Here is a 55,909-nt window from a genome sequence, read left to right on the forward strand (position 1 = left end):
TGTTTTATTTTTGGTGGGGCGGGGGGTTTGGGGGTTTTTTGTGGGGGGGGGGGGCGGGGTCTTAAGCCGGCCGGGCCCCCCCGACGCCGCGCGACACGCCGTCCGGGGCCGGCGGAGCACCCCCGGACGGCCCCCCGCGCAGCACCCCCGCGCGGACCGCCCGACGGACCACCGGGTCCACGAGCACCCCACCACGGATGCCGTCCGCGCGCAGCGCGGGACGGCCACGACCCCGCACGGAGCCCGATGCCCCACCACGCCCCCGCCGCGACCGGCGCCGCCCCCGGCGCGCGCCGCGGCGACCTGCTGCCCGTCCTGGGCGAGGAGGTCGCCCGCAGCGTGCGGACCCTGCACGCGCTGAAGTCGCAGGACGCCCGCGGCAGCACCGAGGCCGACCGGGCCATGCACACCGTCCTGCTGGTCGTCGCCCACACCGGCGACCAGCGCGTGGGCGAGCTGGCCGAGCGCCTCGGCACCGACCCCTCCACGATCAGCCGGCAGACCGCCGAGCTGGTGCGGCAGGGGCTGCTGGAGCGCCGGCGCGACCCCGACGACGGCCGCGCCTCCCGGCTGGCGGTCACCGCCGCCGGCCGCGCCGTGGTCGCCACCACCCTCGAGCGGCGCCACGAGCGCCTGGCGCGCGCCGTCGAGAGCTGGGACGACGACGAGCTGGGCACCTTCGTGCGGCTGCTGACCCGCTTCACCGACGGCCTGGAGCAGGTCCGCACCGAGGCCGGCCCCGCGGCCGCCGCCCAGCCCTGCCCCGCGCTGCCCCGCACCGCGCAGCCCCGCACCGCGCAGCCCGGCGCCGCGCAGCCGCGCATCGCGCAGCCCCGTGCCGCCCACCCCCACCCCACCGCCAGCACCGAGCAGGAGAACGCATGAGCAGCACCACGGCCGGCACCCGGCCGGCCGGCCCGTCGGGGCCCGACGGCACCGGCGGACCCGCCACCCTCACCCACCGGCAGATCATGGCGATCCTGTCCGGCCTGCTGCTGGGGATGTTCCTCGCCGCGCTGGACCAGACGATCGTGTCCACCGCCATCCGCACCATCGCCGACGACCTGCAGGGCTTCTCGCTGCAGGCGTGGGCCACGACGGCGTTCCTGATCACCTCGACGATCTCCACGCCGCTGTACGGAAAGCTCTCCGACACCTACGGGCGCCGTCCGTTCTTCATCGCCGCCATCGGCATCTTCGTCGTCGGCTCGGCGCTGTGCGGGATCTCCACCTCGATGTACGAGCTGGCGGCCTGGCGCGCGCTGCAGGGCCTGGGCGCCGGCGGCCTGATGTCGCTGGCCCTGACGATCATCGCCGACGTGGTCCCGGCGCGCGAGCGCGCCAAGTACCAGGCGTGGTTCATGGCCGTCTTCGGCGTCTCCAGCGTGCTCGGCCCGGTGGCCGGCGGCTTCTTCTCCGGCCAGGACTCCCTCCTCGGCGTGGCCGGCTGGCGCTGGATCTTCTGGATCAACGTGCCGCTGGGCGCCCTGGCCATGGCCGTGGTCGTGCGCAACCTGCGCCTGCCGCGGCGCACCGCGCGCCACCGCGTCGACTGGCCCGGGGCGCTGGCCCTGGTGCTGTGCCTGGTGCCGCTGCTCGTGGTCGCCGAGCAGGGCCGCAGCTGGGGCTGGGGCTCCGGGCGGGCGCTGGCCTGCTACGGCCTGGGCGTGGTGGGCCTGCTGGCCTTCGTGCTGGCCGAGCGCGCCCTCGGCGACGACGCCCTGCTGCCGCTGCGCGTCTTCCGCGGGCGCACCTTCGTCGTCGGCAGCCTGACCAGCGCGGTGCTGGGCATGGGCATGTTCGGCGCGATGGCCGTGCTGCCGCAGTACCTGCAGGTGGTCAAGGGCTCCTCGCCCACCGTCGGCGGCCTGCAGATGCTGCCCCTGGTGGTCGGGATCATGTCCGCCAGCGCCTTCTCCGGGCAGTTCATCGCCCGCACCGGCCGCTACAAGCCGCTGCCGGTGGCCGGCACCGCCCTCATGGTCGTCGCCCTGCTGCTCTTCAGCCGCGTGGGCGCCGACACCCCGGTGTGGCAGACGATGCTCGTCATGGTCGTCATGGGCTGGGGCCTGGGCGGCAACATGCAGCCGATCATCCTGGCCGTGCAGAACGCCGCCGACCCGCGCGAGATCGGGGTGGCCACCTCCTCGGTGACCTTCTTCCGCCAGATGGGCGGCACCCTGGGCACCGCGGTGTTCCTCTCGATCCTCTTCTCCACCCTGGGCGAGAACGTCTCCCGCGAGTACCGCGCGGCCGCCGGCGACCCGGCCTTCGCCGCCGGGCTGCGCGAGGCGCAGCTGGACCCGCAGGGCCTGCAGCAGGTCGTGGCGCGCGCCGGCGACGACACCTCGGTGCTCTCCTCGCTGCCCGCCGTGCTCAGCCACCCCTTCCGGGTGGGCTTCACCGACTCGGCCAACCTCATCTACCTGGTCGCCGCCCTGGTGATGGTGGCCGGCCTGGTGACGGTGCTGTTCCTGCCCTCGCTGCCCCTGCGCTCCGGCACCCCGGCCGCGGCCGCCGCCGCCGACTCCCCCGCCGCCCCGGTGCAGGCCGCCGGCGGCGCGGTGGAGCCGGCGCAGGAGCGCGACCGCCCCGCCCAGCTGACGGGGGTGCCGGCCGACGCGCCGGCCGCCGGCGAGCTGGCCGAGCGCGTGCGCAGCGGCGTGCAGGCGGCCAAGGCCGCCCAGCGCGCCGTGGCGGACCTGGCCGACGAGACCGCCCGCCGGGAGGCGGCGCTGGACGCGGCGGTGGAGGAGCTGCGCGACCTCGGCCTGGACGAGGCCTCCATCGAGGCCGCCCTCGGCGAGGAGGCCACCGCCCCGCGCGGCCGGCACGCCGGGCACGCCGGGCACGCCGGGCACGCCGGGCACGCCGGGCACGCCGGGCACGCCGGGCACGCCGGGCACGCCGGGCACGCCGGGCACGCCGGGCACGCGACCGGCGCGGTGGAGGACGCCGGGCAGCGCACGGACCGGCTGGGCGCGCGCGGCTGAGACCGCCCCGCCGACGGCCCCGGAGCACCGCGCTCCGGGGCCGTCGGCGTCCCCGGCGCGTGCGCCACCTCACGCGGTGCGCCCCCCGCCGCGGGTGGCCGGGCCGCTACGGTCGGCACGGTGCGGGCCGGCAGCCGGCCGGCGCGCGGGTCCGGCCGCGGCCGGGTGAGGAGAGCGACATGAGCGCGAACCGGGCTGTCCACGTCGTCGAGGCGCGCTACTCACGCACGTGGCTGCTGGTCAACGCCGCCCGGCCCGAGCTGTTCGACGCGGCCGCGGCCTCGCGCGCCGACCAGGTCGTCCTGGACCTCGAGGACGCCGTCGACCCGCGCCGCAAGGACGCCGCGCGCGGCGACGTCGTGGCGTGGCTGCGCGCCGGCGGGCGCGCCTTCGTGCGCGTCAACGACGTCACTACCCCCCACTGGCGCGACGACGTCGAGCAGCTGCGCGGCACCCCGAACCTGCTGGGCGTGGTGCTGGCCAAGACCGAGGCCGGCGAGCAGGTCACCGACACCTTCGAGGCGCTCGGCGCCACCACGCCGGTGGTGGCGCTGGTGGAGTCCGCCCTGGGCATCGAGGAGGCGCGCTCCATCGCGTGCGCGCGCGGCGCGTTCCGCCTGGCGTTCGGCTCGGGCGACTACCGCCGCGACACCGGCGCCAGCGCCGACGACCTGGCGATGGCCTACCCGCGCAGCCGCCTCGTCGTGGCCAGCCGCATCGGCGGGCTGCCCGGCCCGGTCGACGGGCCCACGGTGGGCGGCGGGCTGCCCGAGCTGCGCGAGGGCTCCTCGGTGGCGGTGTCGCTGGGGATGATGGGCAAGCTGTGCCTGGACGCCGACCAGGCGCCGGTGATCAACGAGGTGATGAGCCCCACCGCCACCGACGCCACCTGGGCGCGCGACGTGCTGGAGCGCTTCGAGAGGTCCGGCGGCGTGGTGCACGACGGCTCGGACCTGCCGCGCGTGGGCCGCGCCCGGCGCATCCGGGAGCTGGCCGAGGCGTTCGGCATCCAGCCGCTGTGAGGCGCCCCGCCGCGTGAGGCGCACTACCGCGTGGGCGGCCCCGAGGGCCAGGGCCGCGGCGCAGGTCGTCGTGAACCTGCACGATGCCGCTGTCCGCACCCCGGGCGGTGCCGGGGCGCTGCCACGATCCTCGCGGCGACGCGGGGGTCGGCCCCGCGGCGCGACGTGACGCGGGAGGACCGGCATGCGCACAGCACGGAGGACGGGGCGGACGTCGCACGGCGGGGCGGTGCGGCGACTGGTGGCCGCGGGGGTGGCCGGCGGCCTGATCGCCGTGAGCCTGCCCGCGGGGGTCGCCGCCGCGGACGGCTGGAGGCACCACGGCCGCGGCACGACGTGGACCGTGCAGCCGGGGCAGTCGATCCAGGCGGCCGTGGACCGGGCGCGCTCGGGCGACACGATCAGGATCGCCGCGGGCACCTACGAGGAGGCCGTCTGCGTGCGCGGCAAGGGCCTGACGATCAAGGGGGCCGGCCGGGACCGCACCGTCATCACCTGGCCCGAGTGGAGCAGCGTCGCGGACCTGCCGGCCGTGCCGTCGTCAGGCCCGGCGGCGGAGGGCTGCTGGGCCGAGCAGGAGCGCGTCGACAACGAGGACGACCCGACCACCCTGGCCGACAACGTCTCCGCGCTGCACTTCGTGGACCCCGACGCGCCGGTGGTCGTCAAGGACCTCGGCACCCGCAACCACCCCGCCAACGGCGTCGTCGCCTGGGGCGCGAGGGGTTTCGAGGTCAAGGACACCCGGGGCGTCGGCCACGAGCGCTACGGGATCCTCGCCGCGTACTCCGAGCGCGTCAGCGTCAAGGGCAACGTCGAGGAGGGCGTGGTCCGCAGCGCCCCCGTGTCCGGCGGCACCGCCGGGATCTCGGTGGGCGACTCCGAGCGCGCCGGCGCCACCGTCTCCGGCAACACCGTGAGGGGCTACAACATCGGCGTCTTCGCCCGCGAGTCGCGCGGCGGCACGATCCGCGACAACCGCATCAGCGGCAACTGCGTCGGGGTGCTGGTGTTCGACGACTCCGCCACCGAGATCCCCGACACCACCGGGCACGTGGTCGGCGGCGACTGGTCGGTGAGGTCCAACCGGGTCGCCGACAACACCCGCTACTGCCTCGTGGGCCGCGACGGCAGCCAGCGCGTCTCCGGCACCGGCATCGCCGTCACCAACGCCGACCACGTCACCGTCACCGGCAACACGCTCACCGGCAACCGCCCGGTCGTGCCCGCCGGGCAGGCGCCGACGAACTTCCCCTCCGGCGGCGTGGCGCTCATCAGCTTCGCGCCCCCGCCCGGCACGAACCCGCCCGGCGCGGAGCTGCCCGGCCTCGTGGAGTTCGTCACCGTCAAGGGCAACGTGTTCCGCGACAACGCCCCCACCGACATCTCGGTGAGCGAGCCGACCCCGTACGCGCCGCTCGTGCTGGGCCCCGGTGAGGGCATCGTCGTCGAGGGCAACCGCTGCACCACCAGCTCCCCGGCGGGCCTCTGCTCCTGACCCGCCCGCGGGGGGGGGGGGGGGGGGGGGGGGGGGGGGGGGGGGGGGGGGGGGGGGGGGGGGGGGGGGGGGGGCGCGCGCCGGGCGCCGCCCGCCCCCCCCCCCCCCCCCCGCCCCCCCCCCCCCCGCCCCCCCCCCCCCCCCCCCCCCCCCCCCCCCCCCCCCCCCCCCCCCCCCGCCCGCCCCCCCCCCCCCCCGGGGGACGGCTCACTGCAGGCCGGCCAGGCTCTCCTTGGCGGCGGTGACCACGACCTCGTCCGTCAGGCCGAACTCGCGGTAGAGGTCCTGGTAGTCCGCGGAGGCGCCGAAGTGCTCGATGCCCACCACGCGGCCGGCATCGCCGACCAGCTCGTGCCAGCCCTGGGCGATGCCGGCCTCGACCGACACGCGCGCCTTGACCTGCGGCAGCAGCACGGTGTCGCGGTAGGACTGCGGCTGCGCGTCGAACCACTCGCGGCACGGCATGGAGACCACGCGGGTCGGGACGCCGGCCTCCTCGAGCTTCTCGCGCGCGGCCACCGCGATCTGCACCTCGGAGCCGGTGCCGATGAGGATGACCTGCGGGGTGGCGGCGGAGGCCTCCACGAGCACGTACGCGCCCTTGGCGACGCCCTCGGCCGCGCCCCAGCCCGGCTGGGAGCGGTCGAACGTCGGCAGGTTCTGGCGCGAGAGCGCCAGGCCCGCCGGGCGGTCGGTCGTCTCCAGGACGGTCTTCCACGCCCACGCGGTCTCGTTGGCGTCGGCCGGGCGCACGACGTCCAGGCCCGGGATGGCGCGCAGCGAGGCCAGGTGCTCGATGGGCTGGTGGGTGGGGCCGTCCTCGCCCAGGCCGATGGAGTCGTGCGTCCACACGTACGTCACCGGCAGCTTCATGATCGAGGCCAGGCGCACCGCGGGGCGCATGTAGTCGCTGAAGACGAGGAAGGTGCCGCCGTAGGGGCGGGTGCCGCCGTGCAGCGCGATGCCGTTGAGGATCGAGCCCATGGCGTGCTCACGGATGCCGAAGTGCAGGGTGCGCCCGTAGGGATTGCCGTCCCACATCTTCGTCGTGCGGCTGGACGGCAGGAAGCTCGGCTCGCCCTTCATGCTCGTCAGGTTCGACTCCGCGAGGTCGGCCGAGCCGCCCCACAGCTCGGGCAGCCCGGCGGCCAGGGCGTTGAGGACCTCGCCGGAGGCCTTGCGGGTGGCCATCGCCTTGCCCGGCTCGAAGACCGGCAGCGCCTGCTCCCAGCCGGCGGGCAGGGTGCGGGTGCTCACGCGGTCGAAGAGCTCGGCGCGCTCGCCGGCGCCCTTCCGCCACGCGTCGAAGCGGGGCTGCCACTGCTCGCGCAGGGCCCTGCCGCGCTCGCGGGCGGCGCGGGTGTGGGCGATGACCTCCTCGGAGACCTCGAAGGTCTGCTCGGGGTCGAAGCCGAGGACCTCCTTGGTGGCGCGCACCTCCGGCTCGCCCAGCGCGGAGCCGTGCGACTTGCCGGTGCCCTGCAGGTTCGGCGCTGGGTAGCCGATGATCGTGTTCAGGACGATCATGGACGGCTTGCCGGTCTCGGCCTTGGCCGCCTGCAGCGCGTCCCACAGCGCCTGGACGTCCTCGCGGTAGGGGCCCTCGCCGCCGTTGGTCCAGTCCACGCTCTGCACGTGCCAGCCGTACGCCTCGTAGCGCTTGCCGGTGTCCTCGGCCAGTGCGATCGCGGTGTCGTCCTCGATCGAGATGTGGTTCTGGTCGTAGATCGCGATGAGGTTGCCCAGCTCCTGCACGCCGGCGATGGCGGAGGCCTCGCTGGAGACGCCCTCCTCCAGGTCGCCGTCGGAGGCGAGCACGTAGATGAAGTGGTCGAACGGGCTCTGGCCCGCGGGGGTCTCCGGGTCGAACAGGCCGCGCTCGCGGCGGGCGGCCATCGCCATGCCCACCGCGGAGGAGATGCCCTGGCCCAGCGGGCCGGTGGTCATCTCCACGCCGGCGGTGTGGCCGTGCTCGGGGTGGCCCGGGGTCTTCGAGCCCCACTTGCGCAGCGCCTTCAGGTCGTCGAGCTCCAGGCCGTAGCCGGCCAGGTACAGCTGCACGTAGAGCGTCAGGCTGGAGTGCCCGCAGGAGAGGACGAAGCGGTCGCGCGCCGTCCAGTCCGGGTCGGCCGGGTCGTGCTGCATCAGCTTCTGGAACAGCGTGTAGGCCACGGGGGCCAGGCTCATCGCCGTGCCGGGGTGCCCGTTGCCGGCGCGCTGCACGGCGTCCATCGCCAGGACGCGGGCGGTGTCGACCGCCTTGCTGTCCAGGTCGCTCCACTCGAGGCTCTGCTGGCTCACGTGTCTCCTCCCGTGCGAACCAGCTGACCGTCCAGCGCCGCCGGGGCGGTGGGGGGACCGGTCGTGGTCCGCTCTGCGTCTGCGTCGTTCGTCCCCGGCGCCGTCACCGGACCCGGCGCGGCCGGCCGCCGCGCCCGGCGGGCGTCGACGGGACCCGGTCACCCGCGGTCGTCGGCAGCTCCACCGGACCCCGCCGCCCGCGGGCGGAGCGGACCGGTGGATCACTGCACCCCGAGCCTACTCGCAGGGCGCGCAGCCGCAGCCCGCGGCCGGTCCCCGCGCGCCGCGGGGACCGGCGCGCCCGCGCGGCGCGCCCCGGACAACGACACGGCGTAATAGAGGCGTAGCATCGGCCCTGCCCGCCGCCGCCTCGCCCAGAGGATCCTGTGACTGTCGTCGACCCGCGCCCCTCCGGCGCCTCCGCGCACTCCCGGTCCCTGCTGGCACGCCGGCGGGGCGGGCGCGGCCGACCCCCCCGCTTCCCGCGCGCGGCGGCCTACCTGGCGCTGACCAAGCCGCGCATCATCGAGCTGCTGCTCATCACCACGGTCCCCGTGATGGTCTTCGCCGCCGGCGGCCTGCCGCCGCTGGGGCTGGTGCTGGCCACCTTCGTCGGCGGCGCCTTCGCCGCCGGCTGCGCCAACACGCTGAACTGCTACTTCGACCGCGACATCGACGCGCTCATGAAGCGCACCGCCGGGCGCCCGCTGGTCACCGGCGAGGTCACCCCGCGCCAGGCGCTCGCCTTCGCCGCGGTGCTGGGGCTGGCCTCGGTGGGCCTGTTCGTCGCCCTCGTCAACGTGCTCTCCGCCGTGCTGGCCGTGACCGCGATCGCGCTGTACATCGTGGGCTACACCCTGCTGCTCAAGCGCCGCACCTCCCAGAACATCGTCTGGGGCGGGGTGGCCGGCTGCATGCAGGTGCTCATCGGCTGGACGGCCGTGACGGGCCGGCTGGACTGGGCCCCCTTCGTGCTCTTCGGCGTCATCTTCCTGTGGACGCCGCCGCACTACTGGCCCCTGTCGGTGCGCTACCGCGAGGACTACGCCAACGCCGGGGTGCCGATGCTGCCCGTCGTGGCGCGCCCCACGACCGTCTCGCGGCAGATCGTGGCCTACACCGTGGCGATGGTGCTGTGCTCGCTGCTGCTGGTGCCCGTGGGCGGCGCCGGGGTGCTCTACGGCGTCGCCGCCCTGCTGCTGGGCGCCGGCTTCCTGGCGCAGACGCTGCGCCTGCACGAGCGCGCGCGCCGCTTCGAGCGCGAGACGGGCGGGCGCGACGCCGGCACGGCCGAGCAGCTCAAGCGCATCAGCCCCATGGGCGTCTTCCACGGCTCCATCACGTACCTGACGCTGCTGTCCCTGGCGGTGGCCCTGGACCCGTTCCTGCGCCTGCCCTGGCCGCTCTGAGGCGCGCTGAGCCGCTCCCGAGCCTCTCGCCGAGCCCCCGTCGACCTCCCGGTCGGCGGGGGCTCGCGCGTCCCCGGCGCGCGCGCTCGACGGGAGCCCGCGGTCCGCTGCGGCCCGCCCCCGGGCCGCGCCCCGACCACCGTCACCGGCCCCGCACGGCCGCTCCGGCTCCGACTCCGGTGCCGGTCCCGGGCGCGGACCCGGCCGGGGACGCCGGCCACCCCGCGGGGGTGGCCGGCGTCCGGGGGCGGAGCGGCGCGTCAGGCCGTGGCGACCTGCGGGGCGGCCGGGGCGGGCGCGCCGGGCGCGCCGGGCACGTCCGCGCCGCGCGGCACGGTCAGGGCGCACAGCAGGCGCACCTGGAAGACGACCAGGGCGCAGGCGCCGGCCATGTGCACGGCGACGAGGACCCAGGGCAGGTCGGTGAAGTACTGGGTGTAGCCGACGACGGCCTGGGCGAGGGTGACCAGCAGCAGGTGCACCGAGGCGCGCCGGGCCAGGGCCGGGGCGGCGGTGGCCCGCAGGGCGACCACGAGGCCGACGAGCAGGCCGGTGTAGGCCATGACGAGGTCGGCGTGCAGCCAGCTGACGGACTGCGGGTCCAGGCCGAAGCGGGCCGGCTCGTCGGCGTCGCCGGAGTGCGGGCCCGAGCCGGTGACGACGGTGCCGACGACGACGACGGCGTAGAGCACCGCCGCCGACAGCCACGCGGCGCCGCGCACCTCCCGGCGCACCGCCACCCGGCGCGGGCCGGCCGGCTCCAGGCCGCGGCGCCACAGCACGGCCGAGGCGGTCACCAGCAGCACCGAGACGAGGAAGTGCGTCATGACGATGCCGGGGTGCAGGTCCAGGTGCACGGTGACGCCGCCGATGACGGCCTGGGCCAGGATGCCGCCGATGACGGCGCCGACGTACGGCAGCAGGTCGCGGCGGCGGTTGCGCCACACCACGACCAGGCAGGCGAGCGCGACGAGGCCGACGAGGCCGGTCAGGGTGCGGTTGCCGAACTCGATCCACTTGTGGAAGCCCTCCTCCTGCACCACCACGGGGGTGTAGGAGCCGGGCACGCACTCGGGCCAGGTGGGGCAGCCCAGGCCGGAGCCGGTCAGGCGCACCACGCCGCCGGTGACGACGATGAGGCTCTCGGCCAGCACGTTGAGCAGCAGCACGAGCGCCCCCCAGCGGCCCACGGGGCCGGGGAGACCGGGGACGGGCGCGGGGACGGGCGCGTGGACGGCGGCTGCGGGGGACTCGGCGGCGGGGGATTCGGGGGTCGGACCCACGGCGTGCTCACTACTCCCAGGAGAACCATCGGGCGGACGCGGCGGTCGCGGCGACCGCCCACGCGAGGAGGACGAGCAGCGGGCCGGCGGCCACCGCGTGCTCGGTCAGGGCGCTGCGCAGCGCGGTGCCCAGGGCGCCGGAGGGCAGCGCGGAGGTCAGCGCCGGCGCGGGGGAGGGCAGCACCAGCCCGCCGCCGGCCAGCAGAAGCACCCACACGAAGTTCGCCGCCGCCAGGGTGGCCTCGGCGCGCACGGTGCCGGCCAGCAGCAGCGCCAGCGCGGTGAAGGCCACCGAGCCCAGCACGAGGGCGGGCAGCGCGGCCAGCAGCCCCAGCGGGTCCGGGTCCCAGCCGCACAGCGCCGCGACCGCGCACAGCACGACCACCTGCACGGCCACCAGCAGCGCGACCGCGCCGGCCTTGCCGGCCAGCAGCCCGGTGCGCCCCAGCGGGGTGGTCGCCAGCAGCCGCAGCACGCCGTTGCGCCGGTCGAAGCCGGTGGCGATGGCCTGGCCGGTGAAGGCGGTGGAGACCACCGCCAGCGCCAGCACGCCGGCCAGCGCCAGCGCCGGGCGCGGGCCGTCGCCGAGGTCCACGGCGGTGGCGCGCACGGCCGCGACCAGCACGATGACCGGCAGCACCAGCGTCAGCAGCAGCTGCTCGCCGTTGCGCAGCGCCACCCGCGCCTCCAGCCCGGCCTGGCGGGCGGTGCGGCGCGGGAAGGGCGCCGCGCCGCCGCGCGGGGCGAGGTCCAGGGCGGGCGCGGCGGGGCGCTCGCCGCTGCGCCCGGGGGAGGCGGCCAGCTCCGCGCCGCTCACCGCAGCGTCCGGCCGGTCAGGTCGAGGAACACGTCCTCGAGGGTACGGCGGGCCGCGCCCAGCCCCTGGGGCAGCACGTCGTGGGTGGCGCACCAGGAGGTCACGGTGGCGGCGGTGCGCGGGTCGGCCGGCACGCCGGTGACCACGTAGCGGCCCGGCTCCGGCTCGGCGACCACGGCGCCGGCCGGCAGGGCGGCGGCCAGCGAGGCCGTGGGCAGGCCCGAGGGGGCCGAGAAGGTCAGCGCCGCGGCGCCGCGGGTCAGCTCCTGCGGGGAGCCGGCGGCCACGCGCCGGCCGTGGTCGACGACGACCACGTCGTCGGCCAGGCGCTCGGCCTCCTCCATCAGGTGGGTGGTCAGCACCACGGCCACCCCGGCGTCGCGCGCGGCGCGCACGACCTCCCACACCGCCAGGCGCGCCTGCGGGTCCAGCCCGGCGCTGGGCTCGTCGAGGAAGAGCAGCTCGGGGCGGCCCACGAGCGCGCACGCCAGCGCCAGGCGCTGGCGCTGCCCGCCGGACAGGCGCCGCACGCGGGTGCGGGCGAAGGCGCCCAGGCCCAGGCGCTCGGCCAGGGCGGGCACGGGCAGCGGGTCCGCGTGCAGGCCGGCGACGTGGCGCAGCACCTCCAGCGCGCCGGCACCGGTGGGCAGGCCGCCGTCCTGCAGGAGCACCCCCACGCGCGGGCGCAGCGCGGCGCCGTCGGCGGCCGGGTCCAGGCCGAGCACGCGCAGCGTGCCGGAGTCGACGCGGCGCAGGCCCTCGCAGCAGGCCACCGTGGTGGTCTTGCCCGCGCCGTTGGGGCCCAGCAGGGCGGTGACGCGCCCGCGGCGGGCGGTGAAGCTCAGCCCGTCCAGCACGGTGGTGCCGCCGAACGCCTTGCGCAGCTCGCGCGCCTCCACCGCCAGGTCCGGGTCGGCGGCGCGGTCCGGCACGCGGGCGGAGGGGGAGGGGGCGGCCACGGGGCACGATTCTACGAGCCCCGGTAGTAGCCGCCGCTCCCGCGAGGACGTGTCCCGGCTCACCCCCCGGCGCCGGGACCCCGGGTGGGGCGCGCGGGGCGAATTAGGTAACATGGACGTTGTGGAAATGGTGAGGCTCACCTCACCCCGGGCGACGCGCACCGGGGGTGCGCCCAGCGCTGCCGACCTGCGCACCCGCACCCGCGTGCACGCCGCGGTCGCCGAGCTCGGCCCCGTCAGCGCCGCCCGCGTCGCCGAGGTGCTGGGGCTGACCGGCCCCGCCGTGCGCCGCCACCTGGACGCCATGGTCGCCGCCGGCGACCTGGAGACCCGCGAGCCCAGCCCGGCGCGCCGGCGCGGCAGGGGCCGCCCGGCGCGCGAGTTCGTCGTCTCCAGCGCCGGCCACGACGCGATGGTCTCCGGCTACGACGAGATGGCCGTGGCCGCCCTGGCCCACCTGGCCGAGGTCGGCGGGCCCGGCGCGGTGGCCGGCTTCGCCGAGCGGCGCTTCGCCGCGCTGGGCGAGCGCCTGGCCGCCGCGGTGGACCCCGCGGCCCCGCTGCCCGAGCGGGTCCGGGACCTCGCCGCGGCGCTGACCGCGCAGGGCCACTCCGCCTCCGCGCGCCCCGTCGGGCGCGGAACAGCGGCCGAGGGGACGCAGTTGTGCCAGGGGCACTGCCCCGTGCGCCGCGTCGCCGAGGCCCACCCCGAGCTGTGCGAGGCCGAGCGGCGCGCCTTCGAGCGCGTGCTGGGCGCGCGCGTGCAGCGCCTGGCCACGCTGGCCCACGGCGAGCACGTGTGCACCAGCTACGTGCCGCACGAGGCGGCCGGGCCCCCGGCCGCGCCGCGCGAGCGGCCGCCCGGGCAGAGCGACCAGCGCACCGACCAGCGCACCGACCAGCGCACCGACCAGCGCACCGACCAGCGCACCGACCAGCAGACCGACCAGCAGGACCACCTCGCCGCCCCCGCCGCGGGGATCCGGACGCCGACGGAAGGACGACGACCGTGACCGACACCGTGTCCGACACCACCCCCGACACCCTGGCCGGGCCGCCCGAGCTCGAGGGCCTGGGCAAGTACCGCTACGGCTGGGCGGACCCCGACAGCGCCGGCTCGAGCGCGCGCCGCGGGCTCTCCGAGGAGGTCGTGCGCGACATCTCGGCGAAGAAGTCCGAGCCGGAGTGGATGCTGCAGCTGCGCCTGAAGGCGCTGAAGCTCTTCGACCGCAAGCCCATGCCGAACTGGGGCTCGGACCTGACCGGCATCGACTTCCAGAACATCAAGTACTTCGTGCGCTCCACGGAGAAGCAGGCCACCAGCTGGGACGAGCTGCCGGCCGACATCAAGAACACCTACGACCGCCTGGGCATCCCGGAGGCGGAGAAGCAGCGCCTGATCGCCGGCGTGGCCGCGCAGTACGAGTCCGAGGTCGTCTACCACCAGATCCGCGAGGACCTGGAGGAGAAGGGCGTCGTCTTCGTCGACACCGACACCGGCCTGCGCGAGCACGAAGAGCTCTTCAAGGAGTACTTCGGCTCCGTCATCCCCGTCGGCGACAACAAGTTCGCCTCGCTGAACACCGCGGTGTGGTCGGGCGGCTCGTTCATCTACGTGCCCCCGGGCGTCCACGTGGACATCCCGCTGCAGGCCTACTTCCGGATCAACACCGAGAACATGGGCCAGTTCGAGCGCACGCTGATCATCGCGGACGAGGGCTCGTACGTGCACTACGTCGAGGGCTGCACCGCGCCGATCTACCAGTCCGACTCGCTGCACTCGGCGGTCGTGGAGATCGTCGTGAAGAAGAACGCCCGCGTGCGGTACACGACCATCCAGAACTGGTCCAACAACGTCTACAACCTGGTGACCAAGCGCGCCACGGCCGCCGAGGGCGCCACCATGGAGTGGATCGACGGCAACATCGGCTCCAAGGTGACGATGAAGTACCCGGCGGTCTACCTCATGGGCGAGCACGCCAAGGGCGAGACGCTCTCGATCGCCATGGCCGGCGAGGGCCAGCACCAGGACGCCGGCGCGAAGATGGTCCACGCCGCCCCGCACACCGCCAGCTCGATCGTCTCCAAGTCGATCGCGCGCGGCGGCGGGCGCACCTCCTACCGCGGCCTGATCCAGGTCCTGGAGGGCGCGCACCACTCCGCCTCCACCGTGCGCTGCGACGCGCTGCTGGTGGACACGATCTCCCGCTCGGACACCTACCCCTACAACGACATCCGCGAGGACGACGTCGTCATGGGGCACGAGGCGACCGTCTCGAAGGTGAGCGACGACCAGCTCTTCTACCTCATGAGCCGCGGCATGGCCGAGGACGAGGCGATGGCCATGATCGTGCGTGGTTTCATCGAGCCCGTCGCGCGCGAGCTGCCCATGGAGTACGCGCTGGAGCTGAACCGCCTGATCGAGCTGCAGATGGAAGGGGCCGTCGGCTGATGACCGCCGTCGACGAGACGACCACCGGTCCGGGGAGCGATCCCACGACCACCACGCCGGCGAACACCGCGCGGGCGCACAGCCACGGCGGCGGGATCGTGCCCGACGCCAGCCGCGCCGAGCGCGTGACGTCCTTCGACGTCGCCGACTTCACCGTGCCCACCGGGCGCGAGGAGGAGTGGAAGTTCTCGCCGCTGCGCGAGTTCGCCCCCCTCTTCGAGGCCGGGCCCGGCGCGGGCGCCGGGGGCGCCGGGGTCGCCGAGGTCCAGGTCAGCGCGCCGGACGTCGTGGTGCACCGCACCGGCACCCCGGCCGAGGTCGGCGCCGGCACGGCGTTCACCCCCGGCGACCGCGCCGCGGCCGCCGGCTGGGCCACCACCGGCGAGGCCCACCTGGTCTCCGTGCCCGCCGAGGCGGAGCTGGACGCACCCGTGCTGGTCGGCGTGCGCGGCACGGCCGGCACCACGACCTCCGGGCACGTGGTCGTCGAGGCCGGCCACCACGCCAGGGCGCTGGTCGTGCTCAGCCACACCGGCTCCGGCGCCCACCGCGGCGGCGTGGAGGTGCGCGCCGGCGACGGCGCGGACCTGACGGTGGTCAGCCTGCAGGAGTGGGACGGCGACGCCGTGCACGTCGGCCAGCACGACGTGCTCGTCGGGCGCGACGCGACCGTGCGCCACATCGCCGTCAGCCTCGGCGGCAAGGCGGTGCGCGTGTCCACCAACGTGCGCTACGCCGGCCCCGGCGGCGACGCGCAGGCGCTGGGCGTGTACTTCGCCGACGCCGGCCAGCACCTCGAGCACCGCCTGTTCGTCGACCACGAGGCCACGAACTGCAAGAGCTACGTGGAGTACAAGGGCGCCCTGCAGGGCGAGGCCGCGCACGCGGTGTGGATCGGCGACGTGCTCATCCGCGCCGCCGCCGAGGGCACCGAGACGTACGAGCTCAACCGCAACCTCGTCCTCACCGACGGCGCGCGCGCCGACTCCGTGCCCAACCTGGAGATCGAGACCGGCGAGATCGTCGGCGCCGGCCACGCCTCGGCCACCGGCCGCTTCGACGACGAGCAGCTCTTCTACCTGCAGGCCCGCGGCATCCCCGAGGAGGAGGCCCGCCGCCTGGTCGTGCGCGGCTTCTTCGCGAGCATCGTCGAGCGCATCGGGGTGCCGGAGATCTCCGAGCGCCTCATGACCACCATCGAGACCGAGCTCGCCGCGACCCCGCCGGCCGGCACGAGCAGCACCGAGGAGAACTGATGCCCACCCTGGAGATCCGCGACCTGCACGTCACGGTCGACGAGGCCGACGGCGGCACCAAGGAGATCCTCCGCGGTGTCGACCTGACCCTGAAGTCGGGCGAGGTGCACGCGGTCATGGGCCCGAACGGGTCCGGCAAGTCCACCCTGGCGTACTCCATCGCCGGGCACCCCAAGTACACCGTCACGGGCGGCTCCATCACGCTGGACGGCGAGGACGTGCTGGCCATGAGCGTGGACGAGCGCGCCCGCGCCGGGCTGTTCCTGGCCATGCAGTACCCCGTCGAGGTCCCCGGCGTGACGGTGTCGAACTTCCTGCGCACCGCCAAGACCGCGATCGACGGCGAGGCGCCGAAGCTGCGCACCTGGGTCAAGGACGTCAAGCAGGCGATGGACGACCTGAAGATGGACCCCACCTTCGCCGAGCGCAACGTCAACGAGCACTTCTCCGGCGGTGAGAAGAAGCGCCACGAGATCCTGCAGATGGAGCTGCTGAAGCCGAAGTTCGCCGTCCTCGACGAGACCGACTCCGGCCTCGACGTCGACGCGCTGCGCATCGTCTCCGAGGGCGTCAACCGCGCCCTGGCCAGGACCGCGCCCGGCGTGCTGCTCATCACGCACTACACGCGGATCCTGCGCTACATCGAGCCGCACTTCGTGCACGTCTTCGTCGACGGCCGCGTCGCCGAGCAGGGCGGCCCGGAGCTGGCCCACTCCCTCGAGGAGAGCGGCTACGACCGCTTCCTCACCCGCGCCTGAGACCGGGAGGTCCTCGTGAGCGACACCACCGAGATCACCGAGAGCGCCGCCCCCGCGCAGCCCACCGCCGCGACCGGCCCCGTCCCGGCCGCGCTGGAGGAGGTCGAGGAGGCCCTCAAGGACGTCGTCGACCCCGAGCTGGGCATCAACGTCGTCGACCTGGGCCTGATCTACGGGCTGACCGTCTCCGACGACAACGTCGCCACCATCGACATGACGCTGACCAGCGCGGCGTGCCCGCTGACCGACGTCATCGAGGAGCAGACCGAGCAGGCGCTGACCGACGTCGTCGCCGGGCACCGCATCAACTGGGTGTGGATGCCGCCGTGGGGCCCGGAGAAGATCACCGACGAGGGCCGCGAGCAGCTGCGCGCCCTCGGCTTCAACGTCTGAGCAGCCCACCCGGTCCACGCGACCGGGCGCGCCCCGCGGGGCCGGTCACCGCGGTCCGGGTGACCGGCCCCGCGGCGCGTCCGGGTGATCGCCCCGGGCGCCGTCCGCGTCGTCGTCCGGGTCGTCGTCCGGGTCGTCGTCCGGGTCGTCCAGGCCGGCGTCCAGGCCGCGCGCGGCCAGGGCCTCGGCCAGGGCCTCCGCGTGCGCGACGGCGCGCACCGCCGTGGGCACCAGCACCGCGCGCAGGTCGCGCTCCAGACCGCGTGCGGCCGCCGCGGCCCGCGACTGCCCCAGCAGGCCCACCACGACGGGGATGCTCTGCACCGCCAGGGTCAGCAGCAGCGCCACCCGCCCGGGGTCCACACCGACCCGGCGCAGCGGCCCCAGGCCGGTCACCACCGCGTCCAGGACCGCCGCCACCGGCGTCGTGGCGGTCACCGTGGCCGCCGCCCACACGCAGGCGACGACCGCGGCCAGGACCACCACGGCGCGCAGCGGACCCTCCAGCCACCACTGCACCGCGCCCAGCGCGAGCAGGACCCACGCCGTGCGGCGCAGCTGGGTCAGCAGGAGCCCGGCGCCCAGCCCGCAGGCCACCGCCACCGCGGCCACGGCCGCCACCAGGACCAGCAGCACCGGTGCGGCCACCGCCGCGGGCGCGAGCGAGCGCACCAGCCCGGCCACCAGCGCGGTGGCGCCCAGACCGGCCAGCTTGGCGCCGGCGCCCGCGCGGTGCAGCGGCGAGCGACCGGGCACGTAGCGGCCCAGCAGCGGCGGCTCGACGTCCAGCCCGCGCCGGCGCGCCCGCCGCCGCGGGTGCGCCGCCCGGCCGGTGCCCTCCAGGCGGGCCGCGCGCAGCGCGCTCACGCCGCCGCCGCGTAGGCGGCCACGACCTCGTCGGCCGGACCGTCGGCCACCACGCGACCCTCCTCCAGCCACAGCGCCCGCCGCGTCCGACGCGCCAGGTCCAGGTCGTGGGTGGCCACGACGAGCTGCGCGGCGCAGGACAGCAGCAGGTCCGCCACGCGCCGGGAGGTGCGCAGGTCCAGCAGCGTCGTGGGCTCGTCGCAGGCCAGCACCGCCGGGGCGGTGGCCAGGACCGCCGTCAGCGCCAGCAGCTGGCGCTGGCCCGAGGACAGCTCGCGCACCCCGGCGTCGGCGAGGTCGCCCAGCCCCTGGGCCCGCAGCAGCTCCAGGGCGCGCCCGCGCCGCCGGGCGCGCGGGACGCCGGTGCGCCGCAGCGACAGCGCCACGTCCTCGGCGGGGGTGGGCATGACGAGCTGCGCGTCGGGGTCGGGGAAGACGAAGCCGACGTGGCGGCGCACGCGGGCCAGGTCCTCCTCGGTGTCCATGCCGTCGACGCTGACCGCGCCCTCCGAGGGCAGCACCAGGCCGTTGAGCAGGCGCAGCAGGGTGGACTTGCCCGAGCCGTTGGGGCCCACGAGCGCCACCGACGGCTCGCCCAGCTCCAGGTGCACCGGGTGCAGCACCACGCGCTCGCCCGCGCGCACCCCTGCGCCGGCCAGCCGGATCACGCGGGCGCGCGCGGGGGCCGCGGGCGTCGCGGCGCGCGCCTCACGCCTTCGCGTGCAGCCGCGGGAACGCCCGCAGCACCGGAGCGGCCACCACGACGGTGAGCAGCACCTTGAGCAGGTCCCCGGGCAGGAAGGGCAGGCAGGCGCGCAGCGCCGTGCCCCAGTCGAGACCGCCGTTGAGGACCATGCCGGGGACGCCACCGGCGTAGACGACGACGATCCCGCCGACCAGGCAGCCGGCGACCAGGCCCGGGACCTCCCAGCGGCGGCCGGCGCGCGCCGCCGGGCGCACCAGCGCGCCGGTGACCGCGGCGGCCAGCGGGTAGCTGAGCAGGAAGCCGGCGCTGGCCCCGGCCAGCACGCCCAGCCCGCTGCCGCCCTGCGCGAAGACCGGCAGCCCGGCGAAGCCCAGCAGCAGGTACACCGCCGCGGCCGCCGCACCGCGCCAGGGGCCCAGCACGGCGCCGCACAGCATGACGCCCAGCGTCTGCAGCGTGATGGGGACCGCGAGCACGCCCACGGGCACGGCGCCGGCGACGGCCAGGGCGCACAGCACCGCGGCGAAGACCGCGACGAGGGCGGTGCCGGTGGCGGCGTTGACCGGGCGGCGCACGCCGGTGCTGCGGGTGCGCGCGGGCGCGGGGGTGGCCGGCTGGGGTGCGGAGGGGACCATGCCCGGGACGCTAGCCGACCGCGGCGAGCGCCGCGGGACCCTCGAGGAGCCCGCCGCCGCGATCGGCAGGGTCCTGACACCGGGCGCGCGCCGCGTACGATCGAGGGGTCCCCGTCCCACCTCATCGCTGCGAGCTGCCCACGTGATCGTCGCCACCGACATCGAGCTTCGCGCGGGGGCACGGCTCCTCATGGAGGGCGTGACCTTCCGCGTCGCCGCCGGCGACCGCATCGGCCTCGTCGGCCGCAACGGCGCCGGCAAGACCACCCTGACGAAGGTCCTCGCCGGCGAGGCGCAGCCCGCGGCCGGCTCCGTGACCCGTTCCGGGGAGATCGGCTACCTGCCGCAGGACCCGCGCGCCGGCGACCCGGAGATGCTCGCGCGCGACCGCATCCTCTCCGCCCGCGGGCTGGACGAGGTCGTCGCGCGCCTGCGCCGCGCCGAGCAGGAGATGGCCAGCGAGGACGCGAAGGTGCGCGACCGCGCCATGGACCGCTACGCCAAGCTCGACGCCCGCTTCGTGGCCATGGGCGGCTACACCGCCGAGAGCGAGGCCGCGCGCATCTGCGCGAACCTGAACCTGCCCGAGCGCATCCTCGAGCAGCCGCTGAAGACCCTCTCGGGCGGTCAGCGCCGCCGCGTGGAGCTGGCCCGCATCCTCTTCTCGGCCAGCGAGACGCTGCTGCTGGACGAGCCCACCAACCACCTCGACGCCGACTCCATCGCCTGGCTGCGCGAGCACCTGAAGGGCTACGGCGGCGGCCTGATCGTCATCAGCCACGACGTCGAGCTGCTCGAGGTGGTCGTCAACCGCGTCTTCCACCTGGACGCCAACCGCGCCACGATCGACCTGTACAACGTGGGCTGGAAGAACTACCTCAAGCAGCGCGAGACGGACGAGAAGCGCCGCCAGCGCGAGCGCGCCAACGCCGAGAAGAAGGCCGGCGCGCTCATGGCGCAGGCCGACAAGATGCGCGCCAAGGCGACCAAGGCGGTGGCGGCGCAGAACATGGCCAAGCGCGCCGAGCGGCTGGTCAGCGGCCTGGAGGACGTCCGGGTGCAGGACAAGGTCGCCAAGCTGCGCTTCCCCAAGCCCGCGCCCTCGGGCCGCACCCCGCTGACGGCCCGCGGGCTGTCGAAGTCGTACGGCTCGCTGGAGATCTTCACCAGCGTGGACCTGGCCATCGACCGCGGCAGCCGGGTGGTGGTCCTGGGCCTGAACGGCGCGGGCAAGACGACGCTGCTGCGCATGCTCGGCGGCGTCGAGGCGCCCGACTCCGGCGAGATCGTGCCCGGGCACGGGCTGAAGATCGGCTACTATGCCCAGGAGCACGAGACGCTGGACGTGGAGCGCACCGTGCTGGAGAACATGCGCTCGGCCTCCCCGGACCTGGACGACACCCGGGTGCGCACCGTGCTGGGCTCCTTCCTCTTCTCCGGCGACGACGTCGACAAGCCCGCCGGCGTCCTGTCCGGCGGGGAGAAGACGCGCCTGGCGCTGGCCACCCTGGTCGTCTCCAGCGCCAACGTGCTGCTGCTGGACGAGCCGACGAACAACCTCGACCCGGCCAGCCGCGCGGAGATCCTCGACGCGCTGCGCCACTACGAGGGCGCCGTGGTGCTCGTCACCCACGACGAGGGCGCGGTGGAGGCCCTGGAGCCCGAGCGCGTCGTGCTGCTGCCCGACGGCGTGGAGGACCTGTGGAACGCGTCCTACGCGGAGCTGGTCTCGCTGGCCTGAGGCCCCGCCGCGCCCCGCGCCCGGCGGGCGCGCACCTGACGCGTCGGCCCGTTCGAGTGGCCGATCCCGCCACGGGTGGTGACCATGGTGGGGGATCGGCGACGACGTGGAGGAGGTCGGGGTGGCCGAGACGGTCAAGCGGGGGTCCCGGTTGAACGGGACGGAACGCGCGCAGCTCGCCGAAGAGCTGTCCAAGGGGTACGCGGAGGGCAAGAGCATCCGCGCCCTCGCCGAGGAGGCGGGTCGCTCCTACGGCTTCGTGCACCGCCTGCTCAGCGAGAGCGAGGTGTCGCTGCGCAGCAGGGGCGGGGCGACCCGCGGCCGCGCCAAGCGGCAGCCCGAGCAGCAGGCCGAGCAGCAGGCCAGCTGAGGACGCACGGGTCCGCGCCGGGGCGGGCGGGCAGGTGCGGGGGCCGGCTGCTCACAGCGAGCGGTCGGCCCCTCCGTCGACCGTCAGCGACGCGCCGGTGACGTAGGACGCGGCGGGCGAGAGCAGGAAGACCGCCGCGCGGGCGAACTCGTCCGGCAGCCCGGCACGGCGCAGCGGCACGGCGTCCAGGTCGTCCTCCTCCGCACCGGTGCGCTCCTCCAGCTCCAGCGGCGGGTCGGACTCGACGTGCCCCACCAGCACGTTGTTGATGCGGATGCCGCGCGGGCCGACCTCGTCGGCCAGCGCCTTGGCGGCCATGGCCAGCCCGGGGCGCAGGCCGTTGGCGACGCCGGCCTCGGGCGCGGGGCTGCGCACGGTGCTCGAGAGCAGCAGCACCACGGAGGCGCCCTCGCCGGTGGCCGCCCGCGCCACCGAGCGCGCCAGGCGCAGCGGGCCCAGCATGCTCGCCTCGAACGCCTCGCGCCACGAGGCGTCGCTGGCCTCGAGCACCGACGAGCTCGGCGCGGTGCCGCACGAGACGACGGCGCCGTCCAGGCGCCCGAAGCGCGCGTTGGCCGCGGCCACCAGGCGCGTCTCGGTGCCCGGCTCGGCCACGTCCCCGGGCACGAGCAGCATGCGGTCCGGGTCGCCGATGCCGCCGGCCACGGCCTTGAGCTCGTCGCCGTCGACGGCGGAGAGCACCAGGCGGGCCCCCTCGTCGGCCAGCGACCGCGCGCACGCCAGCCCCAGGCCGGTCGAGGCACCGGAGACGATGTAGACGCGATCGCTCAGTCCGAGGTCCATGACCACCATTGTTGCGCAGAGTGGCGGGTGTTAAACACAGCATCACCACGCGGCGCGCCCCGGTGCCCGGCGGGTCAGCGTCCCGGCGGCACCCGCTGCGCACCGCCGGCGTCGAGCTGGGAGTCCTCGGCCTCCTCGTCGCTGCCGGGGCGCACCGCGCGCACCCGGCGCGCCGGACGCGCCGCGCCGCGGCGCGGGCGCGCGGGCGCGGCACCGCCGGCGGGCCCCGGCGCGCCGGGCTCGCGCGCGCCGGCCCCGGCCCCGCCGGACCCGTCCGAGCCGGACCCGTCCGCGTCGGGCACGGCGGGCGGGCCCGCCGCCGCGACCGGCGCCAGGGCGCGCGCCTGCAGCTCGCGGCGCCCGGCGACCACCCACACCACCAGCGAGGTCAGGGCGAAGCCGTACCACTGCACCGTGTACCCCAGGTGCGGGCCCTCGTCGACCTCCGGGCGCACGGCGCTCGCGGGGGCGACGGCCGGGGCGGGCTCCTCGGCCTCCAGCACGGCGTAGCCCGCGCGCAGCGCGGGCGCCCCGGCCGCGGCGGTGACCTCGCCGACGGGGCCCGCGGCGATGGAGGCGACCTGGCCGGCGGGCACGTCGGCGCGCCGCGGGGCCTCCCAGGGGCGCACGCGCGCGGTCACGCCCACCACGCCGGCCGGCGGGGCCGGCACCGCGTCGGGCACGCGCGTGGAGGACCCGGCGGGCACCCAGCCGCGGTCGACGAGCAGCGCCGTGCCGTCGCCCAGCACCAGCGGGACGAGCACGAGGTAGCCGCTGGCGCCCTCGCGCAGGCGGTTGCGCACCAGCACGGTGGCGTCGGCGGCGTAGGTGCCGCTGACGCGCACCGGGGTCCACGCGTCGGCGGCGTCCAGCCCGCCGGCCGACGCGGGCAGCACCGCGTCCAGGGGCACGGGAGCGGCGTCGTAGTTGCCCACGAGCGGGCCGTTGGCGGCCAGGCGGTCCTGGCGGCGGTGCCACTGCCACTGCCCCAGCAGCACGCACACCACGGCCACGGCCACGGCCAGGGCCAGCCCGCGGCGCCAGCCCGGCTCGCGCAGCAGCCCCAGCACCGCGCGCGCCCCGGCCGGCGGGGCCCCGGGGGAGCCGGCGGGGGCCGGGTCGCCGGAGGTGGAGCCGCCCGCGCCCGAGGGGGTGCCGGCGGGGGCGGGGGTCGAGCCGGGGGTCACGACGGCAGGGCGTCCACCCCGACGACCTCGCGCAGGAAGCCGCGCGCGCCGAGGAACTGCGCGAGCTGCTCGCGGTGCCGCCCGCACGCCAGCCACGTCTTGCGGCGCTCGGGCGTGTGCAGGCTGGGGTTGTTCCACATCAGGCCGAAGTCGGCGTGGGCGGTGCAGCCGCGGGCGCTGCACACGAGGTCGGACGGCGGTTCGTGCCCCGGTTCCCCGCGGGCGCCCAGGACGTGCGGCGCAGCGGGGACGGCTGGAGTGTCCACCGCCCCAGTCTCGCACCGCCGCGCCCGCACGGCGACGGCCGCGGGCGGCGCGGCGGGCACCGGCGCGCGGCGCGCCGGCGGCGCGGCGGTGCTCACGAGGCGCGACCGGTCCAGCGGCCCTGCTCCCCGGGGGTGTCCGCGCGGTGCGCGCCGGTGGTGCCGGGGCGCGGTGTGCCGGGGGCGCCGGTGCCCCCGGGGCGGGAGCTGGTGCCCTCCCCGGTGCCCGCCCCCGTGCCCTCGCCGGGGGAGTGCACCGTGGTGATGCGCGCCTCCAGCGCCGGCAGCTCGCGCACGGGCACCTCGGGCACCGTCAGGGACGACGGCGGCGGGCCCTTGGACTCGCGGCCGGCGTTGGCCAGCACGACGGCCACGTACGGCAGCACGATCGCCCCGACCACGAACAGCCAGCGCGTCCAGTGGTCGACCAGGACGAAGAGCAGGAAGCAGGCGGTGCGCACGAGCATCGAGACGACGTACTTGCGGTAGCGCACGCCGAGGTCGTCGGTGAGCGCGGTGGGCGCCGAGGTGATGCGGTAGACGCCGGGGGGCTCCGGGCGGGCGGTGCGCCCCTCGGAGGGGGTGGGGTGCGCAGGCACGTCGTCCACCGTAAGCCCGCCCTGCGACACCCGCGCCCGCTGCGGGGGCCCTCGTGACGAGGACCACGTCTCGGCCGCGGGGGCGCGCGCACGGTGCGTGCTCGACGGTGCTCGACGGTGCTCGACGGGTGCGGGTCGGGTGCGCACGGGGCCGATGCGTTAGCTTTCCTCCCCGTGCCCGACGCTGCCGACGCCCCCGCTCCCGACGCCCCCGCCCGCGCGCCGCAGCCCGGCGCCGGGCGCACGCCGCGCAGCGTGCTGGTCACCGGCGGCAACCGCGGCATCGGGCTGGCCGTGGCGCGCGCCTTCGCCGCGCTCGGCGACCGCGTGGCCGTCACCCACCGCTCCGGCGAGGCGCCCGAGGGCCTGCTGGGCGTGCGCGCCGACGTCACCGACGGCGCCTCCCTGGACGCCGCCTTCGCGCAGGTGGAGGCCGCCCACGGGCCCGTGGAGGTGCTCGTGGCCAACGCCGGCGTCACCCGCGACCAGCTCCTGATGCGCATGGCCGACGAGGACTTCGACGCCGTGCTGGACACCAACCTCGCCGGCGCCTGGCGCTGCGCGCGCCGGGCGGTGCGCGGCATGGTGCGCGCCAAGCGCGGGCGCATCGTGTTCGTCTCCAGCGTCGTGGGCCTGTACGGCTCGCCCGGGCAGTCCAACTACGCGGCCAGCAAGGCCGGCATGGTCGGCCTGGCGCGCTCGGTGGCCCGCGAGCTGGGCGGGCGCGGCATCACCGCCAACGTCGTCGCGCCGGGCTTCATCGACACGGACATGACCCGCGCGCTGCCCGAGGACGCGCGCGCCGAGTACGAGGGCCGCATCCCCGCGGGCCGCTTCGGCGACGTCGACGACGTCGCGCGGGCCGTGCTCTTCCTCGCCGACGCCGGCTACGTCAACGGCGCGGTGCTGCCCGTCGACGGCGGCCTCGGCATGGGCCACTGACACCGAGCTGAGGACTGAGAGGAACCCCATGGGTCTGCTGGACGGCAAGCGGCTGCTGGTCACCGGAGTGCTGACCGACCGCTCGATCGCGTTCGCGGTCGCGCGCGTGGCGCAGGAGGAGGGCGCGCAGGTCGTGCTGTCCTCCTTCGGGCGCCAGATGAAGATCACGTCCACGATCGCCAAGCGGCTGCCGCAGCCGGCGCCGGTGGTGGAGCTGGACGTGACCAGCGAGGAGGACCTCGCCGCGCTGCCCGCCCGGGTGGGCGAGCACGTCGACGGCCTGGACGGGGTGCTGCACTCCATCGGCTTCGCGCCCAAGGACGCCATGGGCGGCAACTTCCTGAACACCGAGTGGTCCAGCGTGGCCACCGCCGTGCAGGTCTCGGCGTACTCGCTGAAGTCGCTGGCCGTGGCCGCGCTGCCGCTGATGGCGCACGGCGGCTCGGTCGTGGGCCTGACCTTCGACGCGCGCGTAGCCTGGCCGGTCTACGACTGGATGGGCGTGGCCAAGGCCGCCTTCGAGTCCACCGCGCGCTACCTCGCGCGCGACCTGGGCCCGAGGGGCGTGCGCGTCAACGTGGTCTCCGCCGGCCCGCTGCGCACCACCGCGGCCACCTCCATCCCCGGTTTCGAGACCCTCGAGGGCACCTGGGGCGAGCGCAGCCCGCTGGGCTGGGACGTCACCGACACCGAGCCGCCGGCGCGCGCGGCCCTGGCGCTGATGTCCGACTGGTTCCCCGCCACCACCGGCGAGATGGTCCACGTCGACGGCGGCTTCCACGCGATGGGGTCCTGAGGCGCCGTGAGCGGCGAGCCCCCGGCCCCGGGCGGGCCCCGGCCCCCCGGTGAGCGCCCGCCCTCGGGCGGGCGCGGCCTGCTGGTCGTGGGCGGGGCGATGGTCGTGGTGGTGCTGGTGCTGGCGGCGCTGGCCACCTGGGCCAGCCGCGCCGGCTGAGCCGCCCCGGCTGACCCGCCCCGGTTGACCCGCCCCCCCGGGACGGCCCGCCCCGGACGCCCCGGACGCCCCGCCGCCGGGTGGCCGCGCTCAGCGGCCGCCCGGGCCGGCGGCCAGCGCCTCGCCCGCCAGCGCCTCGTCGGCCAGGTCGGCGTCCTCGACGTCCTCGCGGGTGATGCCCAGCAGCGGCAGCACCGCGTCCAGGTAGGGCACGTTGAGCGCGGCGTCGGCCTGCTCGCGCACCACCGGCTTGGCGTTGAAGGCGATGCCCAGGCCGGCGGCGCCGATCATGTCCAGGTCGTTGGCGCCGTCGCCGATGGCCACGGTGCGGTGCAGCGGCAGGCCCTCGGCGGCGGCGAACTCGCGCAGCGCCGCGGCCTTGGCCGCCCGGTCCACCACCGGGCCCAGCAGGCGGCCGGTGAAGCGCCCGTGCACCACCTGCAGGCGGTTGGCGCGCACGTGCGCGATGCCCAGCTCCGCGGCCAGCGGGCCGACGACCTCCAGGAACCCGCCGGAGACCAGCGCCAGGGTGGAGCCCAGGCGGTGCAGGGTGCGGCACAGCGTGCGCGCGCCCGGGGTGAGCACCACCGCCTCGCGCACCCGCTCCACCACGGACACGTCCAGCCCCTCCAGGCACGCCACGCGCTGGCGCAGGGAGGCGCCGAAGTCGATCTCCCCGCGCATGGCGCGCTCGGTGACCGCGGCCACCTCCGCCTCGCGCCCGGCGTGCGCGGCCAGCAGCTCGATGACCTCCTGGCGGATGAGGGTGGAGTCCACGTCCATGACCACCAGGCGCCGGCCCAGGCGGGCCAGCCCGCCGGGGGAGACGGCCGCGTCCAGCCCGTGCCGGCCGGCCTCGGCGGCCAGCGCCCGGCGCAGGTCCAGGACCTCCGCGGCGGTGGCGTCCACCGAGACGTCGAACTCCACGCTGGTCACCGGCGTGGACGACATCCGCCGCACCCGGTCCACGTTGGCCCCGCGCTCGGCGAGCACCGCGGTGGTGCGCGCCAGTGCCGCCGGGCGCAGCGGGGCGCCCAGCAGCGTCACGTGCAGCCGGCGCGGGCGCGCGGCCGGGGCCGCCGCCACCTGCGCGGTGCAGGTCACCCCCAGCCCGTGCCGCTCGCCCCAGCCGTCGAGCGCCGCGCTGACCGCTGCCGGCTCGGCGGTGCCCACGAGCACCGCCAGGGTCAGCACCCCGCCGACGACGACCTGCTCGACGTCGAGGACCTCCGCGTCGGTGCCGGCCAGCGCCGTGAACAGCGCCGAGGTCACCCCGGGGCGGTCGGTGCCGGTGACGGTGACCAGCAGCGCGGGCGCGTCGCCCGGGGGCGCGGCGCCCGGGGGGTTCGCGGGGGTCTCGGGCACGCGCCGCAGGCTACCGGCCCGCGCCCGGGGCCCGGCGGGGAGCACCGGGCCCCGGGCGGGCCCCGCCGGCCTCAGGCGCCGCGCGCGGCGTTCTTCTCGTCGCGCCAGGCCACCCAGTCCGCCAGCGGCGCCAGGTCGAAGTCGGGCCCGCCCACGCCGATCGTGAACAGCCGGGTGCCCACCGCGTGCAGCGCCTCGCCCTTGTCGGCGGGGCTGTCTCCGGCGTCCACGCCCGCCGAGCGCTCGATCGCGCCGGGGTCGCGGCCCAGGTCGGCGCAGTGCGCGTCGAGGACCTCGTGCTTGCGCGCGATGGTCTCCACGTCGCCGAAGCCGTGCCAGATGTCCGCGTGCCGCGCCACGATGCGCAGCGTCTTGCGCTCGCCGCCGCCGCCGATGAGCACCGGCACGTGCCGGGTGGGGGCGGGGTTGAGCCGGGCCAGGCGCGCCTCGATGCGCGGCAGGTCCTCGGCGAGCCTGTCCAGCCGCCCGCCGGCGGTGCCGAACTCGTAGCCGTACTCGGCGTAGTCCTTCTCGAACCAGCCCGAGCCGATGCCCAGGATCAGCCGGCCGGTGCCGGTGTCGTGCGCGGAGACGTGGTCGACCGTGCGGGCCATGTCGGCCAGCAGCTCGGGGTTGCGGTAGCTGTTGCAGGTCACCAGCGCACCGATCTCGATGGTGCTGGTGGCCTCGGCCCAGGCGGCCAGCACCGTCCAGCACTCGAAGTGCAGCCCGTCCGGGTCGCCGTACAGCGGGTAGAAGTGGTCCCAGTTGAAGGCCACGTCCAGCCCCACCTCCTCCGCGCGCGCCGCGGCGGCGCGGATCGCGGGGTAGGGGGCGTGCTGCGGCTGGAGCTGGACGCCGATGCGCACCGGACGGTCGCCGGCGGGTGCGGGGGAGGTCATGCACGGATGCTGCCGCACCTCCCGCGCTCGCGGGAGGTGCGGCGCGCCGGGTCAGGTGGGGATGGTCTGGCCCTTGCCGACCACGGTGATGCCCGAGTCGGTCACGGTGAAGCCGCGGGCGCGGTCCTCCTCGGCGTCCACGCCCACGCGCGCGTCGTCGGGGACCACGACGTTCTTGTCGAGGATGGCGCGCTGCACCACCGAGTGCCGGCCCACCTGCACCCCGTCCATGAGGACGGACTCGCTCACGTGCGCCCAGGAGTCCAGCCGCACCCGCGGGGAGACGACCGACTTCTCCACCAGCGCGCCGGAGACGACGGTGCCGGCGGAGATGATGGAGTTCACCGCGTGCCCGTAGGTGCCCTGCCAGCCGTGCACAAACTTCGCCGGCGGGTAGAAGTCCTGCGCGGCGATGATGGGCCACTCGTAGTTGTAGAGGTTGAAGACGGGCAGCACCGAGATGAGGTCCATCTGCGCCTCGAAGTAGGCGTCGATGGTGCCCACGTCGCGCCAGTAGGCGCGGTCGCGGTCGGTGGCCCCTGGGACCTCGTTGTCCTTGAAGTCGTACACCGACGCCAGGCCGCGCCCGACGAAGTCGGGCACGATGTCGCCGCCCATGTCGTGCTTGGAGTCCTCCTCGTCCGCGTCGCGGGTGACCGCGTCGACGAGGGCGTCGGCGTCGAAGACGTAGTTGCCCATCGAGGCCAGGACCTCGTGCGGGGAGTCGGGCAGGCCCTGCGGGTGCTTGGGCTTCTCGAGGAACTGCGCGATGCGGGTGCTGCCCGGCTCGGTCTGGATGACGCCGAACTGGTCGGCCAGCGAGATGGGCTGGCGGATCGCGGCCACCGAGCACGGCGCGCCCGAGGCGATGTGCGCGTCGACCATCTGGGAGAAGTCCATGCGGTAGACGTGGTCGGCGCCGACGACCACGACGATGTCGGGGCGCTCGTCGGAGATGAGGTTCATCGACTGGTAGATCGCGTCGGCGCTGCCGAGGTACCAGCGCTTGCCCACGCGCTGCTGCGCGGGCACCGAGGCGATGTAGCTGCCGAAGAGGTTCGACATGCGCCAGGACTGCGAGATGTGCCGGTCCAGGCTGTGGGACTTGTACTGCGTGAGCACGACGACCTTGCGGTAGCCGGCGTTGACGAGGTTCGACAGCGCGAAGTCGATGAGCCGGTAGGTGCCCCCGAAGGGCACCGCCGGCTTGGCCCGGTCGGCGGTGAGGGGCATGAGCCGCTTGCCCTCCCCGCCGGCGAGGACGATCGCGAGGACGTTGGGAGCAGCCACGAGGGGCACCATAGGCCCGCGACCGCCACGATGCCCGGACAACGACCCCGCGCGTCACCACCCGGTCGCCCCGCCCGGGCGCCGGGGGGCACGATCACCGGGGAGCACCGGCCGAGGACGAGGAGCGATCATGCGCGTGGACCTGATGACCCGGGAGTACCCGCCGGAGGTGTACGGCGGCGCCGGGGTGCACGTGGCCGAGCTGGTGCGGGCGCTGCGCGCCCTGGACGGCGGTCCCGAGGTGCTCGTGCGCTGCTTCGGCGCCCCGCGCGAGGAGGCGGGCGTGAGCGCCTACGGCGAGCCGGCGGAGCTGGCCGGGGCCAACGCCGCGCTGCGCACGCTGGGGGTGGACCTGCCCATGGCCGCTGGGGCCGCCGGCGCCGACGTCGTGCACTCGCACACCTGGTACGCCAACACCGCCGGGCACCTGGCCTCGCTGCTGCACGGGGTGCCCCACGTGGTCACCGCCCACAGCCTGGAGCCGCTGCGCCCGTGGAAGGCCGAGCAGCTCGGCGGCGGGTACGCCCTCTCCAGCTGGGCCGAGCGCACCGCCTTCGAGGCCGCCGCCGCCGTCGTGGCCGTCAGCGCCGGCATGCGCGCGGACATCCTGCGCAGCTACCCCGCCCTGGACCCGGCGCGGGTGCACGTGGTGCACAACGGCATCGACGCCGGGGAGTGGACGCCCGTGCCCGGCCGCGACCTCGTGCGCGCCAACGGCGTGGACCCCGACCGCCCCAGCGTCGTCTTCGTCGGGCGCATCACCCGCCAGAAGGGCCTGCCGCACCTGCTGCGCGCCGCCGCGCAGCTGCCGCCGGACGTGCAGCTCGTCCTGATCGCCGGCGCCCCCGACACCCCCGAGATCGCCGCGGAGGTCTCCGCCCTGGTCGCCGACCTGCAGCAGCACCGCTCCGGCGTGGTGTGGCTGGACCGCCACCTCAGCCGCCCCGAGCTGCTCGAGCACCTCTCCCAGGCCACCGTCTTCGTGTGCCCCTCGGTGTACGAGCCGCTGGGCATCGTCAACCTCGAGGCCATGGCCTGCGGCGCGGCCGTCGTGGGCACCGCCACCGGCGGCATCCCCGAGGTGGTGCAGGACGGCACCACCGGCTGGCTGGTGCCCATCGAGCAGGTCCAGGACGGCACCGGCGCCCCCGTCGACCCCGACCGCTTCGTCGCCGACCTGGCCGCGGCGCTGGGCGAGGCCGTCTCCGACCCCGAGCGCGCCCGCGAGCGCGGCGCGGCCGGGCGGCGCCGCGCGGTGGAGTCCTTCAGCTGGTCGGCGATCGCCGCGCGCACCCTCGAGGTGTACGAGTCCGTCCTCTGAGACAGCATCGACCCGTGCCCCACCCCGCCCCGGCCGCCGCGCCGGTCCCCGCGACACCCGCCCCCCGCCCCTCCCGGGTGCTCGCGGTCGAACCCGTCCTGCCCCCGCACCGCCACGGGCAGGGTGAGATCGCCGAGGAGCTGGCGCCGCTGCTCGCCCCGCGCGGGGCGCGCCGGCAGCTGCTGCAGCGCCTGCACGCGGCCAGCGGGGTCGAGCACCGGCACCTGGCCCTGCCCCTGGACACGTACGCGCGGCTGGGTTCGTTCACCGCGGCCAACGCGGTCTTCGCCGAGGTCGGCCTGGACCTGGCCGAGCAGGCGCTCAAGGGCGCGCTGGCCGCGGCGGGCGTGGCGCCCGGGGAGGTGGACTTCGTGCTCTTCACCACCGTCACCGGCGTGGCCGCGCCCGCGCTGGACGTCGCGCTGGCCGCGCGCGCTGGCCTGCGCCCCACCGTCAAGCGCATGCCCTCCTTCGGCCTGGGCTGCGCCGCCGGCGCGGCGGGGCTGGCGCGGGTGGACGACTACCTCGCCGGGCACCCCGGCGAGGTGGGGGTGCTGGTCTCGGTGGAGCTGTGCTCGCTGACCCTGCAGCGCGAGGACGACTCGGTGGCCAACCTCGTCGCCAGCGGCCTGTTCGGCGACGGCGCCGCCGCCGTCGTGCTGGCCGGGGCCGACCGGGCCGCCGGCGCGCCCGGCTGGGACGTGCTGGCCTCGCGCAGCCGCCTGCTGCCCGGCACCTCCGGCTCGCTGGGCTGGGACGTGGGCAGCACCGGGATGCGCATCGTGCTGGCCCCGGAGCTGCCGGACCTGCTCGCCGCCGAGCTGGGCGCGGAGGTCGACGCCCTGCTCGGCCCGCGCGGGCTGGACCCCTCGGGGGTGCAGCGCTGGGTGGTGCACCCCGGCGGGCCGAAGGTGCTGCGGGCCGTCTCCGGCGCCCTGGGCCTGCCCGAGGCGGCGCTGGAGCCCAGCTGGGCCTCGCTGCGCCAGGTGGGCAACCTCTCCAGCTCCTCGGTGCTGCACGTGCTGGCCGCCACCGAGCGCGTGCCCGGCGAGCACGCCCTGGTGCTGGCGGTGGGCCCCGGTGTGGGCACCGAGCAGGTCCTGCTGCGGGCCGCCGCGTGAGCTCCGCCGCCTGGTTCACCGCCCTGGTGCTGGCCACCGGCGTGGAGCGGCTGGCCGAGCTGGTCGTCTCCACCCGCAACGCGCGCTGGTCCTTCGCCCGCGGCGGCGTCGAGAGCGGCCGCGGCCACTTCGGCCCCATGGTCGCGCTGCACACCGGCCTGCTGCTGGCGTGCCTGGCGGAGGTGGCGCTCGCGGACCGCCCGTTCCTGCCCGCGCTGGGCTGGCCGGTGCTGGCGCTGGCGCTGCTCTCGCAGGTGCTGCGCTGGTGGTGCATCGCCTCGCTGGGGCGGCGCTGGAACACCCGCGTGATCGTCGTGCCGGGGATGCCCCCGGTGGTGCGCGGGCCCTACCGGTGGCTGAAGCACCCCAACTACGTGGTCGTGGTGCTCGAGGGCGTCGCGCTGCCGCTGGTGCACACCTGCTGGGTCACCGCGCTCGCCTTCACCGTCCTGAACGCCGTGCTGCTGCTCGGCTTCAGGCTGCCGGTGGAGAACCGGGCGCTGGCGGCGCTGCCCGCACCGCAGCGCGCCGCGCGCTGACGAGCAGCGAGGCGCCCGCCGCCAGCAGGCACAGCGCGCCGGCGGCCAGGAACGCCCCGGCGTAGTCGCCGGTGGCGTCGCGCACCGCGCCCGCGCCGAGGGCCGCCGCCGCCGCGCCCACCTGGTGCGCGGCGAAGACCCACCCGAAGACCACCGGCCCGGCCGTGCCGAAGTGCTCGCGGCACAGCGCCACCGTCGGCGGGACCGTGGCGATCCAGTCCAGGCCGTAGAAGACGACGAACACCCACGTCGCCGGGTGCACGTGCGGGGCCATCACGGCGGGCAGCAGCAGCAGCGAGACCCCGCGCAGGGCGTAGTAGCCCAGCAGCAGCAGGCGCGGGTCGACCCGGTCGGTCAGCCAGCCGGAGGCGATGGTGCCGACCACGTCGAAGAGGCCCACCAGCGCCAGCAGCGAGGCGGCCGTCGTCGCCGGCATGCCGTGGTCGTGCGCGGCGGGCACGAAGTGGGTGCCCACCAAGCCGTTCGTGCTCGCCCCGCACACCGCGAAGCCCAGCGCCAGGAACCAGAACGCGCGCCGGCGCACCGCCAGGCGCAGCGCCGCCGTCGCCGACAGCGCCGCCGCGCGCGCCGCCGGCGGCACCGGCGGCACCGGCGGCACCGGCGCGGCGGGGTCGGGGGAGGGGGAGGCGGGCGCGGCGCCCAGGGGCGTCGTGCCGCGGTCGGCGGGGTGCTCGTGCAGGCGCAGCAGCACCAGCGGCACCACCGCCAGCGCCGCCAGCGCCACCACCAGCACCGGGGTGCGCCAGCCGTGCCGCTCGGCCAGGTGCGCCGCCAGCGGCAGCAGCACCAGCTGCCCCGCCGAGGCGGCGGCGGCCAGCACCCCGGTGACCAGGCCGCGGCGCTCGGCGAACCAGCGGCCCACCACGGTGGCGGCCAGCGACATCGCCATCGAGCCGGTGCCCACCCCGATGAGCACGCCCCACGTGAGCACCAGCTGCCACGGCTGCGCGGCCCGGGTGGAGGCGGCCGCCCCGGCCGCCACCAGCAGCAGCCCGGCGGTGACCACCCGGCGCACCCCGAAGCGCTGCATCAGCGCCGCGGCGAAGGGGGCGATGAGCCCGTAGAGCACCAGGTTCACCGACACCGCCGCCGACACGCTCGCCGTCGACCAGCCGAACTCCGCCGTCAGCGGCTGCAGCAGCGTGCCCGGCACCGAGCGGAACACCCCGGCGGCCACGAGCACCGCGAACGTCACCGCGGCCACCCCCCACGCCGGGTGCGGGCGGCGCCGGGCCGGTCCCGCGGGGGCGGTGGGTGTAGGGACGGCGGCGGGCGCGGCGGGCGCGGCGGGCGCGGCGGGTGCGGCGGTGCCGGGCGGGGTCGTGCCCGGGAGGTGCGTGCTCACCGGCCCAGCGTGGCGGCCGGGGCCGTGCCCGCGACAGTGGCCCGCAGGACACCTTCCGTCGACATCCGGCCACCCGTGGGCCTACCGTCGCGGGGTGCACCGCGTCGCCGTCCTGGCCCTGGGCCCCGTCGTCGGCTTCGACCTGACCATCGCACCGCTGGTCCTGGGCAGCGCCCGCGACGCCGCCGGGGCGCCCCTCTACGACGTCGTGGTGTGCTCCCCGGACGGGGCGCCGGTGCCCACCAGCAGCGGCTACGCCGTGCTGCCGCAGGCCGACGCCTCGGCGCTCGCGGGAGCGGACACCGTCGTGGTGCCCGGCACCCGCAGCGCCGGGGCCCGCGAGCGCGGGGTGCTGGGGCCCGCCGAGGCCGCCGCGCTGGCACTGGTGCGCCCGGGCACCCGCGTGGTCTCCATCTGCACCGGCGCCTTCGTGCTGGCCGCCGCCGGCCTGCTCGACGGGCGCCCGGCGACCACCCACTGGGACCACGCCGCCGCCTTCCGCCGCCTGTACCCGGCGGTGCGCCTGCAGGAGGACCGCCTCTACGTCGACGACGGCGACGTGCTCACGTCCGCGGGCCTGGCCGCCGGGCTGGACCTGTGCCTGCACGTGGTGCGCCGCGACCACGGCAGCGCGGTGGCCAACCGGGTCGCGCGGCAGTGCGTCGTGGCACCGGCCCGGCCCGGGGGGCAGTCGCAGTTCATCGAGCGGCACCTGCCCGCCGGCGGCGACGCCGGCACCGGCCCCACCCGCGCGTGGGCGCTGGAGCACCTGGCCGAGCCGCTGACCCTGGCCGACCTCGCCGCGCACGCCGCCACCAGCGTGCGCACCTTCACCCGCCGCTTCCGCGCCGAGACCGGCGCCTCACCGGCGCAGTGGCTGGCGCAGCAGCGCGTCGAGCGCGCCCGTCACCTGCTGGAGACCACGGCGCTGAGCGTGGAGGACGTCGCCGCCGCCTGCGGGCTGGGCGGCGCCGCGGGCCTGCGCCACCACCTGGCCGGGGTCGTCGGGCTGGCGCCGACCGCGTACCGCCGTGCGTTCCGGCGCACCGCAGACGGCACCGGAGACGGCACCGGAGACGGCACCGGAGACGGCACCGGAGACGGCACCGGAGACGGCACCGCCCCGGCGGCGCTGCCCGCGGGGGCGGCCCGCTAGAGCGCCCCCGCGCCGCCCCCGCGCCGGCCCCGCGCCGGCCCTGCGCCTGCGTGCCCCCACGCCCGCGGCGGCCCCTACGATGTGCCCGCCGCGGCGCGCGGGAGGCCCGTCGCCGCGGTGCGGGCGCGCCGGGCGCGCACCGCCGGCGCGGCGCGAGGGGTGGGACGGGATCACGTGGTGCAGGCCCCAGGGGTCGACTTCGCGGCCGTCTTCGAGGCGCTGAGCACCCCCCACCTCGTCCTCGACGCGGACCTGCGCGTGCGGGCGGTCAACCGCGCCTACGAGAGCGCCACCGGCCGCCGGCGCGCCGAGCTGCTCGACCGCCCCCTGCTCGACGCCTTCCCCGACGGCCCCGACGGGCCCGGCGGCGAGGCCGTGGCCAACCTGGCCGCCTCGCTGGAGCGGGTCGTGAGCACCTGCCGGGCCGACACCATGCCGCTGCAGCGCTACGACGTGCCCGTGCCCGGCGGGCGCTCCCTGCCGCGCTGGTGGAGCACCGTCAACGCCCCCGTGCGCGACGCCGCCGGCCGGGTGCTGCTGGTGGTGCACCGCGTGGAGGACGTCACCGGGTACGTGCTCGAGCGGCTGCGGCGCGACCCGGGCGCGCAGCCGTACGGCACCCGGGAGGACCTCGAGCACGCCGAGGAGGACGTCTACGCGCGCGGGCAGGAGCTGCGGGCGGCGCTGAACGCCGAGGCGGCGGCCTCGCGGCGCCTGGCCGGCCTGGTGGAGGTCGCGGTGCAGCTGGCCGGCGCGCGCAGCGTCGCGGAGCTGACCGACATCGTCGTCGGCCGCGGGCTGGGCGTCCTCGGCGCCGGCGGCGGGGCCGTGGCGGTGCGCACCGGCCCGGGCACCCGCGGGGGCGCGGGCACGGGCGGGAGCACCCGCGGGGGCGCGGGCGAGGCCCCCGGGTCCCGCGGCGAGGACGTGCTGGAGCTGACGATGACGAGCTCGCTGGGCGAGCGGGCCCGGCGCACCTTCGAGCGCCTGCCCCTGGACAGCCCCCTGCCGGTGTGCGTCGCCGCGGCCACCGGCCGCACCGTGGTCCTGCCCGACCGCGCCGCCTCGCTGGCGTGGACGCCGCAGATGGCCGAGGCGGTGGAGAGCACCGGGCTGGGCACGTGGGTCTCCGTGCCGCTGCGCGCCGCCGGCAGGTCGGTGGGCGCGCTGACGATCGGCTGGCGCGAGCCGCAGGACTTCACCGAGCGCGACCTGGAGCTCGTGCACGCCTTCGCCGCCCAGTGCGCCCAGACCCTGGCGGCGCTGCAGGCGCGCGAGCAGGAGCGGCGCCTGGCCAGCGAGCAGCGCCGCCTGTCCGAGGCGCTGCAGCGCAGCCTGCTGACCGAGCCCTTCCAGCCGGACCACCTGCAGATCGGCGTGCGCTACCTGCCGGCCGCGGCCGGCGCCCACGTCGGCGGCGACTGGTACGACTGCTTCCTGGCCCCGCCGGGCACCACCACCCTCGTGGTCGGCGACGTCGCCGGCCACGACCGCGACGCCGCCGCCGTCATGGGCCAGGTGCGCAACCTGCTGCGCGGGATCGCCGCGGTCCTGGGCGCGCAGCCGGCGGCCGTGCTCGCCGGCCTGGACCGCGCGATGCAGCAGCTCGGCGTGGGCGCGTACGCCACCGCCGTGGTGGCGCAGGTGGAGCAGACCCCGGCCGAGCGGGCCGCCGGCCTGCGCACCCTGCGCTGGTCCAACGCCGGGCACCCCCCGCCGGTGCTGGTCACCCCCCGCGGCGGCGCCCGGCTGCTGGAGAGCGCCCCGGACCTGCTGCTGGGCGTGGTGCCCGGCGCGGCGCGCTCGGACCACCGCGTCGTGCTGGAGCCGGGCGCCACCGCGGTGCTCTACACCGACGGGCTCGTCGAGCGCCGCGGCGTGGACGTGCGGCGCGGGGTGGAGTGGCTGCGCAGCACGCTGGAGGAGCTGGCCCACCTGCCGGTGGAGGCGCTGTGCGACGCCCTGCTGGAGCGCCTCGACGCCTCCCACGAGGACGACATCGCGCTGCTGGTGCTGCGCGCGCACCCGGAGGACCGCCCCCGCCCGGCCGAGGCCGGTCCGCAGGTGCTGCCGCCCGGCCCGCCCGCCTAGGCGCGCACCGGCTCGGCGTGCGCGTTGACCGCGGCGACCAGCGCCCGCCGCGCCACGCCGGCCACCTCGCGCAGCGCCTGCGCGCGCGAGGTGGCCTCGAAGCTGGTCAGCGCCGCGCCGTCGTCCTCGGCGGCCAGGTCCACGATCGCCAGCACCCGCGCGGCCGTCTGCAGCACCCGCGCCGCGCGCGGGGAGGTGCCCGGCGGCAGCGCGTCGCGCGCCAGGCCGCCGTCGCGCACCGCGGCGATGCGGTCCGCGGCGTCCTCGCGCCAGCGCGCCACGTCCAGCGAGGCCAGCGCCCGCGTGGCCGTGGCCAGCGCCAGGCGCAGCTCGCGCTCGCAGTCGGCCACGCTGGAGCTCTCCGGCGCCCGCCGCGGGGCCGCGGCCAGCACCGCCCACGTCACCATCGCGCCCGGCTCCCACACCGAGCCGAACTCCGTCACCTCCGGCACCAGCGCCCACCGGCCCGCCGCACCTGCCACACCTGCCGCACCCGCCGGCGCGCCCGCCGGCGCGCCCGCCGGCTCGGCGAGCACGCACTCGCCGGCGCGCAGCGCGGCGGTGTTGACCTCCGGCGGGCCGGGCAGGCCGCGCGGGTCGCCGGGCACCGGCAGCGCCAGCAGCAGCGCGCCGCAGCCGGCGCCGGCCAGGGCCGGCAGCAGCTCGCGCAGCTCCCGCGGGTGCGCGGGCGCCGCGGCGGCGTCCCAGCGCACCGCGTGCGGCTCGTCGTCGCGCACCACCGCGGCGACCGCGGCGTCCACGCCGGCGGCACCGGTGAGCACACCGGTGCCCCAGGCGGCCAGCCGCGCGGAACGGGGCAGGTCCAGCACGCGCCGCAGCCTACGACGGGCCCGGCGCGCGCCCCCACCCCGCACGGCGCGCTGCGGGCCCGCCTCGTTAGGGTTCCCCCGTGCCCGACGCCGCTGACCGTGCCGCGCAGCCGACCGCCGACCCCGTCGCCCCCGTCGACGCGGACGAGGTGCTCGGGCTCGACGCCGTCACCGTGCGCCGCGGCACGAGCGTGCTGCTGGACGCGGTGGACCTGCGCGTGCGCGAGGGCGAGCGCTGGGTGGTGCTCGGCCCCAACGGCGCCGGCAAGTCCACCCTGCTCTCGCTGGCGGCCGCGCGCCTGTTCCCCACCACCGGCGCGGTGCGGGTGCTCGGCGAGCGCCTGGGGGGCGTGGACGTCTTCGAGCTGCGCCCGCGCATCGGCCTGGCCAGCACCGCGCTGGAGCGCTCGGTGCCCGGGCGGGAGCGGGTGCGCGACGTGGTCGTCACCGCCGCCTACGGCGTCACCGGCCGCTGGCGCGAGGAGTACGACGCCGGCGACGAGGAGCGCGCGCTGGAGCTGCTGGACCTGCTGGGTGCCGCGCACCTGGCCGAGCGGCCCTTCGGCACCCTCAGCGACGGCGAGCGCAAGCGCACCCAGATCGCGCGCGCCCTCATGACCGACCCGGAGCTGCTGCTGCTCGACGAGCCGGCCGGCGGGCTGGACCTCGGCGCGCGCGAGGACCTGCTGCGCCGGCTGACCGCGCTGGCCGCGGACCCGGCCGCGCCCACCACGGTGGTCGTCACGCACCACGTCGAGGAGGTGCCGGTGGGCACCACGCACGCGCTGCTGCTGCGCGCCGGGCGCGTCGTGGCCGCCGGCCCGGCCGAGCGGGTGCTGACCTCCGAGCCGCTCTCGCGCACCTTCGGGCTGGCGCTGTCGGTGCAGCGGCGCGACGGCCGCCTGAGCGCGCGCGCCGCCTGAGCGCCCGCCGCCCGAGCACCCGCGCCTCCCGCGCCCGCGCGGGAGGCGCCGTGCGCTCAGGGCCGCAGCAGCTGCCGGTCGTAGCCGCCGTCCTCGGCGCGCGAGTAGCGCAGCCGCAGGTGCTGCCCGTCGGGGGAGGACTGCCAGAACTCCACCCGCGAGGCGTCCACCGCCCACACCGTCCACGCCGAGGCCACCACCGCCGGCTCCAGGTGCACGAGGTCCTCGACGTCGGCGAACTCGTCGGACAGGTGCGACTCGTCCAGCGGGCGGCTCTGCCGCTCCAGCAGCGACTCCGCGCGCCCGTGCACGGGGCGCTGCAGGAAGTCGCGGGCGGCGTGCTCGGCGTCGGCCACGCGCACCCGCCCGCGCACGCGCACCTGCCGGCCCTGCTGGGGCCAGTAGAAGACCAGGGCGGCCACCGGCACCGTGGCCAGCTGCCGGCCCTTGGGGCTGCCGGCGCCGGAGGCGATCCACAGCGCGGAGTCGGCCACGTCCTTGAGCACCAGCACGCGCGCGTCCGGGCGCCCGGCGGCGTCGACGGTGGCCAGGGTCAGCGCGTGCGGCTCGGGCACGCCGGCCGCCACGGCCTCGTGCAGCCACTCCACCAGCAGCTCCAGCGGTTCCCCGGGAGCGGTGGCCGGGTCGAACGGCGGTGCCTGCCCGCCGAGCAGGGGCAGCTGGCGCAACCACTCGCGCAGCGGCGGGGAACCCGCCGGCTCCGCGGACCGGGACCGGGCCGTGCGTGTCACGCCCCGACGGTACCCGCCCGGTGCGGCACCGGCCCGCCGCACCCGCCCCCGGCCGGGCCGGTGCCCGGTGAACCGGCCGGGGCCGCGCGCCGTTGTGCCGGTGCGGGCGGCGCGCCCGCCGGGGAGGGGGGCAGCGGCGGTGACCGACGCCGACGAGGAGCTGGTGCGGGCGCTGCACGCCGAGCACGCCGGCGCCCTGTTCGGCTACGTGCTCTCCCTGACCGGCGACCGCGCCCACGCGCAGGACGTCGTGCAGGAGACGCTGCTGCGCGCCTGGCGCCACCCCGCGGCGATGGACCCGGCCACCGGTTCCAACCGCGCGTGGCTGTTCACGGTGGCGCGCCGCCTCGTGCTCGACGAGCGCCGCTCGGCGCGCGCGCGCCGCGAGAGCGTGCGCGCGGAGGTGCCCGAGGAGCAGGTCCTCGACGAGTCCGAGCGGGTGCTGCAGCAGTGGGTCGTCGCGCAGGCCCTGCAGCGGCTGACCCCCGAGCACCGCGCGGTGCTGCGCGAGTGCTACTTCCGCGGGCGCTCGGTGGCGGAGGCGGCGCGGGTGCTCGGCGTGCCCGCCGGCACGGTGAAGTCGCGCACCCACTACGCGCTGCGCAGCCTGCGCCTGGCGCTGCAGGAGATGGGGGTGGGCCGGTGAGCACCACGCCGCCGCAGCCGCAGCGCCCCGGCCCGGGCCACGAGGCGTTCGCCCACGACGCCGGCGCCTACGTGCTCGGTGCCCTCGACCCCGCCGAGCGCGCCGCCTTCGAGCAGCACCTGACCGGCTGCGCCGCCTGCCGCGCCGGGGTGGAGGACCTCGCGGGCCTGCCGGGACTGCTGGCGCACGTGCCCGGCGACGTCGTCGCGTCCCTCGACGAGCCCGCACCCGGTGGGCCCGGACCCGGTGGGCCCGGACCCGGTGCGCTCGCGGGCGCCGCCGGTGCCACCGCGCCGCGCGCCCCGGACGTGCTGCTGCCGCGGCTGCTGCGCGAGGTGCGCGCGCGCCGGCGGCGGCGCCGCGCGGGACTGCTCGCCGCGGCGGCGGCCGCGTGCGTGGTCGCCGGCGGCGCCGCCACCGCGCTGCTGCAGCGCCCGGACGCGGCGCCGCCCGCGGTGCTGACCGCTCCCTCCGCCGGGTCCTCTGACGAGCCCTCCGCCGGGTCCTCGGCAGGGTCCTCCGCCGGGTCCTCCGCCGCACCGCCCGGCGACCCGGGGGCGGGCGACGGCGTGCGCTCGATGGAGCCGGTGCTGCCGGTGCCGCTGACGGCCACCGCGCAGCTCACCGAGGAGCCCTGGGGCACCCAGGTGGAGCTGGTGTGCGCCTACGCCAGCGACGGCGCCGACCAGGCCTCCCCGTACGCCCTGGTGGTCACCGGCACCGACGGCAGCGCCGAGCGCATCGGCACCTGGACGGCCGTGCCGGGCAGCGACGCGCGCCTGAGCGGGTCGACGTCGCTGACGCGCGAGCGCATCGCGGCCGTGGAGGTGCGGACCCTCCAGGGCACCGCGGTGCTGCGCCTGGACCCGGCGGCGCCCGCCCCGTGACGGGCGGCGCCGGGGCGGCTCAGGACGAGCGCGCCGCCACGGGTGCCGCGCTGGGTGCCGCGCTGGGCGCCGCGGAGGGTGGCGCGCTCGGTGGCGCGGTGGGCAGCGGGGCGCCGCCGCCGGCGTCGATCTCGTCGGCGAGGCGCTGCACCATGGTCACGTACCACTGGGCGTGGTTGTAGCGGTACAGGGCGCCCGACTCCCCGGCGCGTCCGGCCCCGGCGCCGTTGGCGCACAGGTAGCGCGCGGCGCTGAAGACCGCGTCGGCCGGGTCGAGCACGTCGGTGTCGCCGTCGCCGTCGCCGTCGACGCCGTAGGCGGCGAACGTGGCGGGCATGAACTGCATCGGCCCGCGCGCCCCCGCCGAGGAGGGCCCGGTGTCGCGCCCGTGCCCGCTCTCGACCTGCCCGACCGCGCGCAGCAGCGCCGGGCGCATGCCCGGGCAGGTGGTGGCCGCGCGCGCGTACAGGGCCGCGTAGTCGGCCGGCGCCTCCGCGGCCCGCACGCTCGCGGTGCTGACCGCCGCGGCGGCGGCGAGCCGCTCGGCGGCCGCGCGCGCCGCGGCCAGCGCCGCCTCGGCCTCCTCCGCGGCGCGCAGCCGCGCGGCGCGCTCGTCCAGCGCCGCCAGCCGCTCCCGCGCGCGCACCAGCGAGCGCTGCAGCTCGTCGGAGCGCTCGGCCAGCTCGCGCAGCGCGCCCACCTCCGCCGCGGCCGCCCGGTCCGCGGCCGCAGAGGCTGCCTCGGCCTCGGCGGCGCGCCGGTCCGCGGCCGCCTTGCCCGTCCCGGCGGCGCGCGCGCCCGCGGCCAGCGCGCGCACCGCCCTGGCGGGGGCGACCGTGCCCGTGCCCGTGCCCGTGCCCGTGCCCGTCCCGCCGCCCGCCAGGGCGCCCGCGCGCAGCGCCTCGGCCGGGTCGGCGCCGGTGAGCAGCGAGCGCACCAGCGCGTACCCGCCGCCGGCGGTCAGCGCGCGGGTGGGCTCCATGTACAGCGAGCGCACCCGCCGGGTGCCGCCGGAGCGCGCGGCCTCGGCACCGGCGCGCTCGCGCGCCGCGGCGACCTCGGCGCCGACGGCCGCCCCCGCGGCGCGCTGGAGCGCCTCGCGCCGGCGCTCCAGCGCCGTGCGCACCTCCTCGACCAGGGCGCCGGCGCGCTGGGCGTCCGCGCGCGCCGCCTCCGCGGCGGCCCGGGCGGCGGCCGCGCCGCCGGCGGGCGCAGCAGCCGCGGCCGGCGCCGGCGCGGCGGTGAGCGCGGCGGTGAGCGCGGCGGTGACGGCGGCGCCGGCGACGGCGCGAGCAGCGGCCCGGTGCGCGGCGGGCGCGGCGGTGCGCCGGTGCCGGTGCGCCGGTCCGGGCCGGTCGTGCGGGCGTTCCACGGGGTGCACGTCGGCGCGCGCGAGCCCGTCCTTGAGGGGCGGGGCCACCGCTCCCCGCAGGGCCAATGCTCTGTACGAGCTGTGACCATCTCGTCACAGCACTATGCTCCCCGGTGTCCCGCGGGACGAGCGGTGAGGGTGCCGCCCCCGGGTGAGGTCGTGGGAGGAGGTGCACGTGGCAGCACACCGCACGCCCCTGCACGACGCCGCGGGCTGGCGCGGGCGGCTGGACGACCTGCTGGCCCGCCCCGAGCGGCTGCGGCTGGTGCTGCACCCCGTGGTCGACGTGGCCGCCGAGCGGGTGGCCGGCTACGAGGTGCTCTCGCGCTTCGACTCCCCGCACGGCACCGAGGAGTGGTTCGAGGCGGCGCGGCTGCTCGGCCGCAGCGCGGAGCTGGACCTGCTGGTGCTCGCCGCGGCCCTGCCGCTGCGCCACCGCCTGCCGCACGGCACCTTCCTGACCGTCAACGCCAGCCCGGCCTCCCTCGGCGACGAGCGCGTCCTGCGCCTGCTGACCTCGCACGACCTGACGTCCGTGGTCGTGGAGCTGACCGAGCACAGCGAGTGCGACCCGGCTGCGCTGGCCGCGCCGCTGGCCGCGCTGCGCGCGTGCGGGGCGCGGGTGGCGCTGGACGACGTGGGCACCGGGCACTCCGGGCTGCTGCGCATGGCGGTGGTGCGCCCCGACGTGCTCAAGGTGGACCTGCAGCTCGTGCGCGGCCTGGACGGCGACCTCGTCAAGCGCTCGGTGCTGCGCCTGCTGGGCGAGTGCGCCGACCGCATGGACGCCTGGGTGGTCGCCGAGGGCGTCGAGACGCTCGCGGAGCTGGACGTGCTGCGCTCCATGGGGGTCCCGCTGGTGCAGGGGTTCCTGCTGGCGCGCCCCTCGGAGCGCTTCGCGCCCCTGCCGCTGCGGGCCCGGCGGCTGCTGAGCACCGGGACCGCGGCCCCGCCGGCCGCGGTCGGCGACCGGGTGGCCGGGCGCCTGGCGCGGCGCACCAAGACCTCCCGCACCGTGGTCGAGGCCGTGCGCCAGGTCGTCGAGGACCACGCGCCGGTCGTCGTGGTGGACGAGCGCGACGTGCCGCTGGTGCTCGTGCTGCCCGGCGCCGCGCCCGGCGCGCGCCCGCGCGTGCAGGAGGTCGTCAGCGCCCTGGCGCCGGAGACGTCCCTGCCGCACGCCGCGGCCCGGGCCGTCTCGCGCCCGCCGGGGGTGCGCTTCGACCCGATGGTGTGCACCGACGCCACCGGGCGCTACGTGGGGGTGGTCGGCGTGGAGGACGTCGTGCTGGACCTGGCCGGCGCCGCGCGCGGCGCCGCGCCGCAGCCGGGGTGGCCGGCGCCGGCACCCGCGGCGGGCGCGCCGGTGCGGGGAGCGGTGGGGCGGGGCGTGCCGGCGTGAAGGCGTTCCGCTGCGGCGACGTGGTGCCCGGCTGCCACGCCGAGCTGCTGGGCGAGGACCGCGAGGCGGTGCTGGCGCAGGTCGACGCGCACGCCCGCAGCGCGCACGGCCTGGTGCCCGACGAGGACCTGCTGCGCGCGGTGGCCGAGCACGTGCGCGACGTGGGACCCGCCCCGCGCAGCGGCTGACCGGCGCGACCCCGCGCCGCACCGGCGCGCCCCCGCGCCCGGGGGCCGGGCGGCCGGGAGCCGCTCAGCCGGCCAGGCGCGCGGGGAACCCGCCGGTGGCGACCGGCCCCCACCGCTCGGGCGTCACCCGCAGCAGGCACTTGCCCTGCCGCGCCATCGCCGCGCGGTACTCGTCCCAGTCGGGGTGCTCGCCGGAGATGGAGCGGAAGTACTCCACCAGCGGCTCCAGGGCCTCGGGCAGGTCCAGCACCTCCGCGCGCCCGTCGACCTGCACCCACGCGTCGCCGAAGTCGTCGGAGAGCACCAGCAGGCTGGCGCGCGGGTCGCGGCGGGCGTTGACCGCCTTGGCGCGCTCGGGATAGGTCGCCACGACGACGCGGCCCTCGGCGTCCACCCCGGCGGTGACGGGGGACAGCTGCGGGGAGCCGTCGGCGCGGTGGGTCAGCAGCACGACGTGGTGGCGGCCGCGGACGAACTCGAGCAGCCCGTCGCGGTCGACGCGGGTGGTGGTGGCGACGGTCGGCGGCACGGCCCGCACGCTACCGCCCTCCCCGCGCCCCGCTGGAGGGGGTGCGCGCCGGCGTGGTGGACTGGCGCTCGCGGCGGCCCGCCGGGCCGCGGACGGGGAGGGGGCCGCGTGCGCACCGTGGGGGTGGAGGAGGAGTACCTGCTCGTCGACCCCGTCGACGGCCGCGCCCGGGCCGAGGCCCCGCGGGTCCTGCGCGCGCTGCCCCCCGCCACCGGCGAGAGCGAGCTGCAGCGCGAGCAGGTGGAGACCGGCAGCGCCCCGCACACCCGCCTGGACGCGCTGCGCGAGGACCTGCTGTCCCGTCGCCGGGCGCTGGCCGCGGCGGCGGCCGATCCCCGCGCCGGCACCGAGCCCGGCGCCGAGCCCGGCACCGAGCCCGGCGCCGAGCCCGGCGCCGAGCCCGGTACCGGGGGCGCGGGCGGTGCGGCGGGTGCGGCGGGAGCCCGTGCGCGCGGCGCGCTGCTCGTGGCGCTGGGCACCCACCCGCTGGGCGGTGTGCCGACCCTCTCGCCGGGTTCGCGCTACGAGCGGCTGAGCGAGCGCTTCGGGCTGCTGGCGCGCGAGCAGCTGACGTGCGGGTGCCACGTGCACGTGGGCGTGGCCGACCGCGACGAGGGCGCGGCGGTGCTGGACCGGGTGCGCCCGTGGGCGCCGGTGCTGCTCGCGCTCAGCGGCAACTCCCCGTACTGGCAGGGCGTGGACACCGGCCACGCCAGCTACCGCTCGCGGGTCTGGGACCGCTGGCCCACCGCCGGTCCCAGCGCCGCCGTCGGCGACGCGGCCGGCTACGACGCGCTGGTGCGCCGGGTGCTGTCCACGGGGGTGCCGATGGACCTGGGGATGATCTACTTCGACGTCCGGCTCTCGGCGCGCTACCCGACGGTGGAGGTCCGCGTGGCCGACGTGTGCCTGCGCGTGGACGACGCGGTGCTGCTGGCCGGGCTGGTGCGGGCCCTGGCCGACACCGCCGTCGCCGACCACCGCGCCGGGCGGCCGGTGCCGGAGGCGCCCGTGGAGGTGCTGCGGCTGGCGGCCTGGCGCGCCTCGTGCGACGGGCTGGACGGGGACCTGGTGCACCCGCTGACCGGCTCCCCGCGCCCCGCCGCGCAGGTCGTCGCCGACCTGCTCGAGCACGTCGCCCCCGCGCTGGCGCGCACCGGCGACGAGGAGGCGGTGCGCGCGGGCGCGGCCGCGGTGCTGCGGCGCGGCACCGGCGCGCGCTGGCAGCGCGCGGCGGTGGCGGACGGCGGCGTGCCGGCGATGCTGGCGCGCGCCGCCCGCCTGACGCTGGACCTGCCCGGCGACGGGCCAGACGACGGGCCCGACGACGGGCCGGCGGGTGGGGCGAGGGCCGGCGCGGGCGCCGGCGGGGATGAGGGGCTGTGAGGGCGCTGCCACCGGGGGTGGTCCCGCAGGAGCCGGGGCCGGGGCAGGAGTCGGTGTGGGACTACCCGCGCCCGCCGCGGCTGGAGGTGGCGCGCCGGCGGGTGCGCGTGCTGGTGGACGGGGCGGTGCTGGCCGACGCCCCGGCGGGCTCGGGCCTGGCGTGGCGGGTGCTGGAGACCAGCCACCCGCCGACGTACTACCTGGCCCCGGCGGCGGTCGACGGCGCGCTGCTGCGCCCGGCCGAGGGGGAGAGCTGGTGCGAGTGGAAGGGCGTGGCCGGCTACCTGGACGTGCTGGGCCCGGACGGCTCCCTCGCCGCCGCGCGCGCGGCCTGGCGCTACCCGCGCCCGACGCCGTCCTTCGCCGACCTGGCCGGTGCCGTCTCGCTGTACCCGGGCTGCGCGCCCGGGCGCGTGCTGTGCCTGCTGGACGAGGAGGAGGTGCGCGCCCAGCCGGGCGGCTTCTACGGCGGCTGGGTCAGCGACGACGTGGTCGGCCCCTTCAAGGGCGGCCCGGGCAGCCGCGGCTGGTGAGCGCGCCGGGCCGGCGGCGCGGCCCCGCGCCGCGGCCCGCGTGCCGTTCCGGCACGCCCGGTGGGCCGGTGTCGCACCCGCGGCCTAGCCTGCAGGCGTGTCGATGGAATCGGCCGCCTGGCACTCGCTCTGGCGGGCCACGAGCGCGCAGCAGCAGCAGCGCCGCCTCTCGCGCGAGACCGTGCGCCGGGTGCTGGCCCTGGCCCGCGAGCGGCGCGCGCGCCTGGCGGTCTTCGTCGCCGGCAGCGTGCTCACCTCGGTGCTGGCGGTGGCCTCGCCCGTGCTGGCCGGCCGCGCGGTCGAGGGCGTCACCGCCGGCGACTCCCGGCTCGTGGTGCTCCTCGCGCTGCTCATCGCCCTGGTGGCCATCGCCGAGGCGGGCATCGGGCTGTGGGTGCGCTGGCTCTCGGCCACCCTGGGCGAGGACCTCATCCTGGACCTGCGCACCCGGGTGTTCGACCACGTGCAGCGCATGCCGGTGGCGTTCTTCACCCGCACCCGCACCGGCGCCCTGGTCAGCCGCCTGAACAGCGACGTGCTCGGCGCGCAGCGCGCCTTCTCCGGCACGCTGTCCGGGGTGGTGGGCAACGTCGTGTCGGTGGTGCTGACGGCGGCGGTGATGTTCTCCACCTCGTGGCTGGTCACGCTGCTGGCGCTGGTGCTGCTGCCGGTCTTCCTCGTGCCCGCGCGGCGCATGGGCACGCGCCTGGCGGCGCTCTCGCGCGACGCCGCGCAGCTGAACGCGGCGATGACCAACCAGTCCACGGAGCGCTTCTCCGCCCCCGGCGCGACGCTGGTGAAGCTCTTCGGCCGCCCGGAGGAGGAGTCGCGCGCCTTCGCCGCGGCCGCGCGCCGGGTGCGCGACATCGGGGTGCGCAGCGCCGTGCTGAACTCCGTCTTCGTCACCGCCCTGACGCTGGCCTCGGCGCTGGCGCTGGCGCTGGTGTACGGCGTGGGCGGGCTGGCGGCCATCGGCGGGCGCCTGGACGCGGGCAGCATCGTCACCCTCGCGCTGCTGCTGACCCGCCTGTACGCGCCGCTGACGGCGCTGGCCGGCGCGCGGGTGGACGTCATGAGCGCCCTGGTCAGCTTCGAGCGCGTCTTCGAGGTGCTGGACCTGGTGCCGCTGGTGCGCGAGCCGGCGCGCCCGCGCGCGCTGCCGGCGGGCCCGCTGACGGTGGAGTTCGACCACGTCGACTTCGCCTACCCGGCGGCCTCGGAGGTCTCGCTGGCCTCCCTGGAGGACGTGGCGGTGCTCGACGCGCGCGGCGGGGTGCCCGTCCTGCACGACATCTCCTTCCGCGTCGAGCCGGGCCAGGTGGTGGCCCTGGTGGGCTCCTCCGGGGCGGGCAAGTCCACGATCGCGCAACTGCTGGCGCGCCTGTACGACGTCTCCGGCGGCGCGGTGCGCCTGGGCGGGGTGGACGTGCGCGAGCTGAGCGCGGCCTCGATCCGGCAGGCGGTGGGCGTGGTGACCCAGGACGGGCACCTCTTCCACGAGTCGCTGCGCGCCAACCTGCAGCTGGCCCGCCCCGGCGCGAGCGACGCCGAGCTGCTGGAGGCGCTGGCGCGCGCCCGGCTCGGCGACATGGTCGCCGCCCTGCCCGAGGGCCTGGACACCGTCGTCGGCGAGCGCGGCTACCGCTTCTCCGGCGGGGAGCGCCAGCGCCTGACCATCGCCCGGTTGCTGCTGGCGCACCCGCGCGTGGTCGTCCTCGACGAGGCGACCGCCTCGCTGGACTCCGCCTCCGAGGCCGCGGTGCAGGCCGCCCTCGACGAGGCCCTGGAGGGGCGCACCGCCCTCGTCATCGCCCACCGGCTCTCCACCGTCCGCGGCGCCGACCGCATCCTGGTGCTCGAGCACGGCCGGGTCGTCGAGGACGGCACCCACGCCGAGCTGATGGCGCTGCGCGGGCGCTACGCGCAGCTGCACGACACGCAGTTCGCCCTGCCGTGAGCGCGGCCCCGCGCCGCCCCGCGCGGCCGCGGGGCGCGGGCGAGCGCCCGGGGGAGGGTTCCGGGGAGCGCGCGGGGGAGGTGGCGTGGACGCGCTGACGGCGCTGCTGGGCTCGGCCGCGCTGCACGCGGGGTTCCAGGCCGTGGTGACGCTGGTGGTCTACCCGGCGCTGGCCGCCACCGGCGAGCGGGACTGGGCGCAGGTGCACGCGGCCCACTCGAGGCGCATCGCGCCGGTGGTGGCGGTGGTGTACCTGTCGGTGCTGGGCACCTGGGCGTGGGTGCTGGCGGTGCACCCGCTCACCGGCTGGCTCGTCGCGGCCGGGGCCGGCAGCGCGCTGGCGGGCGGCGCGACGGCCCTGGTGGCGGGCCCGACGCACACCCGCCTGAGCCGCCGGGGACCGCGGCCGGAGCTGCTGCGCCGGCTGCTGCGCGCCGACGCGCTCCGCCTGGCCGGGGCCCTGGTGGCGCTGGCGGGCACCCTCGGAGCCGTCGCACAGGGCTGAAGCGGCGCGACTTCACACGTAATTTCCGTTTATCGCGACCAATGAGAAGCTTGCAACGTCGCACCGTGCGGTCGCGGCGTCAGTCCTGCTCGGGCAGGGCCCGCACGGCCAGACGGGTCAGCTCCCGCAGGTCCTCGACGTCCACGTGCTCCAGGTGCCGGGCGATGGCGGCGGCGTGCCGGCGGCCCACCTGGCGCCGGCGCTGCTCGCCGTCGGCGGTCAGCGCGACGACGACGCCGCGGCGGTCGGCGGGGTCGGCCTCCCGCGCGAGCAGCCCACGGCGCTCGAGCCGGTCGACGAGCCGGCTGAGCGAGGGCTGCGGCAGGTAGACGCGCTCGCTGAGCTCGCCCAGGCGCGCGCGGGCACCGGGCAGGGCGGCGAGGGTGTGCAGCACGTCGTACTCGCGCAGGCTCAGCCCGTCCCACACGTCGTCCTCGGCGAAGCGGCGCACCAGGGTGGCCTGCAGGTGCAGGACCGCCTCCCAGGCCTCGACCGCGGCCCGGGTGCGCCCCGGGCCGCGCTCGCCGGAGCCCCCGGCCCCGCCGGGGTCGGCGGGCTGGGGGGAGCCGGTGGGCCCTGCGGGCCCGGTGGGCTGCTCAGGCACCGGCGGCCGCGGCCCCGCCGGGCGAGCCGGCCGTCGCCGAGCTCGCGCCCGCCGCGGCGCGGGCGGCCACCCGGGTGGCGTGGGTGGGCGGGTCGCTGGGCACGTGGGCGGGGCGGCGGGACTCCAGCTCCCGGCGCAGCAGCGGGACGACCTCGCCGCCGAGCAGGTCCAGCTGCTCCAGCACGGTCTTCAGCGGCAGCCCCGCGTGGTCGATGAGGAACATCTGGCGCTGGTAGTCGCCGAAGAACTCCTGGAAGGTCAGGGTCTTCTCCACGACCTGCTCGGGGGTGCCCACGGTCAGCGGGGTCTGGGCGGTGAAGTCCTCCAGCGAGGGCCCGTGCCCGTAGACGGGGGCGTTGTCGAAGTAGGGGCGGAACTCGCGCACCGCGTCCTGGGAGTTCCTGCGCATGAACACCTGGCCGCCGAGGCCGACGATCGCCTGCTCGGGCGCGCCGTGCCCGTAGTGGGCGTAGCGCTCCCGGTACAGGCTGATGAGGCGGATGTAGTGCTCCTTGGGCCAGAAGATGTTGTTGGCGAAGTAGCCGTCGCCGAAGTAGGCGGCGATCTCCGCGATCTGCGGGGTGCGGATCGAGCCGTGCCAGACGAAGGGCGGCACGCCGTCCAGGGGGCGCGGGGTCGAGGTGAAGCCGTGCAGCGGGGTGCGGAACTGCCCCTCCCAGTCGACGACGTCCTCGTCCCACAGCCGGCGCAGCAGCTGGTAGTTCTCCACCGTCAGCTCGACCCCGCGGCGGGGGTCCTGGCCGAACCAGGGGTAGAGCCGGGCGTCGTTGCCGCGGCCGAGGACGAGGTCGACGCGCCCGCCGCTGAGGTGCTGCAGCATCGCGTAGTCCTCCGCCAGGCGCACCGGGTCGTTGGTGGTGATGTGCGCGATGGACGTCGAGACGGTCAACCGGCTGGTGCGGGCGGCGATCCACCCCAGCAGGGTCGTCATGGCGGAGGGCACGAACGGGGGGTTGTGGTGCTCGCCGACGGCGAAGACGTCCAGGCCCACCTGCTCGGCGTGCTCGGCCACGGTCACCAGCGCCTTGATGCGCTCGTGCTCGCTCGGCGCGCGGCCGGTGGTGGGGTCGGGCGTGATGTCACCGACACTGAAGATCCCGAACTGCATGGCGGCCGCTCCTCGTGTAGTCCATGCATCTGCATGTACCCGCCCCAACGGTGGGCCCGGCGCGCCTGTTCCCGGCGGGAGGGCGGAGGTGGTCGGGGCGCCGGGGGAGCCGGGGGAGCCGGGGGAGCCGGGGGAGCCGGGGGAGCCGGGGGAGCCGGGGGAGCCGGGGGAGCGGGGGGCTCAGCCGCGGGTGCCGGGCCCGGTGGTGGTGCCGGCGCGCTCGCGCTCGCCCAGGCGCGAGCGCCGGTACCCGTACGCGAAGTACACGAGCACCCCCACGGCCATCCAGATGCCCAGGCGGATCCAGCTGAGCGCGGGCAGGAAGCCCATGAGGGCCACGGCCGCCAGCGCGGAGAGGATCGGCAGCACCGGCGACAGGGGCACCCGGAAGGCGCGCGGCAGGTCCGGGCGCTCGCGCCGCAGCACCACCACGCCCACGGAGACCAGCACGAAGGCGAACAGGGTGCCGATGTTGACCATCTCGGCGAGGTCGCTGATGGGGGTGAGCGCGGCCACCACGGCCACGACCGCGCCGGTGATGACGGTGATGCGCACCGGCACCCCGCGCGTCTCGGAGACCCGCGCGAACCAGCCGGGGATCAGGCGGTCGCGGGCCATGGCGAAGAGGACCCGGTTCTGCCCGAGCATGAGGATCATCATGACCGTCAGCAGGCCCACGACGGTGCCGACGCTGATGAGGGTGGCCACCACGTCGGCTCCGACGTCGCGGAAGGCCGCCGCCAGGGGCGCCTCGACGCTGATGCGGTCGTAGCGCACCATGCCGGTGACGACGAGGGAGACCGCCACGTACAGCGCCGTGCAGATGGCCAGCGAGCCGAGGATGCCGCGCGGCACGTCGCGCTGGGGGTTCTTCGTCTCCTCCGCGGCGGTGGCCACGATGTCGAAGCCGATGAAGGCGAAGAAGACCAGCGCGGCCGCGGTGAGGACGCCGCCCACCCCGAAGGTGCCCAGCGGCAGGCCGAGGTCCTGCCACAGCGAGGGGTCCGCCGGGGTGGCCGACGCACCGGGCGAGCCCGTGGGCGGCACGAACGGCGAGTAGTTGGACGCCCGCACGAAGAACAGCCCGGCGACGATCACCACGGCCACCACGGTGAGCTTCACGGCCACCAGCACCGCGTTGACGCGCGCGGAGGTCTTGGTGCCCACGCACAGCACCGCGGTCAGCACCAGGACCACCGCGGCGGCGATGAGGTTGGGCTCGGCGGGGCTGGGCGAGGCGGAGTACACCCAGCCCGGCAGCTGCAGGCCCAGCGTCTGCGAGAGCAGGTCGGCGGCGTAGCTGGACCAGCCCACCGCCACCGTGGCCGCGCCCAGCGCCAGCTCCAGCAGCAGGTCCCAGCCGATGACCCAGGCCACGAGCTCGCCCAGGCTGGCGTAGGAGAACGTGTACGCCGAGCCGGCCACCGGCACCGTGGAGGCGAACTCCGCGTAGCACAGCGCCGCCAGCGCGCACACCACGCCGGAGAGCACGAAGGACAGCGCCACCGCGGGCCCGGCGCGGGTGCCGGCGGCCTCCCCGGTGAGCACGAAGATGCCGGTACCGATGATCACCCCGACGCCGAAGACGGTCAGGTCCCAGGCGCCCAGCGACTTGCGCAGGCGCGAGCCCGGCTCGTCGGTGTCCTTGACCGCGTCCTCGACGCTCTTGGTGCGCAGCACGCCCACGGACGCCACCTCCTCGCCCGCGCGGGCGCGCGGCACGTCCCGAGGCTAGGGGCCTCAGCCGGTGCGGGCCACCCGGATGATCTTGCGGCGCAGCCACACGCGCCGGGTGCCGCCGAGGTACAGGCGCACCCGGGCCAGCTCCCAGTGCCCGTACTCCGCCTGCTCCGTCAGCAGCTGGCGCGCCTCGGCCCGGCTGGTCTCCCGGGGCAGCGTGAGGACCCGGTACTCGTACTGCTCGCCGCCCGGGCGGCGCCCGGCGGTCGTCGTGTCAGCGGACATCGCCCCCCATCATCCACCCGCGCGCCACCGCGCGCTCGCCCTCGCCCGCCCGCGGGCGCCCGCGGGCGCCCGCCGCCCGTCGTCCGTCGCCCCTCGTCCGCCGCCCGCCGCGCGGGCGTGCTCTCCGCTACGGTCGGGACCATGACCACGGACCCGCGCGCCGCCCTGGCACGGCTCGTCGCCGCCCTCGAGGACCACCTCGCCGCCGCGGCCGGCCGGCGCGGCGAGACCGACCCCGCCGTGGCCGCCGCCTACCAGCGCGTCGCCGACGCCTTCGAGGTGTACGAGGAGGCGCTCTACGACGCCCACGACGAGGTCACGCCCTTCGTGCTCTACGACGAGGACGCCGACGACGACGAGGACGCGGACGACGACGAGGACGACCTCGACGAGGACGACGCGGAGGACGACGCGGAGGACGAGGACCTCGACGACGAGGACGAGGACGAGGACGCGGACGAGGACCTCGACGGGGACGGGGGCGTCCGGCGCTGAGCGGACGGGCCGCCGCCGGCCCGCGGGTGTGAGGGTTCGGTGATCGCCGCGGGGAGCGCCGCGCGCCCGCGGCGGCGGCGGGCGCGGGCTGGGTAGGGTCCGGGCCGTGCCCACACCGCCCCGCCCCGCCCCCGCGCGCCGCCGGCGCACCGCGACCACCGCCCGCGCCGCGGGAGCGCGCGCGTGAGCATGGGCCTGGGCGAGGGCGCCCTGCTCGGCCTGATCCAGGGCCTGACGGAGTTCCTGCCCATCTCCTCCAGCGCCCACCTGGCGATCGTGGGCACGCTGCTGGGCTCGGACGACCCGGGCGCGGCGTTCACGGCCATCAGCCAGCTGGGCACCGAGGCCGCGGTCGTCCTGTACTTCCGCCGCGACATCGCCCGCATCGTCAGCCGCTGGGTGCTGGCCCTGGCCGGGCGGGTGCCGCGCTCGGACCCGGACGTGCGCATGGGCTGGCTGGTCATCGTCGGCTCGCTGCCCATCGTGGTGCTCGGGCTGCTGTTCCAGGACCAGATCGAGACGGTGCTGCGCGGCTTCGCCGTCATCGCCACCACGCTGTGGGTCTTCGCGCTGCTGCTGGGCGCCGCGGACCGCTTCGGGCGCAAGGAGCGCACCCTGGACCGCCTGACGTGGGGGCACGGGCTGCTCTTCGGGCTGGCGCAGTCCCTGGCGCTGGTGCCGGGCGTCTCGCGCTCGGGCGGCACCATCACCATGGGCCTGCTGCTGGGCTACACCCGCGAGGCGGCGGCGCGGTACTCGTTCCTGCTGGCCATCCCGGCGGTGGTCGGCTCGGGGCTCTTCCAGCTCTACGACGAGCTCAGCGCCGGCGCGCAGGTGTCCTGGCCGGCCACGGTGCTGGCCACCGCGGTGGCCTTCGGGGTCGGCTACGCCGTCATCGCCTGGCTGATGCGCTACATCTCCACGCACAGCTACACGGTCTTCGTGGGCTACCGCATCGCGCTGGCGGTGCTGGTGTACGCGCTGGTGGCCGCCGGGGCGCTGCCGGCGTTCAACGGCACCGACTTCGGCTGAGGCGCGCCCACGGCCGGCGGGTCCTCACAGCCAGCCGGAGCGCTTGAAGCGCCGGTACAGCACCAGGCTGATGCCCACCATGAGCAGCAGGCTGGCCGGGTAGCCCAGGCGCCAGCCCAGCTCGGGCATGTGCTGGAAGTTCATGCCGTACACCCCGGCGATCAGGGTGGGGGCGGCCACCATGGCCGCCACCGCCGAGATCTTGCGCATGTCGTCGTTCTGGCGCACCGAGACCTGCGCCAGGTGGGCGTTGAGGATGTCGGTGAGCAGCCGGTCGTAGCCCTCGACGTGCTCGACGGTGCGCACCAGGTCGTCGAGCACGTCGCGCAGCACGAACATCGCCTGCTCGGCCTCGTCCCCGTGCCCGCCGTGACCGTCCCCGGCCCCGGCCCCGTCCCCGTCCCCGTGACCGGCCCCTGCCCCGTGCACCGCGCCGGCGGGGGGCGCGCCCTGCTCGAGCAGGGCGCGCACCGGGGCCACCAGCGGCGCGGCCGCGCGCCGCACCTCCAGCACCTCGCGCTTGAGGGAGTAGATGCGCTCGGCGTCGGAGCTGCGCCGGGGGGAGAAGACCTGCTCCTCCATCTCCTCCACGTCGCGCTCGAGCTCCTCGTCGATGGCCAGGTAGCCGCCCACGACGTGGTCGACCACCGCGTGCATCACCGCCCGCGGCCCCCGCCGCAGCCGGTCCTCCTCGACGTCCACGGCCTCGCGCACCGCGTCCAGGGAGGCGACGGCGCCGTTGCGCACGCTGACGACGAAGTGCTCGGAGGTGAACAGCAGCACCTCGCCGGTCTCGACCGCCGAGCGCTCCTCGTAGTAGGCCAGCGCCTTGAGCACCACGAACGTCACGTCGCCGTAGCGCTCGATCTTGGGGCGCTGGTGGCCCTGCAGGGCGTCCTCGACGGCCAGGGCGGGCAGCTCCAGCGCGGCGGCCAGGTGCTCCAGCTCCGCGGCGTCCGGGTCGCTGGCGCGCACCCACACGAAGCCGCGCTCGCCGCGGCGGCAGCTCGCCAGGGCGGCGTGCAGGTCCTCGACCCGCTCGCGCCGGCCGTCGGTGTACGTGGCGACGTCGGTGATCACGGCTTCATCGTGCCGCGCGGGGCGCGCGGGCGCCCCCCGGAGCACGCCCTACGCTGGCGGCCGTGCCGACCCTGCTGCTCGTCCGCCACGGCCGCACCACGGCCAACACCGCCGGCGTCCTGGCCGGCTGGAGCGAGGGGGTGCGCCTGGACGAGCACGGCGAGCGGCAGGCCGCCGCGCTGGCCGGGCGCCTGCAGCCGCTGCCGCTGGCCGCGGTGGTCACCTCCCCGCTGGAGCGCTGCCGGCAGACCGCCGAGGCGCTGCGCGCCCTCGACGGGCCCGACGGCGCGCGCCCGCCGGCGCTGGTGGACGAGCGGCTGGGGGAGGTGCGCTA

The 55,909-nt window shown here is 77.2% G+C and carries 56 protein-coding genes (1 of these 56 cut by a window edge); 32 read left to right on the forward strand and 24 right to left on the reverse strand.

All coding sequences use genetic code 11. The features are described 5' to 3' along the window. The first annotated feature begins 246 nt into the window (after positions 1-246). The 4 genes from ACRYMN_RS11810 to ACRYMN_RS11825 all read left to right on the forward strand — a co-directional run bounded on the left by ACRYMN_RS11810 (position 247) and on the right by ACRYMN_RS11825 (position 5,513). Entirely contained in the window at positions 247-885 is a 639-nt protein-coding gene (locus tag ACRYMN_RS11810; RefSeq protein WP_432495225.1) for a MarR family winged helix-turn-helix transcriptional regulator, read from the forward strand. Beyond that, positions 882-2,993, forward strand: coding sequence for an MDR family MFS transporter (locus ACRYMN_RS11815; RefSeq protein ID WP_432495227.1), 2,112 nt, complete (start codon positions 882-884; stop codon positions 2,991-2,993). Before ACRYMN_RS11810 ends, ACRYMN_RS11815 begins: the two co-directional genes overlap by 4 nt. A gap of 179 nt (positions 2,994-3,172) precedes the next feature. Further along, entirely contained in the window at positions 3,173-4,015 is an 843-nt protein-coding gene (locus ACRYMN_RS11820) for an HpcH/HpaI aldolase/citrate lyase family protein (RefSeq protein ID WP_432495229.1), read from the forward strand. Positions 4,016-4,244: 229 nt separating this feature from the next. Further along, positions 4,245-5,513 (forward strand): right-handed parallel beta-helix repeat-containing protein, encoded by a 1,269-nt coding sequence (locus ACRYMN_RS11825; protein ID WP_432495231.1) that lies wholly within the window; start codon positions 4,245-4,247, stop codon positions 5,511-5,513. A 207-nt stretch (positions 5,514-5,720) separates the two neighbouring features. On the opposite strand, the gene tkt is transcribed toward ACRYMN_RS11825, so the two are convergent. Next, a complete protein-coding gene (gene tkt, locus ACRYMN_RS11830) occupies positions 5,721-7,814 on the reverse strand; it encodes a transketolase (RefSeq protein ID WP_432495233.1) in 2,094 nt (697 codons plus the stop codon). 386 nt (positions 7,815-8,200) lie between these two features. On the opposite strand from tkt, the gene ACRYMN_RS11835 reads away from it, so the two are divergent. Next, positions 8,201-9,223, forward strand: coding sequence for a heme o synthase (locus ACRYMN_RS11835; protein WP_432495235.1), 1,023 nt, complete (start codon positions 8,201-8,203; stop codon positions 9,221-9,223). Between the two features lie 260 nt (positions 9,224-9,483). Here the strand turns inward: ACRYMN_RS11835 and ACRYMN_RS11840 are convergent, their stop codons facing one another. The 3 genes from ACRYMN_RS11840 to ACRYMN_RS11850 form a co-directional block, all read right to left on the reverse strand. Further along, on the reverse strand, positions 9,484-10,413 hold the full coding sequence (locus tag ACRYMN_RS11840) for a COX15/CtaA family protein (RefSeq protein ID WP_432495237.1): 930 nt from the start codon (positions 10,411-10,413) through the stop codon (positions 9,484-9,486). Positions 10,414-10,516: 103 nt separating this feature from the next. Further along, complete coding sequence (locus ACRYMN_RS11845) at positions 10,517-11,323, reverse strand: ABC transporter permease (RefSeq protein ID WP_432495239.1); 807 nt, start codon at positions 11,321-11,323, stop codon at positions 10,517-10,519. After that, entirely contained in the window at positions 11,320-12,282 is a 963-nt protein-coding gene (locus ACRYMN_RS11850; protein WP_432495241.1) for an ABC transporter ATP-binding protein, read from the reverse strand. Before ACRYMN_RS11850 ends, ACRYMN_RS11845 begins: the two co-directional genes overlap by 4 nt. A gap of 127 nt (positions 12,283-12,409) precedes the next feature. Between ACRYMN_RS11850 and ACRYMN_RS11855 the strand changes: the two genes are divergently transcribed. From ACRYMN_RS11855 to ACRYMN_RS11875, 5 genes are all read left to right on the forward strand, one after another. Beyond that, entirely contained in the window at positions 12,410-13,294 is an 885-nt protein-coding gene (locus ACRYMN_RS11855) for a helix-turn-helix transcriptional regulator (protein WP_432495337.1), read from the forward strand. 8 nt (positions 13,295-13,302) lie between these two features. Then, the gene (sufB, locus tag ACRYMN_RS11860) at positions 13,303-14,733 is read left to right on the forward strand and encodes a Fe-S cluster assembly protein SufB (protein WP_432495339.1); all 1,431 of its coding nucleotides are present in this window, start codon (positions 13,303-13,305) and stop codon (positions 14,731-14,733) included. After that, the gene (sufD, locus tag ACRYMN_RS11865) at positions 14,733-15,989 is read left to right on the forward strand and encodes a Fe-S cluster assembly protein SufD (RefSeq protein ID WP_432495243.1); all 1,257 of its coding nucleotides are present in this window, start codon (positions 14,733-14,735) and stop codon (positions 15,987-15,989) included. The genes sufB and sufD overlap by 1 nt, the downstream gene beginning before the upstream one ends. Beyond that, a complete protein-coding gene (sufC, locus tag ACRYMN_RS11870) occupies positions 15,989-16,747 on the forward strand; it encodes a Fe-S cluster assembly ATPase SufC (RefSeq protein WP_432495245.1) in 759 nt (252 codons plus the stop codon). Before sufD ends, sufC begins: the two co-directional genes overlap by 1 nt. A gap of 93 nt (positions 16,748-16,840) precedes the next feature. Beyond that, on the forward strand, positions 16,841-17,140 hold the full coding sequence (locus ACRYMN_RS11875; protein WP_432495341.1) for a metal-sulfur cluster assembly factor: 300 nt from the start codon (positions 16,841-16,843) through the stop codon (positions 17,138-17,140). Between the two features lie 45 nt (positions 17,141-17,185). On the opposite strand, the gene ACRYMN_RS11880 is transcribed toward ACRYMN_RS11875, so the two are convergent. Genes ACRYMN_RS11880 through ACRYMN_RS11890 form a run of 3 tightly spaced genes read right to left on the reverse strand, consistent with a single transcriptional unit; the run spans position 17,186 to position 19,348 of the window. Continuing rightward, entirely contained in the window at positions 17,186-18,007 is an 822-nt protein-coding gene (locus ACRYMN_RS11880) for a CbiQ family ECF transporter T component (protein WP_432495247.1), read from the reverse strand. Continuing rightward, entirely contained in the window at positions 18,004-18,675 is a 672-nt protein-coding gene (locus ACRYMN_RS11885; protein ID WP_432495249.1) for an energy-coupling factor ABC transporter ATP-binding protein, read from the reverse strand. The genes ACRYMN_RS11880 and ACRYMN_RS11885 overlap by 4 nt, the downstream gene beginning before the upstream one ends. A gap of 40 nt (positions 18,676-18,715) precedes the next feature. After that, positions 18,716-19,348, reverse strand: a complete 633-nt coding sequence (locus ACRYMN_RS11890; protein ID WP_432495251.1) for a biotin transporter BioY — start codon at positions 19,346-19,348, stop codon at positions 18,716-18,718. 142 nt (positions 19,349-19,490) lie between these two features. On the opposite strand from ACRYMN_RS11890, the gene ACRYMN_RS11895 reads away from it, so the two are divergent. Both ACRYMN_RS11895 and ACRYMN_RS11900 read left to right on the forward strand, forming a co-directional pair. Further along, positions 19,491-21,089 (forward strand): ABC-F family ATP-binding cassette domain-containing protein, encoded by a 1,599-nt coding sequence (locus ACRYMN_RS11895; protein WP_432495253.1) that lies wholly within the window; start codon positions 19,491-19,493, stop codon positions 21,087-21,089. A 121-nt stretch (positions 21,090-21,210) separates the two neighbouring features. Continuing rightward, complete coding sequence (locus tag ACRYMN_RS11900) at positions 21,211-21,459, forward strand: helix-turn-helix domain-containing protein (protein WP_432495255.1); 249 nt, start codon at positions 21,211-21,213, stop codon at positions 21,457-21,459. 51 nt (positions 21,460-21,510) lie between these two features. On the opposite strand, the gene ACRYMN_RS11905 is transcribed toward ACRYMN_RS11900, so the two are convergent. The 4 genes from ACRYMN_RS11905 to ACRYMN_RS11920 all read right to left on the reverse strand — a co-directional run bounded on the left by ACRYMN_RS11905 (position 21,511) and on the right by ACRYMN_RS11920 (position 24,312). Further along, positions 21,511-22,263, reverse strand: coding sequence for an SDR family oxidoreductase (locus ACRYMN_RS11905; RefSeq protein ID WP_432495257.1), 753 nt, complete (start codon positions 22,261-22,263; stop codon positions 21,511-21,513). A 74-nt stretch (positions 22,264-22,337) separates the two neighbouring features. Then, on the reverse strand, positions 22,338-23,450 hold the full coding sequence (locus ACRYMN_RS11910) for an SURF1 family cytochrome oxidase biogenesis protein (protein ID WP_432495259.1): 1,113 nt from the start codon (positions 23,448-23,450) through the stop codon (positions 22,338-22,340). Next, entirely contained in the window at positions 23,447-23,680 is a 234-nt protein-coding gene (locus ACRYMN_RS11915) for a hypothetical protein (protein WP_432495343.1), read from the reverse strand. The genes ACRYMN_RS11910 and ACRYMN_RS11915 overlap by 4 nt, the downstream gene beginning before the upstream one ends. Positions 23,681-23,808: 128 nt before the next feature. After that, a complete protein-coding gene (locus ACRYMN_RS11920) occupies positions 23,809-24,312 on the reverse strand; it encodes a DUF3099 domain-containing protein (protein WP_432495261.1) in 504 nt (167 codons plus the stop codon). A gap of 174 nt (positions 24,313-24,486) precedes the next feature. Between ACRYMN_RS11920 and fabG the strand changes: the two genes are divergently transcribed. From fabG to ACRYMN_RS11935, 3 genes are read left to right on the forward strand one after another with little or no spacing between them, the layout of a single operon-like run. Continuing rightward, positions 24,487-25,254, forward strand: coding sequence for a 3-oxoacyl-ACP reductase FabG (gene fabG / locus ACRYMN_RS11925; RefSeq protein ID WP_432495263.1), 768 nt, complete (start codon positions 24,487-24,489; stop codon positions 25,252-25,254). Between the two features lie 28 nt (positions 25,255-25,282). Further along, the gene (gene fabI / locus ACRYMN_RS11930; protein ID WP_432495265.1) at positions 25,283-26,050 is read left to right on the forward strand and encodes an enoyl-ACP reductase FabI; all 768 of its coding nucleotides are present in this window, start codon (positions 25,283-25,285) and stop codon (positions 26,048-26,050) included. A 6-nt stretch (positions 26,051-26,056) separates the two neighbouring features. After that, on the forward strand, positions 26,057-26,209 hold the full coding sequence (locus ACRYMN_RS11935) for a hypothetical protein (RefSeq protein WP_432495267.1): 153 nt from the start codon (positions 26,057-26,059) through the stop codon (positions 26,207-26,209). A gap of 90 nt (positions 26,210-26,299) precedes the next feature. Here ACRYMN_RS11935 and serB read toward each other — a convergent pair whose 3' ends face one another. From serB to glgC, 3 genes are all read right to left on the reverse strand, one after another. Beyond that, a complete protein-coding gene (serB, locus tag ACRYMN_RS11940) occupies positions 26,300-27,574 on the reverse strand; it encodes a phosphoserine phosphatase SerB (RefSeq protein ID WP_432495269.1) in 1,275 nt (424 codons plus the stop codon). A gap of 71 nt (positions 27,575-27,645) precedes the next feature. After that, on the reverse strand, positions 27,646-28,476 hold the full coding sequence (locus ACRYMN_RS11945; RefSeq protein WP_432495271.1) for an LLM class F420-dependent oxidoreductase: 831 nt from the start codon (positions 28,474-28,476) through the stop codon (positions 27,646-27,648). A 51-nt stretch (positions 28,477-28,527) separates the two neighbouring features. Continuing rightward, complete coding sequence (gene glgC / locus ACRYMN_RS11950) at positions 28,528-29,766, reverse strand: glucose-1-phosphate adenylyltransferase (protein ID WP_432495273.1); 1,239 nt, start codon at positions 29,764-29,766, stop codon at positions 28,528-28,530. Positions 29,767-29,896: 130 nt separating this feature from the next. Here glgC and glgA point away from each other — a divergent pair, with 130 nt between their 5' ends. Genes glgA through ACRYMN_RS11965 form a run of 3 tightly spaced genes read left to right on the forward strand, consistent with a single transcriptional unit; the run spans position 29,897 to position 32,747 of the window. Beyond that, on the forward strand, positions 29,897-31,087 hold the full coding sequence (gene glgA / locus ACRYMN_RS11955; RefSeq protein ID WP_432495275.1) for a glycogen synthase: 1,191 nt from the start codon (positions 29,897-29,899) through the stop codon (positions 31,085-31,087). Between the two features lie 14 nt (positions 31,088-31,101). Next, positions 31,102-32,208, forward strand: coding sequence for a type III polyketide synthase (locus ACRYMN_RS11960; RefSeq protein ID WP_432495277.1), 1,107 nt, complete (start codon positions 31,102-31,104; stop codon positions 32,206-32,208). Beyond that, positions 32,205-32,747, forward strand: a complete 543-nt coding sequence (locus tag ACRYMN_RS11965) for an isoprenylcysteine carboxyl methyltransferase family protein (RefSeq protein ID WP_432495279.1) — start codon at positions 32,205-32,207, stop codon at positions 32,745-32,747. The genes ACRYMN_RS11960 and ACRYMN_RS11965 overlap by 4 nt, the downstream gene beginning before the upstream one ends. On the opposite strand, the gene ACRYMN_RS11970 is transcribed toward ACRYMN_RS11965, so the two are convergent. Then, positions 32,683-34,113 (reverse strand): MFS transporter, encoded by a 1,431-nt coding sequence (locus ACRYMN_RS11970; protein WP_432495281.1) that lies wholly within the window; start codon positions 34,111-34,113, stop codon positions 32,683-32,685. The two genes, ACRYMN_RS11965 and ACRYMN_RS11970, sit on opposite strands and share 65 nt — an antisense overlap. 94 nt (positions 34,114-34,207) lie before the next feature. On the opposite strand from ACRYMN_RS11970, the gene ACRYMN_RS11975 reads away from it, so the two are divergent. Next, positions 34,208-35,269 carry a GlxA family transcriptional regulator gene (locus ACRYMN_RS11975; RefSeq protein WP_432495283.1) on the forward strand — a complete coding sequence of 354 codons (1,062 nt, stop codon included), beginning with the start codon at positions 34,208-34,210 and terminating at the stop codon, positions 35,267-35,269. Between the two features lie 177 nt (positions 35,270-35,446). Next, complete coding sequence (locus tag ACRYMN_RS11980; protein WP_432495285.1) at positions 35,447-37,360, forward strand: PP2C family protein-serine/threonine phosphatase; 1,914 nt, start codon at positions 35,447-35,449, stop codon at positions 37,358-37,360. On the opposite strand, the gene ACRYMN_RS11985 is transcribed toward ACRYMN_RS11980, so the two are convergent. Further along, positions 37,357-38,190, reverse strand: a complete 834-nt coding sequence (locus tag ACRYMN_RS11985; protein WP_432495287.1) for an Rv1486c family protein — start codon at positions 38,188-38,190, stop codon at positions 37,357-37,359. The genes ACRYMN_RS11980 and ACRYMN_RS11985 overlap by 4 nt on opposite strands. An 80-nt stretch (positions 38,191-38,270) precedes the next feature. Here ACRYMN_RS11985 and ACRYMN_RS11990 point away from each other — a divergent pair, with 80 nt between their 5' ends. Beyond that, a complete protein-coding gene (locus ACRYMN_RS11990) occupies positions 38,271-39,113 on the forward strand; it encodes an ABC transporter ATP-binding protein (protein ID WP_432495289.1) in 843 nt (280 codons plus the stop codon). A 56-nt stretch (positions 39,114-39,169) separates the two neighbouring features. Here the strand turns inward: ACRYMN_RS11990 and ACRYMN_RS11995 are convergent, their stop codons facing one another. Then, a complete protein-coding gene (locus ACRYMN_RS11995; RefSeq protein ID WP_432495291.1) occupies positions 39,170-39,865 on the reverse strand; it encodes a pyridoxine/pyridoxamine 5'-phosphate oxidase in 696 nt (231 codons plus the stop codon). Positions 39,866-40,004: 139 nt separating this feature from the next. Between ACRYMN_RS11995 and ACRYMN_RS12000 the strand changes: the two genes are divergently transcribed. Then, positions 40,005-40,511, forward strand: a complete 507-nt coding sequence (locus ACRYMN_RS12000) for a sigma-70 family RNA polymerase sigma factor (RefSeq protein ID WP_432495293.1) — start codon at positions 40,005-40,007, stop codon at positions 40,509-40,511. Then, positions 40,508-41,398, forward strand: coding sequence for a zf-HC2 domain-containing protein (locus ACRYMN_RS12005; protein WP_432495295.1), 891 nt, complete (start codon positions 40,508-40,510; stop codon positions 41,396-41,398). Before ACRYMN_RS12000 ends, ACRYMN_RS12005 begins: the two co-directional genes overlap by 4 nt. Positions 41,399-41,417: 19 nt before the next feature. On the opposite strand, the gene ACRYMN_RS12010 is transcribed toward ACRYMN_RS12005, so the two are convergent. Further along, on the reverse strand, positions 41,418-42,818 hold the full coding sequence (locus tag ACRYMN_RS12010) for a lytic transglycosylase domain-containing protein (RefSeq protein WP_432495297.1): 1,401 nt from the start codon (positions 42,816-42,818) through the stop codon (positions 41,418-41,420). Between the two features lie 127 nt (positions 42,819-42,945). On the opposite strand from ACRYMN_RS12010, the gene ACRYMN_RS12015 reads away from it, so the two are divergent. Together ACRYMN_RS12015 and ACRYMN_RS12020 are read left to right on the forward strand one after the other, a co-directional pair. Next, entirely contained in the window at positions 42,946-44,172 is a 1,227-nt protein-coding gene (locus ACRYMN_RS12015) for an EAL domain-containing protein (RefSeq protein WP_432495299.1), read from the forward strand. Then, on the forward strand, positions 44,169-44,360 hold the full coding sequence (locus ACRYMN_RS12020) for a DUF1059 domain-containing protein (protein WP_432495301.1): 192 nt from the start codon (positions 44,169-44,171) through the stop codon (positions 44,358-44,360). Before ACRYMN_RS12015 ends, ACRYMN_RS12020 begins: the two co-directional genes overlap by 4 nt. 64 nt (positions 44,361-44,424) lie before the next feature. Here ACRYMN_RS12020 and ACRYMN_RS12025 read toward each other — a convergent pair whose 3' ends face one another. Beyond that, a complete protein-coding gene (locus tag ACRYMN_RS12025; RefSeq protein WP_432495303.1) occupies positions 44,425-44,889 on the reverse strand; it encodes a PPOX class F420-dependent oxidoreductase in 465 nt (154 codons plus the stop codon). Positions 44,890-44,997: 108 nt separating this feature from the next. Here ACRYMN_RS12025 and ACRYMN_RS12030 point away from each other — a divergent pair, with 108 nt between their 5' ends. From ACRYMN_RS12030 to ACRYMN_RS12045, 4 genes are all read left to right on the forward strand, one after another. Then, positions 44,998-46,275: a carboxylate-amine ligase gene (locus ACRYMN_RS12030; protein ID WP_432495305.1), complete on the forward strand. Its 1,278-nt coding sequence runs from the start codon at positions 44,998-45,000 to the stop codon at positions 46,273-46,275. Then, positions 46,272-46,808 (forward strand): DUF427 domain-containing protein, encoded by a 537-nt coding sequence (locus tag ACRYMN_RS12035; protein ID WP_432495307.1) that lies wholly within the window; start codon positions 46,272-46,274, stop codon positions 46,806-46,808. The genes ACRYMN_RS12030 and ACRYMN_RS12035 overlap by 4 nt, the downstream gene beginning before the upstream one ends. A gap of 97 nt (positions 46,809-46,905) precedes the next feature. After that, entirely contained in the window at positions 46,906-48,765 is a 1,860-nt protein-coding gene (locus tag ACRYMN_RS12040) for an ABC transporter ATP-binding protein (RefSeq protein ID WP_432495309.1), read from the forward strand. An 85-nt stretch (positions 48,766-48,850) separates the two neighbouring features. Continuing rightward, positions 48,851-49,270 (forward strand): hypothetical protein, encoded by a 420-nt coding sequence (locus tag ACRYMN_RS12045; protein ID WP_432495311.1) that lies wholly within the window; start codon positions 48,851-48,853, stop codon positions 49,268-49,270. Positions 49,271-49,349: 79 nt separating this feature from the next. On the opposite strand, the gene ACRYMN_RS12050 is transcribed toward ACRYMN_RS12045, so the two are convergent. The 4 genes from ACRYMN_RS12050 to ACRYMN_RS12065 all read right to left on the reverse strand — a co-directional run bounded on the left by ACRYMN_RS12050 (position 49,350) and on the right by ACRYMN_RS12065 (position 52,968). Beyond that, positions 49,350-49,874 carry a MarR family winged helix-turn-helix transcriptional regulator gene (locus ACRYMN_RS12050; RefSeq protein ID WP_432495313.1) on the reverse strand — a complete coding sequence of 175 codons (525 nt, stop codon included), beginning with the start codon at positions 49,872-49,874 and terminating at the stop codon, positions 49,350-49,352. Next, entirely contained in the window at positions 49,867-51,003 is a 1,137-nt protein-coding gene (locus ACRYMN_RS12055) for an LLM class flavin-dependent oxidoreductase (protein WP_432495315.1), read from the reverse strand. The genes ACRYMN_RS12050 and ACRYMN_RS12055 overlap by 8 nt, the downstream gene beginning before the upstream one ends. Positions 51,004-51,183: 180 nt before the next feature. Next, positions 51,184-52,725, reverse strand: coding sequence for an amino acid permease (locus ACRYMN_RS12060; RefSeq protein WP_432495317.1), 1,542 nt, complete (start codon positions 52,723-52,725; stop codon positions 51,184-51,186). Between the two features lie 18 nt (positions 52,726-52,743). Next, positions 52,744-52,968: a DUF5703 family protein gene (locus tag ACRYMN_RS12065; protein WP_432495319.1), complete on the reverse strand. Its 225-nt coding sequence runs from the start codon at positions 52,966-52,968 to the stop codon at positions 52,744-52,746. Between the two features lie 141 nt (positions 52,969-53,109). On the opposite strand from ACRYMN_RS12065, the gene ACRYMN_RS12070 reads away from it, so the two are divergent. Further along, positions 53,110-53,463, forward strand: a complete 354-nt coding sequence (locus ACRYMN_RS12070; RefSeq protein ID WP_432495321.1) for a primosomal protein — start codon at positions 53,110-53,112, stop codon at positions 53,461-53,463. Between the two features lie 189 nt (positions 53,464-53,652). Continuing rightward, positions 53,653-54,495: an undecaprenyl-diphosphate phosphatase gene (locus ACRYMN_RS12075; protein WP_432495345.1), complete on the forward strand. Its 843-nt coding sequence runs from the start codon at positions 53,653-53,655 to the stop codon at positions 54,493-54,495. Positions 54,496-54,519: 24 nt separating this feature from the next. Here the strand turns inward: ACRYMN_RS12075 and ACRYMN_RS12080 are convergent, their stop codons facing one another. Then, the gene (locus ACRYMN_RS12080; RefSeq protein WP_432495323.1) at positions 54,520-55,575 is read right to left on the reverse strand and encodes a magnesium and cobalt transport protein CorA; all 1,056 of its coding nucleotides are present in this window, start codon (positions 55,573-55,575) and stop codon (positions 54,520-54,522) included. 62 nt (positions 55,576-55,637) lie between these two features. Here ACRYMN_RS12080 and ACRYMN_RS12085 point away from each other — a divergent pair, with 62 nt between their 5' ends. After that, on the forward strand, positions 55,638-55,909 hold the 5' portion of the coding sequence (locus ACRYMN_RS12085) for a histidine phosphatase family protein (protein ID WP_432495325.1). It continues 463 nt past the right edge of the window; 272 of the gene's 735 nt are visible here — the first part of the coding sequence; the start codon lies at positions 55,638-55,640; the stop codon falls past the right edge of the window.

The organism is Kineococcus gypseus (assembly GCF_050871305.1).
GTDB lineage: Bacteria > Actinomycetota > Actinomycetes > Actinomycetales > Kineococcaceae > Kineococcus > Kineococcus gypseus.

Excerpts from the sequence above, each read along its gene's own strand:
- ACRYMN_RS11905 (WP_432495257.1), bottom strand. The coding sequence starts at position 22,263 with ATGGACCTCGGACTGAGCGATCGCGTCTACATCGTCTCCGGTGCCTCG.
- ACRYMN_RS11810 (WP_432495225.1), top strand. The coding sequence starts at position 247 with ATGCCCCACCACGCCCCCGCCGCGACCGGCGCCGCCCCCGGCGCGCGC.
- ACRYMN_RS11820 (WP_432495229.1), top strand. The coding sequence starts at position 3,173 with ATGAGCGCGAACCGGGCTGTCCACGTCGTCGAGGCGCGCTACTCACGC.
- ACRYMN_RS11945 (WP_432495271.1), bottom strand. The coding sequence starts at position 28,476 with ATGACCTCCCCCGCACCCGCCGGCGACCGTCCGGTGCGCATCGGCGTC.
- sufC (WP_432495245.1), top strand. The coding sequence starts at position 15,989 with ATGCCCACCCTGGAGATCCGCGACCTGCACGTCACGGTCGACGAGGCC.
- ACRYMN_RS11890 (WP_432495251.1), bottom strand. The coding sequence starts at position 19,348 with ATGGTCCCCTCCGCACCCCAGCCGGCCACCCCCGCGCCCGCGCGCACC.
- ACRYMN_RS11855 (WP_432495337.1), top strand. The coding sequence starts at position 12,410 with ATGGTGAGGCTCACCTCACCCCGGGCGACGCGCACCGGGGGTGCGCCC.
- sufD (WP_432495243.1), top strand. The coding sequence starts at position 14,733 with ATGACCGCCGTCGACGAGACGACCACCGGTCCGGGGAGCGATCCCACG.
- glgA (WP_432495275.1), top strand. The coding sequence starts at position 29,897 with ATGCGCGTGGACCTGATGACCCGGGAGTACCCGCCGGAGGTGTACGGC.
- ACRYMN_RS12075 (WP_432495345.1), top strand. The coding sequence starts at position 53,653 with ATGGGCCTGGGCGAGGGCGCCCTGCTCGGCCTGATCCAGGGCCTGACG.
- fabI (WP_432495265.1), top strand. The coding sequence starts at position 25,283 with ATGGGTCTGCTGGACGGCAAGCGGCTGCTGGTCACCGGAGTGCTGACC.
- ACRYMN_RS12055 (WP_432495315.1), bottom strand. The coding sequence starts at position 51,003 with ATGCAGTTCGGGATCTTCAGTGTCGGTGACATCACGCCCGACCCCACC.
- ACRYMN_RS12065 (WP_432495319.1), bottom strand. The coding sequence starts at position 52,968 with ATGTCCGCTGACACGACGACCGCCGGGCGCCGCCCGGGCGGCGAGCAG.
- ACRYMN_RS11815 (WP_432495227.1), top strand. The coding sequence starts at position 882 with ATGAGCAGCACCACGGCCGGCACCCGGCCGGCCGGCCCGTCGGGGCCC.
- ACRYMN_RS12070 (WP_432495321.1), top strand. The coding sequence starts at position 53,110 with ATGACCACGGACCCGCGCGCCGCCCTGGCACGGCTCGTCGCCGCCCTC.